This window comes from Aequorivita iocasae (assembly GCF_016757735.1).
GTDB lineage: Bacteria > Bacteroidota > Bacteroidia > Flavobacteriales > Flavobacteriaceae > Aequorivita > Aequorivita iocasae.
The window spans coordinates 2976029-3033699 of the sequence record NZ_CP068439.1; the positions used below are offsets into that span (position 1 = coordinate 2976029).

A 57671-nucleotide genomic window follows, 5' to 3' on the forward strand; every position below is an offset into this window, starting at 1 on the left:
AAAATCTATACTGAATACCGCTATTTAGAGCTTTATCTTTTTTCTTTTTAGTGTGTTTTATATACAATTCAAAAACATTTCCAAGATAGGCAGCCTCGAAAAAACCATTGCCCGAAATATTTAAATCCACATCGCTTAACCTAACAAAATTGTGACTGCCAACCGAAAAAGATGCTACAAATTCAGGAATGAGCTTGACGTTAAAAATGCTTAAATTATCATCAGAACGCGTTAACAGATTGTCTTCCAATAAATCATAATTCAAAAGCACGTTTACATAGTACTGGCCATTATAAGTTACGGACCCACGAGTATAATCATACCCGTTATAATATCTGTAAGTGCCATCAGTATTTAAGAAAGGGTCAGTAAATTCCGTTCCATTATAAAGACCCGTATTTTCCAGCCCTACAATCTTATCGTAGGTTTCATAAATTTCATTCGGCAGTTTTGATTGTGAAAACGCTACCAGATTAAGCAGCAGGAAAAATAGAAAGAAACGGTAGGCTTTAGAAATGTTCATTATCAAATTTTGCGATTTTAAAAGTACAAAAAAACAACTCTTAAACTAAAACCCTTCCTATTAAATCAACTTTTATCTTCAAATTTTCTATTTTGGAAACTTATCTTCGTAGAAATCTTGAAGAATAATTTTATAATGAAAGCAGCAACACTCAAAGAAATAAAGACAGAGCTTACCCACCGTTCCACGCAGGAGTTGCTGGAACTTTGCCTTCGGCTTTCAAAATTCAAAAAGGAAAACAAAGAACTGCTTACTTACCTTTTGTTTGAGTCTGCCGATGAAGAAGCCTTTATTCAAAGTATCAAAGACAAGGTTGATGCAGATTTTGAAATGATAAATACCAAAACCTTCTTCTACATAAAAAAAAGCGTTCGGAAAATTTTGAGAGAGCTCAAAAAATTCATCCGTTATTCACAAAATAAGGAAACTGAAGTAGAACTTTTGCTTTATTTTTGTGAAAAACTGAAAGATTTTAAACCATCCATTAAAAGAAACACAACCCTTTCCAACCTTTACTTTAGGCAAATAGAGTTTGCAAAAAAGAAAGTTTCAACCTTGCACGAAGATTTGCAGTATGATTTCAATTTGGAAATAGAAGAACTATCAAAATTTTAAAAAAACATGATAACATTTTACCACAACCCCCGTTGCAGCAAATCGCGCCAGGCCTTGAATTTATTGGAAGAGAAAGGAGAAACCATTGAAGTTGTAAGATATCTTGAAACCCCTCCATCCCACCAAGAACTGAAACAAGTAATTGAACTTTTAGGAATTGCACCTATTGATTTGGTTAGGACACAGGAAGAAGTCTGGAAGACAACCTATAAAAATAAAAATCTAAGTGATGAGCAAATCATTGATGCCATGGTACAAAACCCCAAGTTAATTGAACGCCCTATTGCAATTAAAGGAACCCATGCTATAATAGGAAGACCTCCCCAACAGGTGCTTGATATTTTATAGGTTTGCGATATTTATTTAACAGAACTTTAGCAATTTCCAATTAAACCACGGCTATTTTCGTGTGTCAAAATTGCTAAAAATTACATGAAAATAACCCTCTCGTTTCTGTTCGCACTTGCCTCCACGATCTTATTGGCGCAAAACCCTGATAATAAAGAAGTTCTTATAAAAGGCATTATTCTTGAAGAAGGCACCAACTACCCTTTGGAATATTCCACAGTCTCTTTTATAAATAAACAAGGAAAGACCGTTACAGGAGGCATAACCGACACCGAGGGAAAATATAGTATTGAAGTGCCCCCAGGCGTTTATACTGTGAAATTTGAATTTATCTCCTATAAATCCAAAGAACTAAAAAACCAAAACCTAACCAAAAACACCACCCTTCCCACTGTAAATCTGGCTTTGGACGCAGCTAGTTTGGACGAAGTCGTAATACGTGCTGAAACTACTGAAGTACAAGTACGGCTCGATAAAAAAATATACAATATTGGTAAAGACCTTACCGCAGGAGGAGCCACAGTAAGTGATGCGCTAAATAACGTGCCTTCGGTAACGGTTGATATTGACGGGGCCATTGCCCTTCGCGGAAATGAAAATGTACGTATTCTTATTAATGGAAAACCTTCAGCAATTGCAGGATTTGGCTCCACTGATGCCTTGCGACAGCTGCCTGCAGAAGCCATTGAACGTGTAGAGGTTATTACTTCGCCTTCTGCCCGATACGATGCTGAAGGAACCGCCGGAATTTTAAATATAATTCTTAAAAAGGAAAAAACGCTTGGGCTTAACGGCTCACTAAGTACCAGTCTTGGCGTGCCGCTTAACAGCAGCGCGTCGGGAAATATAAATTTACGTACGGACAAGTTCAATATTTTCAATACTACGGGCGTATATTACCGGAATAGTCCCGGAAATGCATTTTTTAACAATAATTACTTTCCACGGACCGTAATAGACTCTGCAGGAAATCAAGTAATAAGAGAACCACAATTTGACCAAGTAATAGAAAGAAGAAAATATGACCGAATGGGGAAAGGCTTCAATACCAACCTTGGGATTGAATATTTTTTAACCGACAAATCATCGGTCACCGCAAGTGTGTTTTATCGCAAAGGCGATGGAGAGGATGAGACAACGAACAATACCTTTAACTACAACAATAATACGATTGAGGAACGAATTACGCGAATTGAGATTGAAAGCGAAGATGACAAATCTTATCAATTTTCATTGAATTACGTTAATGATTTTAATGATAACGGCCATAAATTAACAGCCGATTTTCAATATGAAAGTGATAAAGAAACTGAACGGTCATTTATAACGGAACGAGAAGTTTTTCCAGATAATGAAATACTTCCGGCCGAGGATATAATTCAAAAAGAAGACCAAACAGAATATTTGGCACAGGCCGATTATGTGTTGCCCATTGGGGAAAACGCACAGTTTGAGGCAGGGTATCGAGGTAATTTTGAAGAAACCATTACAGATTACACCTTATTGGAAGAAAGAGGAACTTCGGGCATCTTTGATAGAAATGACAGTCTTTCCAATATTTTCACCTATAATGAAAATGTACACGCCGTTTATTCACAATACGGAAATAAATTTGGAAAATTCTCCTTTCTGCTCGGGCTTCGTGTTGAAAACACACAGTTAAAAGGAAAGGTCGATGCTGAGAATGTAACCGAGAATACCTCTTTCGACCTAAATTTTGACAAAAATTATACAGGTCTTTTCCCCACTGTAAACTTGACGTATGAGCTGAAAGAAAATGAAAACATTACGTTGGGTTATAACCGACGTATTAATAGACCGCGCAATTGGTTCATAAATCCATTCCCTTCACGTTCCAGTGAAGCAAACGTGTTTCAGGGCAATCCAGATTTGGATCCTGCCTACGCAAGCGCTTTTGACTTGGGGTATCTAAAACGATGGAAAAAACTTACCTTAACTTCTTCTATCTATTACCAATATGAAACCGATGCGTTTGAAAGAGTTCAGGAAGAAACCGGTGAAGTTACAAGCAACGGAATTCCGGTAATCCGTACAATTCCTATTAACCTTTCCACAAACGAGCGTTACGGCTTTGAACTGGGCTTGCTATACAACCCAACAAAATGGTTAAACTTAAACGGTAGTTTTAATTATTTTCTCTTTAAAACGGAAGGATTTTATAATGATGTAGATTACGGTGCTGAAAATACCAGTTATTTTGGCCGCTTCAGCAGTAAAGTGAAGCTGCCCGCTAAAATTGAATGGCAAACCAATGCTTTTTACAGAGGACCTTCAAACAACTCGCAAACAGCATCTGACGGCATCCTTTCCGTAGATATGGCAATGAGTAAAGACATTATGGATGACAACGGAACCTTGGCTTTGAATGTTAGTGATCTTTTCAACACCAGAAAAAGAAACAGCATTACAACTACCGATACATTTACAAGTGAAAGTGAATTCCAATGGCGACAACGCCAAGTAACTCTTACTTTCACTTATAGATTCAACCAGAAAAAACAGCGCCAACGTCCGGAAAGAGGTAATGATGACGATGGTGGTTTTGAAGGTTAACCGTGATTGATTGCCAATAAAAAAGGGAACCAAATTGGTTCCCTTTTTTTATATATTTTTTTAAAAGAAATTATTTCAATTCCTTTTTTTTCTTTTCCTCACGCTTCAATTTCCAGTTTTCATAAAGCGCTCCCCCGATCCAGTAAGGAAGAATGCTCACCAAGAAAATCATTAACCAAAAACCCATGGTAAGGATGGTTAAAAATGCAAGAAAACCTAGATATTGTTCAAATGTAAACATGATGCAGCTTTTTTTAAATGATGCCCCAAAGATAATAGGTTTTTTTGAAAAACGACTACAAAAATTTTCGATTTATTCACAACAAATAAACAGCCGTGCGGGTTGACCAACTTTTGGCTTTTCGCTACCTTTGGCATAAGAATTCATTTATTTCAAATTAAAGACTTTAACAATGCAATACAGAATAGAAAAAGACACCATGGGCGAGGTAAAAGTACCTGCCGATAAACTTTGGGGCGCACAAACCGAGCGTTCTTTCGAAAACTTTAAAATCGGCCCCCGTGCTTCCATGCCGATGGAAATTATATATGGTTTTGCATATTTAAAGAAAGCCGCCGCCTACACCAATTGCGATCTTGGCGTTCTTTCGGAAGAAAAAAGAGATTTGATTGCCAAAGTTTGCGATGAAATTTTGGAAGGAAAACACGACGATCAATTTCCACTGGTAATCTGGCAAACCGGAAGCGGAACCCAAAGCAATATGAACGTGAATGAGGTAATTGCAAACCGTGCCCATCAACTTGCCGGAAAAACTATAGGTGAAGGCGATAAAACGCTTCAACCAAATGACGATGTAAATAAATCACAATCCTCAAACGATACTTTCCCAACGGGGATGCACATTGCTGCTTATAAAAAATTGATTGAAACCACCCTACCTGGTGTGGAACAACTTCAGAAAACACTTTCAAAAAAAGCATCGGAATTTAAAGATGTTGTAAAAATAGGTCGTACCCATTTTATGGACGCCACTCCCCTAACCCTCGGACAGGAGTTTAGTGGTTATGCTGCACAACTTGAGCACGGAATCAAAGCATTAAAAAACACCCTACCACATTTGGCAGAACTTGCATTGGGAGGAACCGCTGTGGGAACTGGCTTAAACACCCCTAAAGGCTACGATGTAAAAGTTGCCGAATACATTTCAAAGTTTACTGATCTGCCTTTTGTTACAGCAAAAAATAAGTTTGAAGCCCTTGCAGCACACGATGCTTTTGTAGAAAGCCACGGTGCTTTAAAGCAATTGGCGGTTTCGTTAAATAAAATTGCAAATGATGTGCGAATGCTTGCCAGCGGCCCAAGAAGCGGTATTGGCGAAATCAACATTCCAGCAAATGAGCCCGGTTCTTCCATTATGCCTGGAAAAGTTAATCCTACACAATGCGAAGCACTGACAATGGTTTGTGCGCAAGTGATCGGGAATGATATGGCTATCGCCGTGGGAGGAATGCAAGGCCAATTTGAATTAAACGTTTTCAAACCCGTAATGGCAGCAAACTTTCTTCAATCAGCGCAATTGATTGGCGATGCCTGTGTGTCTTTTGATGTCCATTGCGCACAAGGTATTGAGCCAAATTACGAAGTAATCAAAAAACAGTTGAACAATAGTTTAATGCTAGTAACTGCCTTAAATCCAAAAATCGGCTACTACAAAGCTGCGGAAATTGCAAACACGGCACATAAAAACGGAACAACATTAAAAGAAGAAGCTGTAAATCTTGGTTATTTAACTGCGGAAGAATTTGACGAATGGGTAAAACCAGAGGATATGGTGGGAAGCCTTTAAGTTTTAATGAATTTAAAAAGGGGTGAACATTCGTTCACCCCTTTTTTTACTTCAACCTTTTCTTCTTCTTGCCATAAAATTTCCTATACCTAAAATAGGCAACCGTACTTAAAATGGCTGCAAATAGTGTGATCCACCAAACAAAAGTGGGTGTTGCTGGCGCATCGCCACTTGCATAGGAATGTAAACCACTTAGATAAAAATTCACTCCAAAATAAGTCATCATAATTGAGGCGTAGGCAAACATTGCCAAAACATTGAACGTCCATCGGCCGCGAAGTCCGGGAACCAAACGTGCGTGGATTACAAATGCATAAATCATAATGCTTATAAGGGCCCAAGTTTCCTTCGGGTCCCAGCCCCAATAGCGCCCCCAACTTTCATTGGCCCATTGGCCCCCCAAAAAGTTCCCAATAGTGAGTAAAACCAAGCCAACCGTCAGCGCCATTTCAGTGATAACGGTTAATTCGCTGATGTTGATTTCCATCTTTTTGTAATTGCCCTTTGTGGTAAAAATCATAAGAAACAATGATACCGCCGCTAAGATCATACCCAACGTAAAAGGTCCGTAGCTCATAACAATCACTGCCACGTGAATCATTAGCCAATAACTGTCCAAGACCGGCTGTAAAGTAGAAATTGATGGATCCAACCAGTTCTCGTGAGCAACCCAAAGTATGATTGCTCCTGCAAAAGCCGTGGCTGCTACAGTTAAATCACTCTTTCTTCCGAAAGCCAATCCAAAGAAAATGGTAGCCCAAGCCACATAGACTACAGATTCATACGCATCACTCCAAGGGGCATGACCACTTATATACCAGCGCAATGCCAAACCTAATGTCATCACAGCAAAGAAAATCCACATTATTATTTTTGAACCTTTGATGAGGGTGCGAAGTATTTTTCGATCCTTGAAAAGTTGTGCAATAATAAAAACCATCATCAAGATTCCGAAAATGGCAAAATACTTATAAAGCCTGTTGAAAATATCTGCTTTGTTATAAATAGTTTCCGCACGGAGTTTGTTTTCTGAAGGCATTACTTCTTCGCCATATTTTTTCTGGAAATTGGTTATACTTTCCAAAAATTCATCCGCCTGCGTATAATCGCCAGTTTCCCTTGCCTTTTTCAAGCTGTCGAAATATAGCGGCAAAATATTTTTGGCGTAAAGCGAATCCATTCCCTTAAGATTGGCCTCTCCCAATTCGGGATAGGAAACCCATTTATTGCCTTCATCATCTGGAATGGGAAAGATTTTCAGAATACTTCCGCTAAGGGCGGCATTCAAAAGTGAAAAGTTTTCGTGGGCGCGTATAAAATCCTTTTGAAATTGATTGGGTGTATTGGTACGTGTTGCAGCTTCCAAATAAGGCTCCAGCTTATAATTTCCTTTTTCATCAAAAAGGTCAAGCAGGGCAATATCCTTTTGGCCTTCGGGAACACCGGCTACGTGGCGAATACTGTCATTGCCTCTTTTTAAAGCAATCAGCGGCACTTCTACCCAAAGTCTTGGAAACTCCGCCATAGAGATGAAAACCTGGTTAGCATCCAAGCCTTCATAATTTTCATCTCTACTAATCTTTCGCAAAAGCTCATTTGCAAAAGTATTGATGGGTTTCATCCGCCCGTTATCCTGAATTATTAAATGGCCAAATTTTGCCGCATGCTCCTTACTCACCGCATTTGCTTTTATCAATGAGTCAATTTGCTTCTTTGGCACTGCTTTATGGGCTGGGGAGCCGTGGTGCTGTGCAATTCCAGAAAGCGAAAAAAGCAGCACCAAAATAGTGATCATACTTTTCTTTTTCTGCTTTATTCTTTTTAAAATCTCTTCCAATTTTCCAAAACGGCTATGCTTACTGAACAGAATGGCCATCAAGCCGAAATAAAGGAAAAAATAACCGATATAGGTAATCCAAGTTCCCCACCAATCATGGTTTACCGAGAGAATGGTTCCGCCTTCGTCTGGATCAAAACCAGACTGGAAAAAACGGTAGCCTTCGTGGTCGAGCACATTATTCATAAAAATATCTGTATCAAAATGGGTCTTGTCCTCATTAATGACGGTGACTTTACTTTTGAAGGAAGAATATCCTTTTTCGGTACCGGGATATTTTTCGGCAATAAAATCGTTTAAGGTTATGCTAAATGGAAGCTCAATTTCCTTTGAGCCATAACTGGTATAAACCTTTAACCCTGCGATTTCAGTTTCAACAGGATTGGGAGCTGTTCCCTTGCCGCCGAGCATTGCAATGGTTTTTGATTCATCGCCAGAAGCTATTTTAAGGATAAGTGCGTCTTGATTGCTGGGTTGATCTGCGGCTGCCTTAACAACACCAAACTCTCCTTTGGTGACAGGCTCAGGAATTACAAATGAAATGCCGCCCATACGGTAAAGAGAGCGAAGGTTAAAGGGCTGTACGCTGTCTGCAACCACTTTTCCTTGAGATTGATCTGCCATTATCATATAATCACCTTCAAAAGGGCTGGAAATAGTATAATTGCCATCTTCGGAATAGGTGATGTTAATTGCCCCATCCGTAGGCTCGTTAACTGCAAATAGAATGTTGTGGATGCTTGAAACTTCTCCTACTTTCACCCAATGGTCATGACGCTCGCCATCACCCGCTTCCACTATCTTTATATATTCTTCCCCATTGTCACTGGGCGTAAGACCCTCTACGGCACCTTTTATAAATTCTTTAAATTTGATGGTTACCGGTTGGTTATTGTAATCGGTTTCTATGATGAAATCGTTGTCCAGTTTTTCAGAAAGTCGTAATGCTTTTGGTTTTAATTTTCTACGTTGCGCCACTCCATCAATCACATAGTCACCATCGATAAAAACATCCAAATATGATTGTTCAGAAAGTATAGTGTTTTCCGTTTGCCCTTCTCGAATGTGCATTACTCCTTCAAAACCAATATAGCGCGTAACGAAAGCACCAATAATTATTAAAATGAAAGCCAAATGGAGCATTAACGAAGCCCACATTTTTCGCTTGTGAAGATTATAGCGAAAAATATTCCCCACAAAGTTGATTACAAAAAGCAACATTATTGCCTCAAACCACCAAGCATTGTATATAAGTTCACGTGTATAGGCCGTTGGCGGGCTTTGGGAGTCGGCGTCCATAAAGGTTCCAGCGGCCATAGCTGCTGCAAAAACGATAAATAAAACGGCTGTTAAACGGGTAGAGAAAAGAACGGAAGCAATCTTTTTTTGCATTATAGGAAATTTTGGCGCAAAAATAAGGAATTGCACCCATTTAGACTACTGAAATCTGTTAACTATTGCCGTTTTTTAAGTCTTCTTTTCTGGCGTTGAAAATATTCAGATGTATGAAAGTTCCCATGTTTCGGGCACGATTTTTAGCAACATTGGCTGTGTCGCCTTCAAAAAGCTCATCAATGGTTTCATGCCAAAGGTTGATCCACGTCCCAAAGTGCAGTTCGTTAACGGCACCACCCACTTTTTTATCTACCTCAATATGAGCGTGCATAGGGTTTCCGAAGTATTTTCTTTTAAAGAAAAGATTTGTCTCCCAGAAATCGGTCAGCAATTCTAAGTGAGTTTCCCAATCGGTGATAATTCCATTAAAAATAGGCCCTAGAAGTGCGTCTTTTCTAATTTTTGAATAAAACGTTCTTACCAGCAAAGACACATCTTCTCGGGACTCTATTTTCTTTTTCATCTATAGCAAAGTTATCAAAATCAGCAGCAAGTTTGCAATTAGGCTCACTATAAGTAACCAAAAAGAAAATTTTCGGTTTGAACCCGCTAACAACGCTGCATTATATCCCATACATAAAGCCACACAGATGGTTAGCTCAACCCCTGAAACGATTCCGGTTCCCTGGGCTAACACCGTCATAGCGGCAATAGAGCCAATACAGCTGTTCAAAATAATGGTCAGCGGAATATACATGTAAAAATCGTTCTCAAATTCTTTTTGCAAGGTTTTGATTGAAAGTGTTTTCATATTATAAATAGGGTTTTGAATTTTAAGATGTAAATTTACCATGCGAAACAGGCCTTGTTTTATGAGGCAAATCATAAAGAAATGATTCCCGAAAATCTACTATTGAATTACAGCGCAACACTTGAAAACATTAATGCTTCGGAAATAATCCTTCACGAAAAGAGACGGGCCGATTTCTATTTTCAGATTAAGACCGGCGAGGTAAAAATGTTCAATCTTAACGAACAGGGAAAAGAATTTGTGCAGGGTATTTTTTATGATGGGGAAAGCTTCGGTGAACCACCATTGCTGGGTGATTTTAAATATCCGGCCTCCGCTTCTGCCGTAAAGCAAACACAGCTTTACAAATTAAGCAAAACAAAATTGTTTGAATTGCTTACCGAAAACCCCGAAGTCAACCTAAAATTTACCAAAGCGCTTGCAAAACGGCTTTATTACAAGGCTACCATTTTAAAGGAAATCTCAGTACATCCTCCCGAACATCGTATTTTAGCTCTAATAGATTTTTTAAAACGAAAATATGGCTCCGATGGACTTTTCCAAGTGGAATTGACCCGTCAACAAATTGCAGATTTAACAGGACAGCGGGTTGAAACTGTGATCCGTGCCATAAAACAGCTAGAGCAGGACGGCGAGATAAAATTGATAAAACACAAAGTGTTTCGTTGAAAATTAAAAGAAAAGGGAAAGGACGAGTTTATATAGTAACAAGAATTTTAAATCACATCTTTCTTTATTCATTTTTCTCTATTCTTTTTTTCTAAAAACCGCTAACTTCGCACTATGACAAAGGTGGTTTTCTTAGGCTTCGGAAATGTGAACTCGCATTTACTCAATGCTTTAAAGAATAGTTCTGAAGTTTCTGTTAAACAGGTCTTTAACAGAAATTACGTCAAAATGATTTCGCCATTTGAAAAAATTCCGTTTACAGATGAAATATCAAAAATTGCCGATGCAGATGTTTATATAATCGGGATTCCCGATGACGCCATTTCAACATTTTCCGAATCACTTTTATTTCAAAATAAATTGGTAGTCCACACTTCGGGCGGCGCTGCACTGAACGTGCTTTCTTCAAAAAACCGACGGGGTGTCTTCTATCCGCTACAAACTTTTTCCAAGCAACGGGAAATTGATTTTGAACAGATTCCCATTTGCATAGAAGCTGAAAACTCCAACGATTTGGAAACGTTGCAAAAGTTGGGCAAAACCATTTCAAAAAATGTAGCTGAAATTTCTTCGGAAAAAAGAGCCAAGCTCCATCTTGCCGCGGTGTTTGTAAACAATTTCGTAAACCATTTATATGAAATAGGAAGTGAAATTTTAAACGAGGACGATTTGCCGTTTGATTTGCTGAAACCGCTAATTGCTGAAACCGCATCAAAAATTAAAACCCTTTCACCCGAAGAAGCGCAAACAGGGCCGGCAAAAAGAAACGACAAAAAAACTATTGAAAAACATTTACATTTGTTGGCTGACAGTCCTTACACAAAACTCTACGAACTATTTACAGAGCAATTAAGCCAGAAATATGGAAAAAAGCTATAAAGAATATCTAAAACACATAACCACCTTCATTTTTGATGTGGACGGCGTCCTAACAGACGGTACAATTCAAGTGAACACACAAGGTGAAATGTTCCGGACCATGAACATTAAAGACGGCTACGCACTTAAAACGGCTGTCGAACAAGGTTTTAATGTCTGCGTTATCTCAGGTGGCTCCAATGAAGGCGTGCGCATTCGGCTTCAAAATCTGGGCGTGAAAGATATCTTTTTGGGAGTCCACAATAAAATCAAAATCTTAGAAGATTACTTAAACACCAACAACCTAAAGCCAAAAAACACTTTATTTATGGGCGATGATCTTCCCGATTATGAAATTATGCACAAGGTTGGCCTACCTACTTGTCCGCAGGATGCGGTTCAGGAAATCAAGGCAATATCCAAGTATGTTTCACACAAAAAAGGCGGCAAAGGCTGCGTTCGGGATGTTATTGAGCAAGTATTGAAAGTTCAGGAAAAGTGGATGCCTACAAAGGGTGTGAGCGCAAAATATGATTAACCCATTCCCGAAACAAAACTCACAACGAAAAGCCTGAAATCTTGGAATATTTAAAACTCATCCGTTATCAAAATCTGTTGTTTTTAGCCCTAGTGCAGATTTTTATTAAATATGGTCTTTTCACTTCCTTTGGTGTTGAAACGACACTAAACAATTTTGGGTTTTCATTATTGGTAATGGCTACACTCTGCATTGCAGCAGCCGGAAATATTATTAACGATATTTACGATGTTGAAATTGACAAGGTCAATAAACCCAATAAGGTTTTAATCGGAAAAAAGATTTCCGAGCGAAACTCCAACCGACTTTTTATAATATTAAACATTATAGGCGTTGCTATAGGTTTTTATCTTTCAAACGTTATTGGGAAACCAGGCTTTGCGGCACTTTTTATAGGTATTTCTGCACTTCTTTACCTCTATGCCTCATATTTGAAGGGAATGCTGCTTATTGGAAATCTCTTGGTTTCCGCCTTAGTTGCTATGAGTCTTATAATTGTGGCGCTTTTTGATTTGCTTCCAATTATAACCCCGCAAAACCAAGCTGGACAATCGGCTGTTTTTAAAATACTTTTGCATTATGCATTGTTTGCCTTTTCCATAAATTTTATTCGTGAAATTGTAAAGGACCTACAAGACATTAACGGCGACAAAAAAGCTGGAATGAATACATTGCCCATTGCGTTAGGACGAAAAAGAACCATTACGATTGTTTTTGTTTTGGGAGTCTTAATCACTTTGGGGGTCGTGCTTTATATGTACGAACATTTGTATAGCCAACAAATTTTGCTGCTTTACTTTCTCTTTGCCATTGTTGCCCCACTGCTCTATTTTTGTATAAAAGCTTGGGATGCGAATACGCCAAAGGAATACGGATTGCTTTCAAAACTCTTAAAATTTATCATGTTTTTGGGAATATGCACTATTCCGTTGTATCGATTTATAACTTTATAGAAACAAGAATTCAGAAACCAGAAACTTAAAATGCTTCGCGAAAAACTGAAAAACTACAACATAATTCTCGCTTCCGGTTCGCCCAGAAGGCAAGCTTTTTTCAAGGAATTGAATTTAGACTATACCATCAAGGTAAAAGAAATTAAGGAAACCTATCCCAATCATTTAACTAGCTCACAAATAACTGATTATCTTTCACAACTTAAAGCATCAGTTTTTACAAATTTGAACGAAAATGATATTCTCATTACCAGCGACACCATTGTTTGGAAAGACGAAAAAGCGCTTGAAAAACCAAAAGATTTTGAAAATGCAAAAGCTATGCTTCAAAATTTGAGCGGGGAAATGCACGAGGTCATTACTTCGGTATGTTTTACATCCAAAGATTTTCAGATTACCGTAAACGATGTCACAAAAGTTTGGTTCAAGAAGCTTTCCGATGAAGAAATTGATTTCTACATAAAAAACTACAAACCTTTTGATAAAGCGGGAAGCTATGGTATTCAGGAGTGGATAGGATACATTGGCATCGAAAAAATTGAAGGTTGCTATTTCAACGTTATGGGACTTCCCACGCGACTTGTTTATAAAACGTTAACCCAGATTGCCAACCGTTGAATTTGTGTTATTTTTGAGCAAAATTCTTCTGATAATGAACCTTTTCAAATTCATCCCTCTTTTCGTTATTTTATACGTGATAAGCGGCTGCAATGCTTCCGAAGAAAAAAGTGATTCACAACCCATTTCAGCTAAAAAAGAAACCTCCAAAACCGCAACACCGCGTAACATTTCAAAAGAATTTAAAGAATATTGGTACAGCGGTACTGCAGAAATTACTTCGTATAGTCTAATGCAGGAGCGCTATGGCGAAATTCGTGAAGGAAGTGCAGTTAATATTTTTGTTACTGAAGATTTTCTGCCCGATGCACAGGTAAAGGCAAACAATGTTTCCGAAGAAAATATTTCTGTAATGAAATTGAACCAAATGAAGAATTTCAATACCGGCATCTATCCGTACTCAATAATGACGAGCACCTTCAGCCCAATTTCCGAAAAGGAACATCCGCTAAAAATCACGAACAGTGTACAAGAATGGTGCGGACAAGTGTATATGCAGCTTAACAACCGTGCAGAGTTTGAAATTGAAAGTCACTCCTATTTTCAAGGCGAAGCTGACCAAGAAATTTCTTTGCCAAAAACCTATTTGGAAAACGAGCTTTGGAACCTTATAAGAATTAACCCTGAAGAGTTGCCTACCGGCGATGTGATGATCATCCCTTCGTTTGAATATTTGAGGCTTAGGCACAAGGAAATTAAAGAGCATAATGCTTTCGCCAGTTTAAAACAAGGTGATTCCATAACCATTTATACCTTAAACTACCCTGATTTACAGCGGCAATTAATGCTCTTTTTCAACAGTACATTTCCTTATGAAATCGAAAAGTGGGAAGAAATTAACGCTGCAGACCAAAACGATACGCTGCGTTTAAAAACCACTGCCACAAAACTGAAAAGGATAAAAAGTGATTATTGGAAAAAAAATGCCAACGCACACTTAAACTTGCGGGATTCGCTGCAACTAAAATAAAAACATGAATATCCAAGAACACACCCTTCAACTTATAGAATCTGCCGTATTGATTCTGGTATTGCTATTTTTAAGGTTGATGCTCAAAAGAACCGTACGTAACTTTGCCAAAAAAATAGAACGGTTGGAGCACCGTACAGGTTTAATCATGAAACACGTGGACTTTGCTGTTTTCTTTCTGATGGTTTTGGGCCTCATCCTTATTTGGGGAGTGGATTTTAGAAATTTGGGACTGGTGATGTCGTCAGTTTTTGCGGTTATTGGAATTGCCTTTTTTGCGCAATGGTCAATACTCAGCAATGTTACAAGTGGTGTGATTATGTTTTTCACCTTTCCCTATAAAATTGGTGATTATATAAAAATACATGACAAAGAAATGCCCTGCGAAGGCATTATAGAAGACATTAAAACCTTTCACATTATTTTACACACAAAAGATAATGAAATAGTTACCTATCCTAACAGCATGATGCTCCAAAAAGGGGTAAGCATTGTAAAGGCCGAAGCGTTTCACGAACAGCAACATGAACTCGATAAAAATAAGGAAGGCCTTCCCCACGAATAATTTCACAAATAAGTATCTTTGAAGGGTTTTGAATAAATCAGCACTTAAATTTTATGCATAAACCATTTTTTTTCCGTCTTCTATTTTTATTTTTTTCGTTAGTCGCCGTTGCACAAGCGCCAAAAAAACCTACCGCTTCTGAAATTTACCACAACCTTCAAAAATTGAATTTTGTAGGCTCCGCACTTTATATCGCAGCACATCCTGATGATGAAAACACGCGGCTCATTTCCTATTTGGTTAACGATGTGCACGCAAATACTGCCTATCTTTCCATAACCCGTGGCGACGGCGGACAAAATCTAGTGGGTCCTGAGCTACGCGAACTTTTGGGCGTTATCCGAACGCAGGAACTTTTGGCAGCTCGAAAGACCGATGGTGGACAGCAATTTTTTACCCGAGCAAATGATTTTGGCTACAGCAAAAATCCAGATGAAACCTTTGAATTTTGGACCAAAAACGAAGTGTTGAGCGATGTGGTTATGACCATCCGAAAATTCAAACCGGATATTATTGTAAATCGTTTTGACCATCGCAGTCCCGGCAGCACACACGGCCATCACACAGCTTCGGCCATGTTGAGCTTGGAGGCTTTTGATATGGTTGACAATGCTTCAAAATTTCCAAAATCCGCTGCGGAATATGGGGTGTGGAAACCACAGCGACTATTTTTTAATACTTCGTGGTGGTTTTATGGAAGCCAAGAGAAATTTGAAAAGGCCGATAAGAAAAACCTCGTCTCTATTGAAACTGGCAACTATTTCCCAGCGCTCGGTCTTTCAAATGGTGAAATAGCCTCGTTGAGCCGCAGCATGCACAAATCGCAAGGCTTTGGCAGCACAGGCTCCCGTGGCACCGAAACGGAATACTTGGAACTGTTGAAAGGAAGCAAACCATCAGATAACGACCTTTTCGAAGGAATAAATACAACTTGGTCACGACTGGAAAATGGAAAGGAAATTGGGGCAATTTTGAATCCTTTGGAAGAAAGCTTTAATTTTAAAAATCCTTCGGAAATGTTACCCCAGCTTTTGAAAGCCTATCCATTGGTTTCAAATATAAAGGATGAACATTGGCGAAATATCAAGCTAAAGCAACTAAAACAACTAATTTTAGATTGTAGCGGCATTTTTATTGAAGCGGTTTCCAAAACAAATACAATCAATCCAGGAGAAAATTTTGAAGTAACTCTTGAAGCCGTAAACCGTGGAAATGCAGAAGTGGTTTTAAAATCGTGGAAAAATTCTGAAGGAAAAGAGCTTTGGAATTCTTCTGAAGTTCTTCCTTTTAATAATAAGAAAAACATTGAAATAACTGTTACTGCCGGAAATAACAATCCTCCCTACTCCTCACCCTATTGGCTCAATGAAAAGGGAAGCGTTGGAATGTACGCTGCACCCGAAGCCCTGATTGGACTGCCCGAAACGCCTGCTTTGGAAGAAATTACTTTTGAATTACAATTCGGGAATAGTACAATTCCATTCACGAAAAATATAATTTACAAATTCAACGACCCCGTAAAAGGCGAAGTGTACCGTCCGTTGGAGGTGTTGCCAGAAGTAACTGCTTCCATCCCCGACAAAGTCTTGATATTTGCAAGCGATGATGCAGAAAATGTTTCGGTAATTGTCCGCGCTGGAAAAGACGATATTTCAGGAAGCCTGAGTTTGCAACATCCCGAAGGCTGGAAAGTAACGCCAGCACAGCAAACATTCCAGCTTGAACGGAATGGTGAAACGAAAACCTTTAATTTTACGGTAACTCCGCCCAACGGTCAAAGTGAAGGTTTTTTAAAACCAATTATAAATGCCGACGGAAAAATATTTGACAGGGAATTGGTAACCATCGATTATGATCACATTCCATACCAAAGCGTGTTATTACCATCCGAAGCGAAAGTTGCCAAAATTGCCATTCAGAAAAAGGGGCAGAACATTGGCTACATTAACGGCGCAGGCGATGCTATTCCGGAAAGCTTGAAGCAAATTGGCTATTCAGTTACTACAATTGACCCTTCAAATATTACAACGGAAAACCTTCAAAGGTTTGATGCCATTGTTGTTGGAATTCGTGCCTACAACACCGTTCCCGAACTCGCTTTTGCACAAAATTACCTTAATAAATATGTGGAAAACGGCGGAACGCTTATCGTGCAGTACAATACCAGTCGCGGGTTGGTTACCGAAAACCTTGCGCCTTATGAACTGAAATTATCGCGCGATCGGGTTACCGATGAATTTTCAGAAGTAAAAATATTGGCGCCAGAAAATCCTATTTTAAATACACCCAACAAAATAACACAAAACGATTTTGAAGGCTGGGTACAGGAACGCGGCTTGTATTTTCCTAACGAATGGTCCAAAGAGTTTACCCCAATTTTAGGTATGAATGACAAAGGGGAAAGCCAAACAAAAGGCTCACTCCTTGTGGCCAAATACGGAAAAGGATATTATATTTATACGGGATTGAGCTTTTTCCGCGAACTTCCCGCTGGCGTTCCCGGAGCTTACCGATTGTTTGCCAATATGCTTTCAATCGGAAAATAATTTAAAAAAACGTGACCGAAGAAAAACAAAAATTTGTTTGGAAGTGGAAGTACACAGTTGTACTTCTGCTTAATGCTGTATATATCTATCTGTTTTATTTATTAATGCAAAACTTCGCCTAAATGCAGCAGATTGATTGGATTGTTTTAATCGGGACCCTTCTCTTTATCGTGCTTTACGGCACCTGGAAATCACGCCAGCAAAAGGACGTTGGTGATTATTTAAAAGGCGGAAACACAGCGCATTGGTGGACTATTGGGCTGAGTGTTATGGCTACCCAGGCCAGCGCCATCACCTTTCTATCCACCCCCGGACAAGCCTTTCACGACGGAATGGGCTTTGTACAATTCTATTTTGGATTGCCCATTGCGATGGTAATTATCTGTTTGGTTTTTATCCCGATTTATCATAAACTCAACGTTTACACTGCTTATGAATATTTAGAAAGCCGTTTCGACAAAAAAACACGGACACTTACTGCAATCCTATTTTTGATACAGCGTGGTTTAGCCTGCGGCATCACCATTTTTGCACCCTCCATCATACTTTCAGCTGTATTGGGTTGGAATTTAATTTATTTGAATATCATCATAGGTGTTCTTGTGATTATCTATACCGTGAGCGGCGGCACAAAGGCCGTGAGCGTTACCCAAAAACAGCAAATGGCTGTTATTTTCTTCGGAATGTTGATTGCTTTTCTTTTAATTCTCAATTATCTTCCACTTGATATTTCGTTTTCCAAAGCACTTGAAATTGCAGGTGCCAATGGCAAAATGGACATCCTCGATTTTTCTTTTGATTTTGATAACCGCTATACTTTTTGGAGCGGAATTATTGGCGGATCATTTCTGGCCCTCTCCTATTTTGGTACAGACCAAAGCCAAGTGCAGCGCTATCTTTCCGGAAGAAGCGTCAAGCAAAGCCAAATGGGCTTAATTATGAACGGCTTGCTAAAAGTACCAATGCAATTTTTCATATTGCTTGTGGGAATTATGGTTTTTGTTTTTTATCAATTCAACAGTTCCCCTTTGCACTTTAACCCAGCTGCGGTAAAAGATGTAAAAAAATCTGAATATGCAGGGGAATACAAAGCTTTGGAAGTACAAAAAGAAGCCATTGATAAAGAATTGGCAGCAACGCAAATAAGTTATTCCAAAGCGGAAAGCGATGCCGCCAAACAAACCTTGGCTCAAGAAATTAAATCTCTTAACAGCACCGAAAAACAGTTGCGGGAACGGTCGGTAGCCGTAATCAAAAAAGCAAATCCAAATGCGGAGACCAACGATAAGGATTACGTTTTTATCCACTTTATTCTCAACAACCTTCCGCGGGGGTTGATTGGTTTGCTCTTGGCCGTCATTTTGAGTGCTGCAATGTCCTCCACTGCTTCCGAATTAAATGCTTTGGGCAGCACAACGACCATTGATCTTTACAAACGTAACGTGCCGGGCAAACGTGAAAGGCATTATGTGGCTGCTTCGCGTGGGTTTACCCTTTTATGGGGAATTATTGCCATTGTTGTTGCCTGTACCGCAAATTTATTCGATAACCTTATTCAGCTTGTAAACATTATCGGTTCCATTTTCTACGGAAATGTTCTGGGTATATTTCTTCTCGCCTTTTTTATAAAATATGTACGCAGCAAAGCGGTTTTCATCGCAGCACTCATCACCCAGATAATCATTATCTATTTTTGGTATATAGACCTTATGCCTTATCTGTGGCTAAATTTGGTGGGTTGTGTTTTGGTAATGGCGATTGCGGTTTTGTTGCAGGTTTTATTGCCGAAAAATGACAATTCGGAAGAAATCATTTTAGAATAAGTGTAAAATCCACCATTGGATGTACGAATATTTAAGTAGAATTATTCGTGTATTCGTGGCAAAAATGCTTTATCTCCTAAATAACAACTTCGAAATACGATTGTTTCCCGAAGCAAAAGCAAGGCTATCATTTACAAACTCAATAGCAAAAAAACCTTCTTTTGAAAGTTGTTTCCAATTCTTTCCTCCATCGCCGCTAAAGGAAATTCCAGGTGAGCCGATTGCAACAATCCCCTGCCCTTCCGTTCCGGGAATAAATTTTACAGAAGATCGATACCCCGGTTCTTTTCCGTTGGAAATCAATTTCCACGTTTTACCGCCATTTTTGGTTATGGCTTTGTTTCCTTCATTAAATGATTTGTCTTCCCAATTTCCACCGAAAATGACTCCATGCCTTTCATCCCTAAAATCAATACTATAAATGCCCGTCATCGCTTTGCCCTGAACAATTGGCGTGTCAAAAACTTCCCAACTTTTTCCTTTATCGGCTGTGTGCATTACCCGCGATTTTCTTCCGCCCGTGGCTACCCAGGCATTATCGCCAAAAATGGCAATATTGCTATTACTTGCCGCAAAGGCAGCTTCGCCTTTTTCAACCTTGGGAAGGTTTTCGCACGGCAGTTTTTTCCAAGTATTTCCACCATCACGGGTTATGATTACAGACATACAATTTTCAAGGGGATCGCCAATAGCAATGCCTTCGTTTTCATTCCAAAATTTCATGGAATCGTAAAAAACATTCTCGCCTTTTTCGGTGTAAACTTCTTCAATATTTGTTGCTTCGGTACCGTTAAAGCCAATTTTATAAAGGACGGCCGGATTGGCAATACTCAAAACAAATACAGCTTCCTTTGTGGTTGCGATGGAACGAAAATGCAGCAACGAATCGCCGTATTTTATAATTGCCAATTTGGGAGTATCGCCATCAATCAACCCTACCTTGCCCTTATCTGCTGCAAACCAAACCCTATTTTCATCCAAGGGTTGAATGGCACGAATACTCAAACTATCAATAAAGACGGGCGTGATTTGAACAGAATTGATTTCAATTTCAGTTTTCTTTTCACAAGAAAAAAGTAGCACTGTGGCAAAGATGGCAATTACAAAACGCATAATTTTTTTTTCTTCAAAAGTAACCATTCTAAAATTCCAAATAACAAATTCCAAATCACAAATCACAATTGAGTACCAACTGTCAGTCTGAGCGCAGTCGAAGACCCCAATTTCAAATCACAATCGTAAATTGTATTTCGTATTTCCTCATTTCATATTTCCAATTTTACACGTATCTCCCATTTCGTATTTAGTAAATCAAAATTGTGATACCTTTGCAACCAATTAAACATAATAATGAAATTACACAGAAATTTAGTATTCGCAACCATAGATTCCCTTCACTTGATTTTTAACGAAAACAAGCAGGCAGACAAGGTTCTGAAAAATACTTTGAAACGCGATAAGCGCTGGGGTGCCCGCGACCGTGCTTTTATAGCCGAAACTACCTACGATATTGTACGCTGGAAACGTTTGTACGCCGAGATTGCCGAAGTTCGTGAACCCTTTGACCGTCCAAATCTTTTCAGGTTATTTACTGTTTGGGCAACCTTGAACGGAATTGCAATCCCACCATGGAAACAATTTGAAGACACCCCAACCCGCAGGATTAAGGGGAAGTTTGACGAACTTTCAAAAATCAGAAAATACCGCGAATCCATTCCCGATTGGTTAGATGAATTGGGGCAGAAAGAATTGGGCAAAAAGTGGGATAAGGAAATTGCTGCGCTAAACCAACAGGCCGATGTGGTCTTGCGCGTTAACACCCTAAAAACCACTGTTGAAAAACTTCAAAATGAATTGGCCGATCTCGAAATTGAAACCGAGATTTTAAAAGGATATCCCGATGCTTTAAAGTTGAAGGAGCGAGCAAACGTGTTCACCACCGATGCCTTTAAAAATGGCTTGTTTGAAGTGCAGGACGCCTCTTCACAGAAAGTGGCGGAAATGCTCGATCCTAAACCTGGAATGCGCGTAATAGATGCCTGTGCCGGAGCTGGCGGAAAAAGCCTCCACATTGCCACAATGATGGAAAACAAAGGGCAATTGATTGCAATGGACATCTATGAAAACAAGCTGAACGAGCTGAAACGCCGTGCAAGACGTAACGATATTTTTAATATTGAAACCCGCGTGATCGATTCTACGAAGGTGATAAAAAAATTAATCGATAAAGCCGATAAGGTTTTGATTGACGCGCCTTGCTCCGGATTGGGTGTTTTAAAGAGAAATCCCGATGCCAAATGGAAACTTCAACCTGAATTTCTGGACAACATTCGCGCAACACAAAAGGAATTGCTTAACAGTTACTCACGTATGGTAAAACCCGGCGGACAATTGGTTTATGCAACCTGCTCCATCCTTCCCTCGGAAAACGAGATGCAAGTAAAAGCATTTTTAGCGCGCGAGGAAGGAAAGGATTTTTCACTATTAAATGAAGAAAAAATAATGCCCAGCAAAAGCGGATTTGATGGATTTTATATTTCTTTGCTGCAAAAAAAAGATTAATATCAAAACACAATTAAAAAATGAACAAAATATTTACCCTATTTCTTTTATTAAGCCTACAAACCCTTTTTGCCCAACAGCCTTATTATGACGATGTTAATCTTTCCTTGACCGGACAAGACTTATATTTTGCGCTGCAACAAAAAATTGAAAATGCAAGCACATCCTTCAATTATGGCGATACGCGCGATTCCATGAAAATTACGGATGAAGATCCCGAAAACAATAACAATGTTTTATTGCTTTACGGGTATGATGATACTGGAAGCTGCACTACAGACCGAAGCCGTGACAAGGATGATTTTGGAGGTGGCAGTTGTCAATACAACCGTGAGCATACTTTTGCCCGATCAAACGCAAATCCTTCAATGGGAAATGTAGATAATGGAACTACAGGAATTGGCGCCGACCCACAAAATATTCGACCCACCGACCAACAAATGAACAACAACCGCGGAAGCAAAAAATTTGCTGCCGGATCTGGAAATGCCGGCAATGTGGGTAGCGGAAATTGGTTCCCTGGTGATGAGTGGAAAGGTGATGTGGCAAGAATAATGATGTATATGTACACCAGATATGGCGATCGTTGCAATCCCTCTTTAAATGGAACTGGGGCACTACAGGGCTCCACAGAAATGTTACAAATTTATTTACAATGGAATGCCGAAGATCCTGTTACAGATTTTGAAGACCAACGAAACCCCCATTTGGAAACCGTGTACGGAAATCGCAATCCTTTTATAGACAATCCATATTTGGCAACACTTATTTGGGGAGGCCCCGTGGCGGAAGATCGCTGGGGTTTAATGGGAACCGAAGAATTAATAGCTGAAAATATTTCAATATATCCAAACCCAACTTCTGAAATTATTTGGATTAAGGACAATACTTCTTTTTCAGTCGATCATTATTCAGTCTTTGATGTTTCAGGAAGACGAATATTGTTTAATACGTTCAATGCTTCTGAAAAGAAAGTAGATGTTTCTAATCTCAATAGCGGGGTTTATCTTTTGGAACTGGTTTCTTCAGAAAGAAAAATTACCAAAAAAATTATGGTGCAATAAATAAATTGAACACTATAGAAAGAGCGGGCAATGCCCGCTCTTTTCATTTTAGGATTATATCAACTTATAAATTTACTTTACAATAATTCGTGCCGTTTTAAACGACTTGGTGTTTTGGCCCCCTATTCTTACGAGATAAACCCCACTTGGCACTTCACCCATATCAAGTTTTGCTTTAAAGCAATCGCCCATCTTATCTAGCATCTTTACTTTAAGTTGTTGCCCTAGCATATTATAAATGGCCAAATAAGCCTTACCCTCATAGGCCGTTATAAAATTTACTTCAAAGTTCTTGTTGTTTTCTGAAGTAATTATCAAATCACCTTTGCTGATTGAAAAATCGTTTACGCCCAGCGTTCCAATATTTGCGGTGTAATCTTCGGTTTCCCCGAAATCAGTTTCTTCACAAGCATCTGCCGGTACAGGGCCATTCCAATTGGTCTTTGCGCGCATACGGTGTGGACCAGTAGCTGCTCCTGCTGGCACAACCAAGTCCATGGTTACTGTATAGGTTCCCTGACCTTGACCGGAAGCAATCTCTACATTGTCAACCACCACTTCGTTAGGAGAAAATGTGGAATCATCATTAAAATCAATCCAAACTTTCACAAATTGATCGCCATACCCTGTGGTTACTGTCAGTTCATTTGTACTGTCTGGAGCTAAGTTAGCAACCAGGTTTGTGAAATCGCCATAACCCTCGCAAGCTGATGCATTATTTATTTCGGCCACTGCGAATAACTGAAACCCATCTCCAACAGAACAATCAATTACAGGCTGGCATAAAATGTTTTCTACATCAGTTGTAACGGAGTCATTGGCTGCATTGAGATCACTCGCTAAAGCAGTTGAAACGGTTACGGTATAAACTCCCAATGCTGTAAAATCAGCAGTTTGTGTAAAGCTATAGCTCACCTCTTCCTCGGAATCAATTGGGCCTGCAAAAGTCTCAATTACAGGTGCACCACCATTGATGACATATTGTATATCAAAGTTTGACTGCGTATTGGCTCCAAAGTTTTTTATTGTTGCCGTGATAGTTTCGTTACCCAAACCAGAACTCGAAACTGGCGCTGTTATTTCTATTGCTCCCACGTCATTTGTCAAAAGATGGGTAACTTCTTTTGTGAATTGATCATTCGCAGGAAACTCATCTCCAGAGAGGTTTGATTTTACTTGAATGGTGTATGTTTGCCCAGAGTTTGACAAGTCAACTGTTTGCGAAAAAGTATAGTTTGCGGTAGCACCTGCCGCTATGCTACCAGAAAAGGTTTCCGTTGCTATTAAATTTCCATCCACACGTAGTTCCAAAGGAATATTTGCTTGGGTCGCAGTTCCGAAATTACGAATGCTTACCGCCACTGTTTCAGCATTTGTTAGAATTCCGTTTTCGGGTTGAATTAGCGCATTGACACCTACGTCATTGGCAAAACCTCCAGATAAGGTAAATGCAGCAATTTGTGTTCTCCAGTTATTGTCCGAAGAAAAATATTCTGCAGTATGCCAAAACGTAAAGTTGTTAGGATCTAAAGTTAAATGGGAATAGTCACCAAACCTATTGGTGAAAGTCTGAACACCCGCACCGGGAACAATTTCAGTTTCGGCCACCGTCATTTGACCCAATGGATCCCCATCAAATCTACCCGTGTACCGTATTCCCGCTTTTAGGGTGCCACTAGCTATGTTAAAGGCAAGGCCAATATTTCCTGCAGCGTCCATTCCCGCACTTCCCATAAAGCGACTGTTTCCATCGGCAGGTGCATAAGTGCCTTCCTGAAATATGGACCAAGGGTTTGAGGCATCATTCCGAAGTTCAATCCAGCGAATACCCGATGTGTCATTGCCATCAATATCGGTATTAAAGGTTATTACCCAGCTATTGTGATCGGCAAAGCTTCTGTAGTTTGGCGCATAAGAAATAACACCGCCAATCATATCAATTTTTTGGCTAGTACCAGGCTGTTGTACATCACCTGTTCCAAATGGTGCAAATACTGAATTAAATGGCGCAGTGGGTATTTCTAAGGGAGCAGAAATTGTAGAGTTGCTTGTTGTAACCCAATCCAGTTCAATTTCCCATACTTTTAAATGATCAAAAGTAACCCCCGACCATCCATCATCCTGAAGGTAAGTTACATATCCAGGAACATCGGCGGGATAATTTGTCCCCAATAGGTTTGCTGGCTCCGGACTTAAAACCGTATTGGTATTCTGGGTTGCGCCAGGAAGTGGGAAGCCCACAATCTTTGGGCTGGCGCCACCTGCCAGCATTACATCTCTTTCTACCGCATAAACCTTATTTGTGGTTCCAATATTGGCAGTAAGGTAATACGCGTCGTGCCATACGCTATAATGAGGATAATCCGGAAAACTCCCGAAAGTATACTGATACACATTATAGGCGCCTGTGGGGTCATTGGTTTCAGAAACACCTATGGCTAGCGAATTATTCAACGAACCAAATTGACTCACAAACCATCGATCTGCCAGTTGATCATAAAGCACAATGGGATCTCCGGAATTTGTGCCAATGCCTAAAAATGTTCCCAAAGCAACAGGACCAACAACAAGGTTACCAGTTTTATCAAAAATCTTTACGATCGAATTAACAGCGTGAACGTAATGGTTTGGTCCCACTGCTCCTGTAGGATCGGGCGGAACAAAACCCGACTCGGAGGAAGAGGCACCAATAAAATTTTGTTCAATTGCCCTAGTCTGGATATTTCCCAAGTTCTTTTGAACTGTTTGGTCTATACCTAAAGGCAAGGCATTTTCATTAACTTGTTCATGGTAGCGCGAACCGTTTTGTACAATACGGATTTCCTTAACGGTTTGGTCAAAGTTTTCTTCTTGAAGGGCAAAATCCCTTAAAGGGATTGTTTTCTTAATAAAAGTGCCTACAATAACCTCATCCGGCGGAAAAGTTTCCTGAGAGTATGCTCCCAATCCAAACAGCATACAGGTTACAATTAGTAATTTTTTTAGTTTCATGGTATGTATTTAAAAAATTGATGATGAAAGGTAAGACATATTACTTAAAATTTAATTGTTAATAACCAGAAGTTTACTATAAAATGATAACTCAGAAATCTTACATTTTTATGTGATTAAAAATCCTTCAAATTTGGTTATCTTTGAACCTTCTAAAACACCAAATATTCAATAGGATGATTCACTTTTTTGGCAACGTTCAAAACACTGTTTTTGCAGTCCAAACCCACGGAAATATTTCAGAAGAAAACACTAAAAAGTTGGAGTGGCTTTTCGGCAACCAACCTAAAATTGCAAAATCCGTCCTGTCCCCAAACGCGACGGATTTTTTTGTGGGGCCTCGTGCCGCAATGGTTACTCCGTGGAGTACCAATGCCGTGGAAATTACGCAAAATATGGGGATTGAGGGAATCATTCGTATCGAGGAGTTTCACAGCAATAAGGTTGAAAAAGGAACTTTTGATCCTATGCTTTCGCAGAAATTTAGCCAATTGGATCAGGATATTTTCGATATCCACATCAAACCAGAGCCTATTTTGGAAATTGATGATATTTCAGAATATAACCAAAAAGAAGGGTTGGCCCTAAATGCCGAGGAGGTTGAATACCTTGAAAATCTTTCAAAAAAACTAGACAGAAAACTTACCGATAGTGAAGTTTTTGGTTTCAGTCAAGTAAACAGTGAACATTGCCGCCATAAAATCTTTAACGGAACTTTTGAGATAGACGGTAAGGAAATGCCCTCCTCCCTATTCAAATTAATTAAAAAAACATCTGCCGAAAATCCGAACGACATTGTTTCGGCCTATAAAGACAACGTCGCTTTTATAAAAGGCCCAAAAGTGAAACAATGGTCGCCCAAAAGTGGCGACAAACCCGATTGGTACGAGGAAAAAGATTTTGAAAGTGTGATTTCCCTAAAAGCGGAAACCCACAACTTCCCAACAACCGTAGAGCCTTTTAACGGTGCGGCCACCGGAAGCGGTGGTGAAATTCGCGACCGATTGGCTGGTGGAAAAGGATCTTTGCCCTTAGCGGGAACGGCCGTATATATGACTTCATATTCACGATTGAATGAGGAAAGACCTTGGGAAAAAGGAATGAAAGAACGCGATTGGCTTTACCAAACGCCATTGGATATATTGATAAAAGCCAGTAATGGCGCTTCCGATTTCGGAAATAAATTCGGACAACCCTTAATTGCAGGTTCGGTGCTCACTTTTGAACATGATGAAAAACAGGATGTCACCCTGAGCGCAGTCGAAGGGTCTCGCAAGTTAGGATATGACAAAGTAATCATGCTCGCGGGCGGAATTGGCTACGGAAAAGCAAATCAAGCCATAAAAGGCAAACCCCAGGAAGGCAATAAAATTGTAGTCCTTGGGGGTGATAACTACCGCATCGGAATGGGTGGCGCCGCCGTTTCTTCCGCAGATACGGGAGAATTTCACAGCGGAATTGAATTGAACGCAATACAAAGAAGTAACCCCGAAATGCAAAAACGTGCCGCAAACGCCATCCGCGCCATGGTGGAAAGTGATGAAAATCCAATCGTTTCCATTCACGATCACGGCGCTGGCGGACACCTAAATTGCTTGAGCGAATTGGTGGAAGACACTGGCGGAAAAATTGATTTGGACAAACTCCCTATTGGCGACCCTACCCTTTCCGCAAAGGAAATTATGGGCAATGAAAGCCAAGAGCGCATGGGCTTGATAATTGGTGAGGAAAACATCCAGAAACTGAAGAAAGTTGCAGATCGCGAGCGTTCCCCAATGTATGAAGTGGGGAAAGTTACGGGCGACCAACGTTTCTGTTTCGAAAACGAAAATGGCGAAAAACCTATGGATTTCGCTTTGGAGGATATGTTCGGCAGTTCTCCAAAAACCATAATGAAAGACAAAACCGTAAACAGAAATTATAAAAATGCTGATTACGAAGTTTCGAAAATAAAAGATTACGTTGAACAAGTGCTTCAATTGGAAGCCGTGGCATGTAAGGACTGGCTTACCAACAAAGTAGACCGTTGCGTTACGGGGCGCGTTGCCAAACAACAAACTGCCGGGCCACTACAACTTCCGTTGAATAACTGCGGCGTAATGGCGTTGGATTACCACGGAAAAGAAGGTGTAGCCACGAGTATCGGTCATTCGCCATTGACAGCTTTAATTGACCCTGCCGCAGGTTCGCGCAATGCAATTACTGAAGCTTTGACCAATATTGTTTGGGCGCCGTTGAAAGATGGTTTAAAAAGTGTTTCGCTCTCCGCCAACTGGATGTGGCCCTGCAACAACGAAGGTGAAGATGCGCGTTTGTATGAGGCCGTAAAAGCAGTTTCAGACTTTGCAATTGATCTCGGAATCAATGTTCCCACAGGGAAAGATTCACTTTCGATGAAGCAGAAATACAAAGATGGCGAAGTAATTTCTCCTGGAACCGTGATTATTTCGGCGGCGGGAAATTGCAATGATATTAAAAAAGTTGTGGAGCCAGTTCTACAAAGAAATGGCGGCAGCATTTACTACATAAATATTTCACAGGACGATTTTAAATTGGGCGGTTCTTCCTTTGGGCAGATTTTAAATGCCATCGGAAATGAAGCCCCTACCGTGAAAAGTGCGGAATATGTAAAAACGGTTTTCAACACGCTGCAGGAATTAATTCGCGATGAAAAAATCCTTGCCGGGCACGATGTGGCCTCGGGTGGATTGATTACAACCTTACTGGAAATATGTTTTGCGGATGTGAATTTGGGAGCAGATTTGGATCTTTCAGGTTTGGGTGAAACTGATTTGGTGAAAGTATTATTTTCTGAAAACTGTGGGGTTGTAATTCAAGCTTCGGAAGATGCTTCGGTTGAAAAAATGCTCGCTGAAAATAATATTGATTTCAAAAAAATTGGAAGGGTTTCCGAAAACGAAACGCTTTCAATAAATAATAATTCAGAAAAATTACAATTCAGCATTTCAGAAATGCGCGATGTTTGGTATAAAACTTCATATTTGCTGGACAGAAACCAGAGTGGTGAAACACTTGCAAAAGAGCGTTTCAACAATTATAAAAATCAACCGCTGAAGTTTGTGTTTCCAAAGGAATTTAATGGAAGCCTCCCTGTCAGTTCGAGCGCAGTCGAGAACGCTACATTGAGACCTAAAGCAGCAGTTATCCGCGAAAAGGGTAGCAACAGCGAACGCGAGATGGCTTATATGATGCACCTTGCAGGTTTTGACGTTAAGGATGTGCACATGACCGACCTGATTGAAGGCCGTGAGGATTTGGAAGATATAAAACTGCTCGTTGCAGTTGGTGGTTTCAGCAATAGCGATGTGTTGGGAAGTGCCAAAGGTTGGGCGGGTTCGTTTTTGTATAACGAAAAGTCGAACACGGCTTTAAAGAATTTCTTTGCAAAGGAAGATACACTTTCCCTGGGCGTTTGCAACGGTTGCCAACTTTTTGTGGAACTCGGTCTTTTAAATCCTGAAGATGACGAAAAACCAAAAATGCTCCACAACGATACCGGAAAGTTTGAATGTGTGTTTACCTCTGTAAAAATTCAAGAGAACAATTCCGTGATGCTTTCCAGCTTTGCGGGAAGTACGTTGGGAATTTGGTCTGCGCACGGTGAAGGAAAATTCAGTTTTCCAAAAGCCGAAAGCCACTATAATATTGTTGCAAAATACGGCTACGATGCGTTACCTGCAAACCCAAACGGCAGCGATTTCAACACCGCAATGATAACAGATAAAACTGGTCGCCACTTAGTAATGATGCCGCATTTGGAGCGTTCTACTTTTCCTTGGAACTGGGCGTATTACCCAAAAGACAGAAAGAATGATGCGGTTTCACCGTGGGTCGAGGCCCTTGTGAATGCGCGAAAGTGGATTGAAAAAGCAAAATAAACCCGATTGGATTTTTGGATGTTTGGATTGTTTGATTTGGTTAACCGTCATTGCGAAGGAGCAACCAAAGAAGCCACTGCCTGTACTGAACTTGGCGAAGTGAAGCAGTCTGTGGTGTAGTTCTAATCATGATAACAAATAATCTCATGAGATTGCCACGCCTACCGGTCGCGCAATGACGGTTTTGCACATCATTGGAAACGTCATTGCAAAGGAGCGACCATAGGGGATGGACATAATAACAAGCCTCCTCCACCCCGTCCCGAATGTAAAAAATAAGTAAACAATGATGACAATTCCTCACCTGTTACGATGGTTTATAAAGCGAATCCTTAAACCATACCCTATGAAAACAAGAATATTACTTTTGTCCTTATTCCTTTCCCTTGCCTTAACAACAAACGCCCAAGATGGCACGTATGACCCCTCCTTTAACCAAGGTTCAGGTTTCTCCGGTTTTGTGTATGTCATAAAGGTTTTACCCAACCAGAAAATAATGGCAGGTGGTGAGTTTAGCCTATACAATAATACACCCGTCTCCAATCTTGTGCGTTTGAACAATGATGGTACCTTGGATGACACCTTTGTTACCGGCACTGGATTCAATAACGATGTGTACGCCATGGCCGTGCAAGCTGATGGAAAAATAATTGTTGCGGGACAGTTTACGGAATACAATGGCCAACCTGTCCAAAGGGTAGTCCGACTGCTGGCTGACGGAACCTTGGATACCGACTTTAATACCGCCAATGCCGCCGATGATAGCGTGTATGGAATTTTGCTGCAGCCCGATGGAAAAATAATTCTCTATGGCTATTTTGAGGCATACAATTCACAACTCTACAAAGGTATTGTACGTTTGAATACGGATGGCAGCATAGACACCTCCTTTAACACGGGCACCGGCACAGATAATGAAGTTTTGGCAGCGGTACTTCAAGACGATGGAAAGGTGGTCATCGGAGGGTATTTTACCCAATACAATGGAATCCAGCAGAACCGTATTGCCCGCATCAACCCGAATGGCTCCTTAGATACTTCCTTTAATACCGGAACAGGCGCCGACGAGGAAATCCGTGCGCTCGGCCTACAATCTGACGGAAAGCTTTTGGTAGGAGGTTTCCTTAATACCTTTAATGGTACAGCGGTGCCACGCATTGCACGTCTTCAGCCCGATGGCAGCTTGGACGCTACCTTTAATCCCGGCAGCGGTACCCAAGGCATCATCTATAACTTCCTGATGCTGGAAGGCGATTACAGTTTTGCCACGGGAAGTTTTCCCTCCTATGATGGCACGGCTTACAGTGGGATAGTTCGCCTGTCCCCCGATGGAAGTGTGGACAGCTCATTTGATCCCGGCACAGGCCTATCAGGCTCCATGCAGATAGGGGTTACCACTGCCTTGCAGGCAGATGGAAAATTGCTTACTGGCGGACTCTTTACCGCATATGATAACAATAGTGTAGGCAGTATTGTACGAATTTCCAATAGTATGCTTGGCACACCAACAGATATTTCACAGGAAACCAATATTGTGCTCTATCCCATTCCCGTAACAGACGTACTCCAAATAGAAAATAATACCCACCTCCCGCTACAGTCGGTCACCGTTTATGATATAACAGGAAGAAAGGTGTTTAGTAAGGCCCTGGGCAAGACGGCATCTTCCGGCATTGATCTTTCAACCTTAACAGCCGGAAGCTATCTGTGCAGTATTACCGATGGAAATAGAGTTTGGAACAAGCATTTCATCAAGGAATAAAATACATGTTATTCTCAAAAAACCCATCGGTTTATGCCACTTCCACCTTGGGGAATTATCGTCCCACAACTTACATCATACCTAGAAAAATCCGTGGCCAGTGGCATAACCTTTAGGGGGCAGCCAACTCCCGTATTATTTCACTATTCAAACATCAGTTCCTACCCTCACTCCCATCATTATGGCAGGTAGCTTGCTGGGTTTACTTTTGCTCTGGTTTCTCAATAGCATAAGCACCCATAGTATCAATTTAGAATTTGAAAATACCCCTTTTTAGGTATTTACAACCCTTAGAATGTTTTATAAGTTTGAAGTTCAAAATTATACTATGATGAAAAATTACGTTTTGTTTTTTATGGTACTGCTATTAGTAGGGTGCTCCAAATCTGATGACACTTCCGAAGATCAACTTGGGCCTGGCCCTTGGGACGAAAATATTGCGGGCGGAAACCTAAAGATAAGTTTGGAGCCCATAATAAGCCATCAGCAAGTGGGTAGTAACGAAGCCGACATTGCATACATATGCAGGGATGAAATACCCCGCAAACCCTTGACTATTTTTCAGTTTAAGGTGTACGTGCCCACCTATTTGGAAACAGGATATTCTTCAGGAATTGAAAATTTCACCGTTGACGTGTTTTACGATAACACCACCTCAGAATCCTTAGATATCAATTTGGATTATGAGAACCAAGTATTTGATGAGCTCACGCAGCTTCAATACTCCGTGTATGCGGTGTATGTGTTTAATAGAAATGTTAAAATATATCGTGAGAACCTCGAGCAGATTAAGGCAGCGTTTGATGTGGTGTATAAAGACGATGAAGGCGAAGAACTGTATCGCGGCAGTAAGGAAATTGTTTATAATATAAGCACCAATGAAGAAGCTTGCAGCCCTACAGGAGGAACAGGACAAGGAGCAATAATGTTTTTCAAGAGTGAGGAGTATGGATGTAATATTGGCCTACGGGTGTATATGACGGGGCCTTCGGGAAATGGGGAAGGTACCATTCGGGAGATGTATGATTTTTACAATAATGCACCCTACACAAACTGTGGCACCAATGATCCCGGGCTCTTGGTTTTTGACTCGTTAATACCAGGCTCCTATACCTTTTGGGCCACCTGCGATGGCGTGGAAATATTTCCTCAGCAAACCATAGAAATTTACAATGACAATTGCCAAGCCTTTGAATTTAAAAGTCCTTAATAAAAGGAAACTCTTTTTAAGCAACAAAAACCTTTAACAGATAATACTTATTTTAAATTAAATGATTTTGCACACCAAAACTATTCTAATGAACTTGAAACAACTCATATTTTTTCTTTGCCTTGCCATTTTTTGCAATTCCTGTGAAATTAATGACGCGCCGGAAGATTCAGAAACGGAAGAGGAACAACAACAAAATGATGAAACGCAAGAAGAATTATTTGGGGCTATAATGCTGTATGATTGCAGTTGCACCTTAGTGACAGCAGGAAGTCCTATTTACAATTGCCATGCGGACGGTACCGTAACTTCAGACCGAGTGGAACTTCTGAAGGATGGAGTGTTGGTAGCCACTGGCTTTGTAGTGCTTGACGCTGGAGTATCCAGCAATGACGATTGTGGGGAAGACGGTGCAATGACCGTTACTGGCTTGGCAGAAGGCACTTACAATATTAAAGTGTATTGTGGAAATAGCGACACTTTAATTCAAACAACCAGTATTAGTGTATCGGCTGGTATTTGCAGAACAAAATATCTCTTTTAAAGCAGCCGAACAGCTTTATAATTCCGGTAATTGCTTCCAATTTTCTGGGTTATAGCTGTTATCCATTTTTTCAAGGGCTATTAGTACTTGGGCAAGACTGCGCAACAAGGCGGCGTTAGGCTCCTTTTTTAGAATAGATCCAATAACGTGTTCCCGAAGGTTTGGGTGGGTTTGCCGCATCTGTTGCACGTGTTTGGTCAATGCTTCTTCGGCCATGATCACTTGCTGTTTAGCCAACTTCTGATCCAAAATGGCGTCCTCATACTTATCTATTACCTTATCATAGGCATTAAACCCCTCTAGGGTATCCAGTAGGTTGACCCCGCCTTCTTCTGGCGGTAGGTTGCCCAGTTGCTTTAGTTCGCGCATAATGGCTGGTTGGTCTAGCGCTGGTTGTGAGATAAGCCATTCTTGAAATTCCTGCGCCGTGCCCTCGGTTATCAGCTGTAGTAGTTTTTCACGGTATTTCATAGTAGCTATTTGTTTTGATGGTTTTATAGTTTGCTGCATACATACTTTTTAGATTTAAATCTTTATGCTTTAAAATGTGCAACTCAACCAACTGCGGACACGTACGGGAAGCCAGCGCCAACCTTCGAATTTAAATTTAATGATTCACTTTGCATACCGCAAAAGTTTTTCTATCAGACAATAAATATACATAATAAGTCTTGTCAAACTTATTTTCCGTAATTGAGGAATTAGACATATTCAGTATATCAAGTTTATTTTGATATAGGTAATCATCCAATTCAATATTTAAATAGTAGTTACCTTCTTTAAATTTCTCACTTGTCATGATGGCCTTTTCCAAGTTTTGAAAAGCCAAGGAATCAACGTTGTAAAAGAGGTATTCCATCATAGGCTTAAGAAACCCTCTATCTTTACCTGATTGAATCAACGTGATATTATGGTAGTTGCTATCAAATTCTGCCATGGCAAGAACCTCATCAAATAGTTGAGTATCTCTTTGACATCCTACAAATAGTAACGCGATGAATATTAAAAGGAGTTGGTTCAATTTTAATGATTTAATACAACTGCTTGATTTTCAATACTATTGATTTGCATGTATACGCTTTGGTTGTATTTTTGGGGTAATTTAGGTGATTTTTAGAAGTTTTTCAGTGCTTCCTATTTTCATTATTGGGCAAATGAATACTATTCTTTTGAAGAACGGGATGGGTACTTTTCTCAGAATACATTGTGGTGCGTAGTGTTTTTTCGCTTTTTAGTCTGTATCTAATTCTTTCTTTTTCTCCTCAAACGCATCTAAACAATTTTCCAAAAAATTACCTTCGGAATGAACACATTCACAAAATTCATTTCCAATTGTTTCATATTTTGTATTATCATATTGTTTCTTACAGTCCTTCATTGAATTTCGGGGCATAATATCAAATCCCTTTAGGAAAATTAAAATTATAAGTACAAAAGTTGCCCCCACTCCACCAAAAAATAGAAAAGGAAATTTACTATTATATTTTTCAGGTTTCTTTACAATACCATAATCAGGTATTTTCTTAAAAGGCAATATGTACTTTAACCTATCATAGTTCCAAAAGAGTATGTACAAGTTTGCTAAAACCATGAGTGGTGAGGTAACAAAAGAACCCTCAAATCTCACTGCTAAAGACAGAATACATATATTAACTATTATTGGAAAATAAAGAAGTGCACCTAAAGTTACTGTGCGAGGTATTAAAAGTAGTATTGCTGCAAGAATTTGGGCAATTCCGATAAATGGATAGTAATAGCCTGTATGGTGTAGCGCAGTCAAATATGCCCCCATGGGATGAATTTCGGATAGACCACTTGCGAATTTTTCATCCATAACCTTCACTATTCCTGCAACAATAAAAGCATATGCTAAAATTATTCGACAAAAAATAGAGAAATACCAATACCATTTATTATGCTTGGCTTTTAAATAAAATTGATCAAATTTAGTTAAGTTGTTCAATTCAATTTCGTTTTTGGTTAGCTGTTCATAAGATATTCAATATAGTAATCTAATGAAAAATTAGCGGTTTTGTGCCAAACAGTAATATTCTGTTTTTGAACTTGAAATAACAATGTTTTTGCGTTATTTAAATATTCTTTTAATTGTATCCACGCATGCTCCCTTCCCTATTATTTCAGTGGTTAAATCAGGAGCAATGAAAACAACATTTTCGTGAAGTGCTAATTCAACTTTTTCAAAATCACGCTGCGTCCAACCTGTATTAAAAGATTCGATAAAATTTTCAATTTATTCCTTCATGGTATCGATTTTTAATGCCAAACAACATGTGTATTTACAACTGATTTAAATATTCTACTGTAGTTATACCGAATATGTGTGCAACTTATTTATTTCAAATATAATTTAAAACAATACACTGATAGTACGGGAAACTGTAACAGGCAATATTCCACTAAGAACCTTTAACGGTTAACAATTTATCATTTTTGAAGTGGGAAGTCTGTCAAGAACCAAAACCAAGAACCAAGAGCCAATAATGAAAGAGTAAGAAAATCGATTCACAATTCACAATTCACAATTCACAATTCACGATTCACGATTCACGATTCACGATTCACAATTCACGTCTCACGATTCAAGATTCACGTCTCACAACTCACAACTCACTTAATCTGCCTTTACCAATTCAATATTTAAGTAGGTGCCGTCAGCAATTGTCCTCACATTACCGTCTTGTGGGGTATCCGTAAAAATATAAACCTGCTCATAGGCACTAAAATGAACCATTTTGGTTAGGGTAGCCGACACCTTATCCCCATTCCCCATAAAAACGTAGGTCGCAGAGCCTGGAATAAAGTTAGAATTCCATCCTTTTGCAAGGCTGAACTTTATATTTAAATCGCTCCCCCCTGTTTTTTCTATTGCAACGGCATAGGTTACACGATATGTACCCGCTTTAATAAACTGAACATTATTTGAATTAACAGTAATATTCTCAGAAACAGCTGTTATTCCAAAATTAATTGGAGTCCATGGATCCAAATTTTGTGTATTTGAAGCATATATATCTGCATATGCTGTATTTCCCAATTGAGGATAGGATGTCCAAGTTGCATTTCCACTGGCGTCAGAAGTTAAAATCTTGCCCGCACCTTGGCTTCCATCTGCAATTTTAAGCGTTCCATTCTGCAGTTTTAAAGTCCCGTCTACTTTAATATTTCCCTTGACATCCAATTTTTCGGTAGGATTACTGGTTCCTATACCAACCTTAGTGGCATCCCAAGATGAAAGACTTAAATTATTTCCTAAAATTATTGTATTGGGATTGTTGGCTATGGAACCATTTCCTATTGCTACTGCATTTTGTGCACTCGCGTTTGAATTATTTCCCAAGGCAGAGCTGTTAGCGCCGGTTGAGATACTGCTTGTGCCTATTGCCACTGCATATTGCCCTGTTGCCTTGGAAGAGGTGCCTATTGCAGTACTATTTTCACCCGTTGCCTCGCTATTGGTGCCCACTGCCAGGGTATTGTTATTAGTGGAAGCTTTAGCATTTACGCCAATTGCCGTAGCCTGAAAACTTGATGCGGTAGCTGAATTACCCAGCGCAAGCGTGCTGTTGCTTGTTATGGCTTTTGCGTTATATCCTAAGGCCGCCGACTGAAAGCCCGAAGCGGTTGCTGAGGCACCCACTGCAGTAGCTTGATTGCTGTTTGCTGCGTTGGCGTTTGTACCTATTGCAATGGAGTTGTTTTCATTGGCCACTGCCCCATACCCCAGTGCCATCCCGCCGTGGGGATCAAATAATGCAAACCGACTGTTATTTACTTTAAAATTAAGCGCGATATAATTTGTAGTGCCTAAAAATTTGGTGCCATCCACATTATTTCCATTCAAAGACCAGCCATCGCTACCGCCCCCTGTACCGGATGAACCTGCAGAAATTGCATTCCAAGCACTGCCATTCCAGAAATAAAAACCTGGATTAAGATCGGCTGTTGTTGAGGTATTATAGACCAGAAGACTAACGGCTGGGTTTAACACAGTGCTATTGTCGCCAGAGCTCGTTAATGCCACTCGGGGAAAGAGCACTCCTTTATTACTGGCGGAAACATCAAGCATACTTGATGGGTCTGGAGAAGTGGTATTAATACCAACTTGTGAAAAACTTAAAAAGGAGAAAAAGAATAAGACGAAAAAGATGTAGGTAGTTTTCATTATAAATTTAATTGATTTGGGTGGTGCAAACGTACTATCCCTTATAAACTCATCTAAATCTTTTCGATATAACCATTTATAAAATCGTTAAAATGTTGATTTGGTTGATTTAGAAGCCTTTATACGTAAGAATATTCCTATATAATTTAGGTAGATGGAACGATTATAGCTTAGTATGGTAGCCTCCCATTAACTACCCATCCCTTTGAGAAACTATGGGCAAGCCACCGCTCAGGATAGGCCCGCGCTCAGGGTAAACTTTACTTATTCGAAATCGCTGGCGCATTTTAATTAATGAATAAATAATAATGAATAGAATTGCTACTTAAACTTTTAATTTTTTATTCTAATCTGAAATTATATATTTATTTAATAAAATCCCGAAACATGAATAAGCTCATAATCATAATATTTATCTTATTTGTCAATACCCCTCTATTTGCAAAATCTGGGAAAATTATTTTGACGGGGCAAATAAAGAACCACACCGAGACTGCCATTGCGATAAACCATATCGATAATAAAAAATTGGCTTCAGCAGAATTGGATGTCAATGGAAACTTCAGTATTTCAACAGAAATGGAAGAAGGCTATTATCTTCTTAATTATGGGAGAAATACAACCTACCTCTATCTCTACCCAAATGATAACCTAAAGCTTACTTTTGATGCCAATCTCTTTGAAAGCACACTCGCCTTTAGTGGAAAAGGGTCTGAAAGAAATAATTATCTGGCCAAAAAATCGGTTGTAGAAGCTGAACTTACACAAGACTTGGAAACATTTTACAAGGTAGATGAAGCCACCTATCTTTCAAATATTGAACGTGTTAAAAATACACTATCCGCCTCCCTCGATCAGTATGATGTTGAAACTTATTTTAAAAAAGAGGAAATCAAAAGTTTGGAATACGCACGCCTCTTAAGAATTCAGAACTACACCTCCAATTATAAATTCTATATAGGCGAAACGATTACTCCCTCAGCAGATTTTTACAAACCCATTCAAAACTTAGATGTAAAGGACACCAAAGCATACAAAACGCAGCCCTATTATCGCTATATTGTTAATTCAGTATGGAGTGACCGTATTGAAGCAGCTTCCGGCGTAGATGCCATGTTGGATGTTTTCCGAAAGGTACCATCAAAAGAGCTGGCGACGAGTCTGGTTAATGGATTCTATTCCGATATTTCCACCAATAAGGAACGTTCCAAAGATTATCTGGACCTTATCAAACGAATTACAAATCAAGAGCGCTTTATAGAAGCTGCAGAAAAAAGATATGCCGAAACTTTGATGGCCAACACATTACAGGAAGGCGATATTTCACCTGATTTCAGTTATGAAAGCTTAGAGGGCAGTAACGTTAACCTAAGCGATCTCAAGGGCAACTACGTTTATATTGATATCTGGGCCACTTGGTGCTCCCCCTGTATTAAACAAGTGCCCTATCTGAAGGAACTGGAAAAACGCTATCACGATAAAAAAATAGTTTTTGTAAGCATTTCAGTAGATAAAGCTGATTTTAAGAATGCATGGAAACAAATGATTGCCGATAAACAATTGGGTGGACTCCAACTTTTTGCTGATAAGTCCTTTGACAGTGATTTTATGGATGCCTATGCAGTAAACTCCATTCCTCGTTTTATCTTGATCGATCCGGAAGGCAAAATACTCGATCCGGCAGCACCCCAACCTTCTTTTGCAAAAACAAACACACTCTTGGATAGGTTATTAAATTAAGTTTTAATGATTCCCTATTTAGTGTATTTCAAATTTACTCGAACACCTTTGTTTTCGTATTAATTGAAATTCTGCACTCAGGTCCCTGAGTGGCCGATGAAGGAGGCTGTATCGAAGGTACCGGCCTCGCGAATGACAGTTTTACAAAATATCAAAAGCCTTCCTCGAACAGCCTGCCCTGCGCAGGCGAAGGGTCTTTGCGAAGGAGCGACCCAAGGAGCGACTGAAGCAATCTGCCCAGGGGTGGTTACAATCATGATAACAAGTAGCCTCATGAGATTAACTCCGTTGAATCTTCGATTTGCCACGCTGCGCTCGCAATGACGGTTTTGTTCATCATTGGTACCGTCATTGCGAAGGAGCGACCCCAAGGAGCGACTGAAGCAATCTGCCCAGGGGTGGTTACAATCATGATAACAAGTAGCCTCATGAGATTAACTCCGTTGAATCTTCGATTTGCCACGCTGCGCTCGCAATGACGGTTTTGTTCATCATTGGTACCGTCATTGCGAAGGAGCGACCCCAAGGAGCGACTGAAGCAATCTGCCCAGGTGTGGTTACAATCATGATAACAAGTAGCCTCATGAGATTAACTCCGTTGAATCTTCGATTTGCCACGCTGCGCTCGCAATGACGGTTTTGTTCATCATTGGTACCGTCATTGCGAAGGAGCGACCCCAAGGAGCGACTGAAGCAATCTGCCCAGGGGTGGTTACAATCATGATAACAAGTAGCCTCATGAGATTAACTCCGTTGAATCTTCGATTTGCCACGCTGCGCTCGCAATGACGGTTTTGTTCATCATTGGTACCGTCATTGCGAAGGAGCGACCCCAAGGAGCGACTGAAGCAATCTGCCCAGGGGTGGTTACAATCATGATAACAAGTAGCCTCATGAGATTAACTCCGTTGAATCTTCGATTTGCCACGCTGCGCTCGCAATGACGGTTTTGTTCATCATTGGTACCGTCATTGCGAAGGAGCGACCCCAAGGAGCGACTGAAGCAATCTGCCCAGGTGTGGTTACAATCATGATAACAAGTAGCCTCATGAGATTAACTCCGTTGAATCTTCGATTTGCCACGCTGCGCTCGCAATGACGGTTTTGTTCATCATTGGTACCGTCATTGCGAAGGAGCGACCCCAAGGAGCGACTGAAGCAATCTGCCCAGGGGTGGTTACAATCATGATAACAAGTAGCTTCATTTTTTTTCCATTTGCGAAGCTATAAAAGGAATTCTTGGCGCTAAGAAATAGCCTGTCAAACTTGCAAATAATATGGGTATGAAATGTCCAAATCCGGTAAGAGTAGCTAGTAAAATGGTTGTACTCATTGGTGTACGTGTTACACAAGCGTTAATTGCTGCCATACAGCTAACTATGGCTAATGTTAAATTTATAGTCGGAAATAGTTGATGGATAATTAGCCCCAATGTTGCGCCTACGAAAAACAGAGGTATTATAAATCCACCCCTCCAACCTGATGTAACGGTTATGGAAATTGCTATGATTTTAAAAATCAAAATTGCACACAGTAAGGTTAATGAGAAATTTTCTGATAGTAGTACGTTTATCTCGTGATGTCCAAAGTATCGGGTTATGGGAAGATAAAATGAAATGATACTGTAAGCTTCCCTTAAAACCGAACTGTTTAAAAGTAGAATAATTATCTTAAATTTAAACAGTATTATGAGACGAAGTAAATTTTCACCGCAACAGATTGCAAAGATTTTAAAGGAATTCGACAACGGAAAGAGTGTTGACCAGATCAGCCGTGAGCACGGTGTTGCCCCTGCGACCTTCTATAAGTGGCGCTCCAGGTATGCCGGGATGAACACCAAGGAGCTCAAGCGCCTCAAGGAGCTGGAAGAAGAGAACGCCAGGCTCAAGCAGATGTATGCCTCCCTTGCCCTTGACCACCAGATGGCCAAGGAGATCATCGAAAAAAAGCTCTAAAGCCCTGCAGGAAGCGAACCATTGCCAAAGAACTTATTCATTACGGCATCTGCAGGGCGTGCCGTGTACTCAACATGAGTAAGAGTGTTTATTATTATAGGCCGTTGCCCAAGGATGACAGCGAGATAGAACAGGCCTTACAACAAAAGGCAAAGGAACATTCAGAGGAAGGTTTTTGGAAGGCCTATGACCGGTTGCGCGAAGAGGGAAAACCCTGGAACCATAAGCGTATGCACCGGGTCTATGTGGCACTGGGGCTCCCCTTGCGCAGAAAGGTGAAGAAACGTTTGCCTGCCAGAACAAAAGAACCCCTGGAGGTTCCAAGCGAGCTCAACCATACCTGGAGCATGGATTTTGTAACAGACGTCCTAGAGAACAAAAGGCGCTTTAGGGCATTTAATATAATCGACGATTTTAACAGGGAGGCACTCCATATTGAGGTCGACTTCTCCCTGACGAGCAACCGCGTGGTCTGGGTGCTCAACCACCTTATCAATAAAAAAGGCAAACCAAAAAAAATACGGATGGACAACGGCCCTGAGTTTATCGCCAAGATCGCCTCGGAATGGAGCGAGATGCACGATATCGAGTTCAAGTATATACAGCCGGGGAAACCCACACAAAATGCGTTTGTCGAAAGGTTCAATGGGAGTTACAGAAGAGGGGTGCTCAACAAATATATCTTTGAGGATATAGATCAGGTAAGGGAGCAGACACAGATATGGATGCACGATTACAACCATTACCGCCCGCACGACGGGCTGGGTAAAATACCGCCGGTAAAATATGCGGAACTTAATTCTCTTGGGGCTAGCCCCAAGAGAATTAAAAACAATAAGTTTGTAAAAGTATTAGAAAAATGAACAGTTCTAATTAGGGGAAGCTTACAATACCAAGTAAAATTCCACCAATTAAAGTTTTGATATAAATGGGTATTGGTCTTTTCTCGAAAAGTGATTTGAAAAATTTGGTGCAAAAAATAAAAGCCCATCCAAAAGCTGCCCCTATGATTGCAAAAAGAACTGCATAACCAAAATCAAAAATCCCTGAATATTCATAAGCAGATAAATCCCATATGGGACCAAGACCTAAATGAATGATTAGGGCGAACACCAAATAACTAAAGCAACTTGCAACAAATGCGGGAATTATGGCTTTGTAATATTCAACTGCGTGTTTGTGGTGGAGTATTTCCAAAGAAAATAAACTGCCCCCTAAAGGAGCTCCAAATAAAGCAGTAAAACCTGAAGCCATACCCGCAATACTTAATGATTTTAACTCTTCGCCTTTTAGTCGAAACATTTTTCCTAACCAAGTACCTGTAGAACCTGTTACTTGTACCAATGGCGCTTCTGGACCTAAACTTCCACCTGAGGCAACACACAATAAAGAGGAAAGTATCATTGAAGGATTGTTTTTAGGGTCAAGCTTCCCTTTATTAAATCGAATGTTGTTTACAATTAAATGTATTTCTCCCGGGTCTCCAATGAAGTGAATTATCAAACCTGCTAAAAGTCCGCAAATTGCCATAACGGGAATTACTTGCCAACCATTAAAAATTGCTAATTGGTGTGTTAAGAATTCAAGTCCAATCCAATAAGCGCCTGCAATTATTCCACCCAATAATCCAAGTAAAGCCCATAATAGAAACGTTCGACTGAAAACGAAAGGATTAAATTGGACTGGTTGGTCTAGAATATTTAAGTATGTTACTAATTTTCTTCTTCGTTTTAATTTCACTGTTTGGTTTTTGTTTTATAGGGCACCACAAGCGTACAGCTGGCGGGATGCCCACGCCAGCTTGGGGTATTTATGAATGCAATACTAAATATCAAAATTATTTTTAACTAGTAGCCCCCTCAACAATAGCAACCTCCTCCTCAGTTAAACCGTAAAGCTCATACACTAATTGGTCTATTTGGGCTTCGAGTTGAGTAGTATCAAAATTTTCATCTTCTTCTTTCAAAGTAATCAGATAATTAATAATATCTATTATTGCAGTAAAGTCCAATAAACTCTTAAGAAAGGGTAACTTCAAAATATGAATTATTTTAGTTTCAACGAAAGTATTACCTAAAGAAGGTGCGATAATTCTTCTTATGTAATAATTAGCAAATTTTGAATTTAGTAACCCCAAAACTGGTAACAATCTTTCATAACTATTAAATTCATAGTCTTTAAATTGAATTGAAAAAAAGTTATTTGATGCATAGTTAGATTTATCTATGAATGCTTTAAATGGGTTACCAGTTCTTGTTAAATATATTTTTGGATTATTAAAGATTCTCTCATCTCTTAGGGAAGCATATTCGTTTTTGTCCTTGTCAATAATTTCCTTTCTGTAATCTACAAACCAACCAAATCTATAGGAAATGTAATTTTCTATTTTATCTCCATTACGACCTCCAAGAAACATAGGTTTTTCAAAATCATTTGTTTTTGTTTCAATAAATAACTTTTCACGTATGTTTCCAGAGTGAATACCTTCATGGCACTGCAAATAATCATCAAGAATTTTACAATCTCTCAATTTATTAAGAATATTAATATCCTTTTCATCCAATAGGATGTTATAAGTGTTATCATATTCTTTAAGTATAAAATCATTCTTTTTTGCCAACCATTTGTTTTCTACAATTCCAAGGTTTTTATAAAATCGCGTTGAAATGGTCGATTCGTTTATTTCCTTCGTCAAATCTAAAAATAATGTACATACGTCATGTTCAACATCTATAAAGGGTCTTACGGAATCTGGAATAGCTGTATTTTGATACCAAGCCAGATTATAAAGCCCTGAAGCACATAGTTCTCTAGTATTGGAAAAATCTTTTACCAGAATACTGTCCGGGAGAATTTGGGTAATAAATGAATGAGAAATACTAAATGAAAGACCCATAAAATAAGCAAAAGTATTCGGTGTCGAACTATCAATATTTGAATATTTTAATTTTAAAAATGCTTTCTGTTCTTTAGACAAAGTTGCTCCCCATGGCGGATTCCCAATAACCACATCAAAACCCACAAAGTCGCCATTGTCATCCAGCACCTCCGGAAACTCAAAGCGCCACTCAAAGGCATCTTCGTAAATCTTGTTGTTCTTTATTTCCTCAATTTCGGTTTCCAGCTTGGCGGTGTCCTCCCCTAACTTCTTTAGCTTTTTGTTCCAGGCCGCCTTTTCCTTTGGGCTCATCTCAAACATTTGGGTTTGGTTGGTCATGCCAAAGAGTTCGCCCTTCAGTTTGTTCAACCTTTTCACCTTGGGGTCGTTAAGCGATATCTCAGAACGGAAATCGCTCTTTATATCGGCTATCAGCTTTTCCATGGCGCGCTTCTGCTCCTTGTTTTGGGCGTTTCTATACGTATCAACCGCCACGCGGTAACTATCTATGGTCCACTTGCTGCTTTTTAGCGCCTTCTTTAGGTCGGCATCCAGCGCGAACCTGCTTATTAGCGAGTTGCCGCGCTTTATGTTTATGTCTATGTTCGGCAATGTCTCCAACTCGCTTTCGGTTTTGTAATAGGCGTTTTTAAGCAGCTCTATCCAAAGCCGCAGGCGGCAGATTTTTACGGAGTTTGGGTTTATGTCCACCCCAAACAGGCAGTTTTCAATGATAGTCTGCTTTTCGTGGAAAAGGGTTTGCTGTATGCGCTGGCTTTCCTTGTTGGTAGGGTTGTACTCAAACAGTTCGCCGTCCTCATCGGTAACTATCAATTCGTCGTTTACTACTTCAAATTGGTACTCTTTTAGGCGTTTGCCATCGCGGTCCTGCAATATTTTTAGGTCGTTCTTGATGGCAATCATCTCATTGAGTGCCGACACCAGAAAATGCCCCGACCCTACTGCGGGGTCACATATTTTTAGGCTGTTTACAATTTGGTTTGCCTCTGCCCTATCTTCTATTTTGTCATAAAGGGCATCTATATCTTTACAATCCCAATTTTTGGTTTCGTTAAACTTTTGCACCACCGCCTTGCGGATGGTCTCCCGGCACATATACATAGTAATAAAACCAGGCGTAAAAAACGAACCGTCCTTATAGCCGTTTATCTTTTCAAATATCAGCCCCAGTACGCTGGCGTTGATTAGGGTTTTGTTGTCTTCCTGAATTTCTTCCTTGCCCTCGCTGCTAAAATCGTAGGCGTTTAGGAATTCAAACAGATATTCCAAAGTGCTTAAACTGCCCGTGCGTTTTTTGCCCGTATCGGTTTTCAGCACCGTTGCGGAATAAAGGGGCAGTTGTTTCTCGTCGCGCAGGTTGCTTATAAACAGGGTGGCGTGCTCTATGCCTGTGGGTTCAAACAGCGAACTGTTTAGGTAGGGCACTTTTGCAAAAATATCCTTTAAATCGGTGGTGCGCTCCTCGTGTTTTCGCGCAAGTATTTGAAAGAAAAGGCCATTCAGGTCGTCGTAATCATGTATTTTCTTGTGGCTAAGAAACTCGTAGCTTTTATCGCCTTTGTGATAGGTAAGCAGCTGCGCTTCCAGCAACTTAAGGAACAGGATGCGGTTAACCCACGTAATGGCAAGCTCCAGACCTACATTAAAAAGACGCTCCTCGTAAGTGACGCCAAAGTGCTGCGGATTGTCCAACCTGCTTATTTTGTCTAGACTGTCCAACTGGATAATGGCATTTTCCAACAGACTACCATTATTGCGCTCCCCGGGCTTGTTGCGGGCTATCAGTTTCTTGCTGCCCTCCTTGGTTTCCGAAAGACCGATAATGTGGAGCAGTTCGCCATAAAAGCGTTTGTCCAGACTGTTGCTGTCGTTGGCAAAGGGGAGTTTTAATAAATGTTCCGGGGAAAGGAGTTTGAATAGCGCAATGAGTTTGTTATCGTCATTCGGGTTGTCGTTGCGCAGCGGTTTTTCATATTCGCGGATATCGAAATAGGTAAACTCTATTTCCTGTTTGATGGTGTTGATAAAGGGTTCCGCAATTTCCCTGTAGAAGAAATCGGTAGTCTTTCCCGCCAGCCTGCCCGCCTCAAAATCGGTAAACTGTTTTACCAATGCTTTGTTCTGTGCAAACAACCGCTCAAAACTGTTGGCATCAAAAATGAACCACTCATTGATATTGGTAACCACCAGCTGTTTTACCTCCAGGTTTTTATGGGCAATGCGCTCCCGCAGATAGTAAAGCACCAATTCCTGAAAGGCTTTTGCATTGAGCTTCTCCCCGGTTACCATCTCTGCCCTATTGGTTGGCTTTTTGGCCTCAATGATTACGCCCACGCTGCTCTTTGCCTTGTTGCCATTGTGGATAACAAGATCGTTGCGGCCTTTGGTATTTATAAAGTGGCTGGGGTCGTAATAGGTTTTCTTTAGGAAATCGGAAACCAGATTTTTGTGGAACTCCTCGCTTTCGGTATCGTTGGTACGGTCCAGTAATTCTATAAGATTGGCCTTAAAGCGCTCAATCTCGGTGCGGTTTGGTTTTATTTTTAGGAAGGCCTTGTTTATTGCCTTTCTGGGTTTTAGGGCTTTTGGTTGCATTTATACTGTTTGGTTGTGTTGATTGGGTAATTTAGGGATTTTTTGGGGAACGGTCTGGCTATGCGCAGTGTCCCAAAGGGCATTGCGTATAGGTGTTGTTGGGCGTAGTTTTATATTTTTTCAATTACGTTTTTAACTAAGTCTTGTATAAAGGCTATTGCCTTATAATCTTCAATAACCAATGTGTTTGGGTGCGCACAAGAGTTTCTGATTCCGAGTTTCTCATCAAGAATCTTTCGTGTATCATTAGATATGAGTTTGGCCACCCTTAATAGTTCAATAAAATCTGATTCTTTTATATCACTAAAGTCTTCCTTCTTATTGATTGTTATTTTTTTGTATTTCCCGTGAGCTTGAATAGCATTATTGAATTTCGCAATGTTAGGGACCTGCAAAACATGCTCATAAATTGTATCAATAGTAAGTAGCCACACCATTAGAATGGATGCTCTAAAAGATTTTACTTCAAAACATGTGATTGCTTCTTCAAGGAAAGATTTTTGTTCTTTCCCACTTACGTTTTGCAACAAATCACGCAAGGTCGTAGAAATCTCTCTTTTATGAGTTGTTCCAAGGTAGGTTTCTTCTAAGCCCTTTTTGGCCTTACGCTGAAAACTTAGACCACTCTTTCCTGAAATTAGGACTGCAGGCTTTTCCTTTTTTAATTTTAGAACCTCATTAGATACATTAGCTGGAAGTGAAAGAGAATGTTTCTCAAATTCAGCCTTAATATCTGTGGTTGTAAAAAATTCTTTAGAATATTCAACGCAATGGAAGAAGGCAATTAACTTGACCTGTTCCTTTTGAGTTAATTTCTCAAAATCGTCTACTCTATCAATTAAATCAGAGACATTCATTTTTCTGACTTGGTTGGAAGGTCTTCATCAACGAATATTTCAGCAGCGCGTGTTAATTTCCAAGCACCAGATACGCCTTCTACAGGCTCAAACAAGTCACGTGTGTTTTTATTATTAATTATTATTTGTCTCATAAACTTAGGCCTTCCTTTCAAATCCAAAATCCGGTATGCAAATTCCACATTACCTTCCGTGAAATATGGAAGTTTTCTTACGAATTGGATATAATATCCTATTGCAGCAATTTTGTTACCTGTGTTGGAATCTGCTCCAGGACATTTTGATAGAAAAAAGTCCTTAAGCCCCTCTATTTTGCCATCCTTTAGATAGTCGAATTTTTCTGATTCTATTGAGGGAGCCTTTCCTGATGAAGTTTTTTTCTTTGACTTCTTTTCTCCATTTGTTGTCTCAGTTACAGTTTTACTTCCTTTTGGGGTCGAAGTAGGATTTGAGGAATGTGATTCCACTTCTACACTTTCTTCAGCTTCGAAATCACTATTATTCTGATAAGCTTTAATATATTCTTTGAAATGTTCGAGTTGGTTGCTAACAAACTCCTCGCTTCCTTCTAATTCAATTTGACCATCTTTTAGGTTGATCTTGGCTTTTGCTGTATTCATATTACTTTAGTTTTAATTACGCCCAACGGTCTCGGCTATGAGTAGTTGCGTGGTTTAGCGGTTAACTTTGCAGGTATACACCAAATTGAAAATCCGCAAGGATTTTCAGAAGTAAGCGAGAACAAGCAATTACTTATAGCCATTGTGCCTGTTGCACAAGTTAAGGATTTTCCGTAATTTCATGGTATGCAAGGAAAAAAGATCTACCAAGAAAAGCTCTTCAACGATTTCCGTTTGAGCGAGCGCGTTCCGGAGCACAATTTTTACCGTCGGCTACAATCGGCTTTGGACCTGAATTATTTATATGCACTTACAAGGGACTTTTATGGCGACAGCGGCCAAAAGAGCATCGACCCGATCGTATTTTTCAAGCTTTGTCTGGTTGGTTATTTGGAGAACATCACCAGCGACCGCAAGCTTGTGGAACATTGCGGGATGCGCCTGGATATCCTCTACTTTTTGGGCTATGGGATAGACGAGCAACTCCCTTGGCACTCTACCATCAGCCGTACGCGGCAACTCTTTCCCGAGGATGTCTTTGAAGCAGTGTTCACCAAGGTCTTCACCCTCTGCGTGGATGTGGGGATGGTCAGCGGCCATACCCAGACGGTGGACAGCGCCCCGGTCAAGGCCAATGCCTCTATGGACAGTCTGGAGCTGAAGGTTCCGGAAGAAGAGCTGGAATCACATCTTCGTAAGGTTCGCCACATAAGCGCAATGGATAAAGAAAAGCCCTTTCGCAAAAGCAAGGGCGATAGATCAGATAAAGGCCAGCGTACTATTACCGCCAACGGGAAGGAACTCAATGCCATTGCCTCACGAAACAAACGCTGGAACAAAGACCAAGATCAGCGCCCCGGAGCGGGAAACAAGGGAAGTAAATATACCAGCAACAAGACCCATTACAGCCCCACCGATCCCGATGCCCGCATCAGCGTAAAGCCCGGCAAGGCACGGAAGCTCAACTACCTGAGCCAGCTGTGCGTGGACACCGCCCACCACGTGATCAGCGATATAAGGGCCTACCACGCGGATGGAAAGGACAACCAGCAATTGCCGGACATTGTACAGCGATTAAAACGGCGGCTAGGGAAACAAGGCCTGGTCTGGGAAAACTGCGTGGCCGACACGGGCTACAGCAGCGGCGAGAACTATGCATTCCTTGAAAGGCAGGGCATCAAGAGCTTTATCCCGCCCCACGGCACCTACAAAGGTGGCCCGGAGGGTTTTGTCTATATAGAGGGCGGGAATTACTGGCTGTGCCCACAGGGAAAAAAGGTGACCTTCCGCAAGCAGAAACTGGAAAAGGGAACGCTCAAGGATAACTATTTCACCAGGAGGAGCGATTGCAAGGGCTGTCCCATCAAGGCCCAGTGCATCGGCAAGTCGCACGAAAAACGCATCAACATAACAGCATATCGAGAGGAATATGAACGTAACATTGCCCGTGTAAGCAGCCCACTGGGCAGGTATATGAAGGGCAAAAGGCAGAGTACGGTGGAACCGGTCTTCGGAACGCTCACCCAGTTTATGGGGCTTGGCAAGGTAAATACCATTGGGCTGGCACAGGCCAACAAGTGCATGCACCTCTCGGCAATGGCCTACAACCTTAAAAAATACCTAAAGTTCGTCCAGAAACGGTCAAAAAGTGGGGCAATCTGCCTTGCGCTTACGTTTTCACTGAAAAAGCACCTTCAGAGATGTATAGCCCCGTTTTTAATACTTCCGAAGAGTGCCTACGCTGTAGCGTGAACAAAAAATAAAGCCGCTTAAAACGGCTTAAACGGGGTCAGCTTTTACGGAATTAAGGGGTTGTGCAACGGTTACCATTGTTGTGGTTAGTGTTTTTTTATTTATTTACTCAATTTTAAAATTCTAAAAGCCCCTTGAATTACTAAAACAAAAACTATTGTTCCGATAATCAAATCAGGTTTGCTTGAACTCAACCAATTTACCAAAAGTCCCGCAATAATAACTCCCAAATTGATAATCACATCATTTGAAGTGAAAATCATACTTGCTTTCATATGAGCCTCTTCTTTACTTTTTGACTTTTGTAAAATATAAAGGCAAATTCCGTTTGCAATAAGGGCGAAAATCGAAACGATAATCATTGTCGAAAAGTTGGGTAGTTTCTCGTCTCCGAAAAATCTTCTTAAAACTTCTACAAATCCGATAATTGCAAGTGTTATTTGAAAATATCCAGCAAGTTTGGCAATCCGTTTTTTCTTTATTACTGTTCCGCCAACCGCAAACAAGCTAATTCCGTAAACGAAACTATCCGCAAGCATATCTAAACTGTCGGCAACCAATCCCATTGATTTTGAGATTATTCCTGTTGTCATTTCAATTATGAAAAAAGAAAAATTTATGGCAAGTACAGACCAAAGTAGCTTTTTTTGGTTTGCATTTTCGTTAAATTCAGTTTGGTCGGTTTGTTCAGTCGAGATTTTCTTTCCTCCTAAATTCAGTTCGATAACTGATTTTTCAATTTGGTCAGTTTCTCCGCTGTGAAAAACGGTCAGTTTTCGGTTGGGAATGTCAAAGTCCAAATTCGCAATACTTGAAATTCCGTCCAATTTCATTCGAATTAGATTTTCCTCTGAAGGACAGTCCATTTTGGTAATCTCAAATATTGTTTTATTCATTTAGTTTCTTGGTTTTTCAACATTAACCACAACATGTGTATATACGCATGTTTTTGAATCCCTATTGCTGTTATCCCGCACATGTGCGCTATATTAATTAATAATCTTTCAAAATTAACGCATAGCAAAACCCAAACATGGCCTAACCAGCCTAAGGGTTTTGTTTAAAAGGGGAGAATAAAACACGAGGTTTCAGTTTCAAATATAGCAATAATCTTTAATGTATTAACTTTTTTTATGGCTATAGGCTTTAAGCTTTAGGCTATAGGCTTTAGGCTATAGGCTGGTGGGTGAATCGTAAATCGTAAATCTTGAATAAGTGAATGCGTGAATGGTTGATGAAAAATCTTACGTCTTACGTCCTAAGTCTTACGTCCTACATCTAATGATGAACTTCGTATTTCGCAACTCCTCCCGGTCCGCTCCCACCCTTGTTCGCAAAAAGGTTCTTTTTTGGAACCCGCAACTGAACATGACCAAACCAACACCCAAACAAAACCCGCGGAAAATGCCTTAACCTATGCAATGGTATGCAATTGCGGTACATTCCGGTCTGGCGTGTGCAATGGTGTGCAATGGCGGTCCATGGTGTTCAGGAGTGTGCAAGGGTGTGCAATGGCGTGCAATCGAGGTACATTTTGGGCAGGGGTGTGAAAGCGGATGCAATGGTAGTACATTTTAATCCTTTGGTTTTAATTGCAGGCCGTGGGGAGCCTTGGAGTGCTATTGGTTTTGATTGCGTTCAATTCCAGTCAATTCCATTCAACTATTTGGATAACAGTTATTTGCCCATTACTTTGGCAGTGATTAATTAAAATGAATGTTTAACTAATTTTTAAAAAGATGGGAACATACAACAAAGGTATCCTAGGCCCCTTTAGGGGAAAAGTTGGCCCCGTGATCGGTTATTCCTGGAGAGGAAAAGACCTGATGCGCGGGTTGCCAAAAGAATCGACTGTTGCTGCCACAAAGGCGCAGCTTGAACAACGTGCAAAGTTTGGCACGGTCATTAAATTTTTAACTCCTATTAAAGGCATTTTAAGTGCCTATTTTGGGAAAGAACAAAAAGCGAAGTCGCCGTTTAACCTGGCAACAGGCTATCATTTAAATGAGGCCCTATTGCCCGGCCCCGACGACACTTGGCTAATTGATTACCCAAAAGTGCTGATAAGCCGGGGCGACCTAAGAGGGGTTGATAATCCGCAACTTGCCGTGGAAGGTGGGTTAATAAACCTTACGTGGACGGACAACAGCGGCCTAGGTTCTGCAGATGCTACCGACCTGTTGATCGCGGTGGTGTATTGTACGGAAATGAACGAGTTTGTGCAGTTTAATCCTGCCGCTACCCGTGCAGATGCCGTTGTACAACTTGCCATTCCCGCGTATTTGAGCGGATCCTTGGCAGAGGTATGGGTTACCTTTGCAACAGCAGAGGGCAATCTGGCAGCCGTTAGCAGCTATGCGGGTGCGGTTACCGTGCCTTAATTTTTGCTGTAGGCTTTAGGCCGTAGGCTGTAGGCTTTAATCCTACGGCTTACGGCTTTTGGCTTTTAGCAATAGTCGCTCTATTGATAAAGGTATAGCCTACGTCTTATGTCATACGTCATAAGTCATAAGTCATACGTTTTCAGCATTCAACCTTCAGCTTACGGTTTTTCATCCATATCATCGGGAAGCTTGCCCCCGCGTAGGTAGAGCATTTTTAAAATTACATCTTCAAGGTAAAAATTGGTACTTCCAATTTTCATATAAGGAATGGCACCCCGCTTTCGCCATCGATAGAGGCAGGATTTGCTAATTCCAAATAGCTCGGTAATCTGCTCGTCCTTTACCAGACGAACTTCTCGCAGGTCCTTAGACCTTTCTTTAGTAGGTTCTTGAGGCATACTATAAAAGATTTAGAGCTGGGGAGTACTGCTAAGATAAAATTTATTTTTAAAAAAAGGCCTATCGAGTCTGAATATGCCGTAAGGCGTCAAAATGCGAATAAAAAAAGCCGCTGTTACCACGCGATTGCATCGCGTGGGTCAGACAAGCTTTTAACCAAGATGTCCTTGTATTCATTTCTCCTAAAAACATCAAGCCATTCAATTACTGCAAAACTTACAAAATACAGGCCCTCAGGATTATGGAATTTATAATTTCGACTCACGTTTTAAACTTGTTTATTTTTACTTGTTCAAAAATATTGCTGTGAATGGACGCGATGCAATCGCGCAATAGCGGGGGTAATTGGCTAATTGATAATTTGGAATTTGGGATTTGGGATTTGGAATTTGGGATGTGGGATTTGGGATTTGGAATTTGGAATTTGACCCTTCTTCAGCATTACCAAATTACATCCTGTTTCTTAGTCTTTTAAAAAACCAATTGTATATTCTGGCGACAATCATTTTTCATTTGCAAAAAAACTTAAAAAAAATCATTATTTTCACTTCCTTAATAATTCTATCATGACAGATCCAAAAAGACTCTTCGATTTCCCATATTATCAGCTTGAAAAATATCCTCAGGAAAAATCACTTGTTACAAAATACAACGGGGAGTGGAAAGCCACATCCACCCAGGAATATATTGATAAGGCCAATGCATTAAGTCGCGCGCTTATAAGCATGGGCGTTAAAGCGAACGATAAAATTGCGGTAATCTCAATGACCAACCGAACAGAGTGGAACATCTGCGATATTGGGATTATGCAAACGGGCGCCCAAGATGTACCCATCTACCCTACCATTTCTGAAGATGAATATGAATACGTATTAAACCATAGTGAAAGTGTTTACTGCTTTGCTTCCTGTAAAGAGGTTTACGATAAAGTCCAGAAAATAAGAACTAACGTACCCTCATTAAAAGAGGTTTATACCTTTGATAAAGTTAAAGGCGCCAAAAACTGGCAAGAGGTACTGGATGAAGGTAAAGACAAAAGTAACCAGGACGAGCTGGATAAAAGAAAAGAAGCCATACAGGAGGATGATTTGGCAACCTTAATTTATACTTCAGGCACAACCGGAAAGCCCAAAGGGGTAATGCTTTCGCATAAAAATATTGCTTCAAATGCCAAATTCAGCTCAGAACGTTTACCCATTGAACTTGGAAAATCAAAAGCATTAAGTTTTCTGCCCGTTTGCCATATTTATGAGCGCATGCTGCAGTATATGTATCAATATTGCGGGGTAGAAATCCATTTTGCGGAATCGCTGGAAACCATCAGCGAAAATCTGAAAGAAGTAAAGCCCGACGTTATGAGCGCCGTTCCGCGTTTGCTGGAAAAAGTGTACGATAAAATTTATGCCAAAGGTGCGGACCTTACGGGAATTAAGAAAAAACTCTTTTTCTGGGCCATAGAGCTTGGTCTTAAATACGAACCCTACGGCCAAAATGGCTGGTGGTACGAAAGCAAACTGAAAATTGCCCGTAAGCTTATTTTCAGCAAATGGCAAGAGGCCTTGGGAGGAAACCTAAAGGCCATTGCCTCCGGGAGTGCAGCCTTGCAACCGCGCTTGGCAAGGGTTTTCAACGCTGCGCAAATTCCGGTGATGGAAGGCTATGGATTGACCGAAACATCTCCCGTAGTTTCCGTAAACGATATGCGCAACCACGGTTTTAAAATAGGAACCGTAGGCAAACCGCTAAGAGAAACCGAAGTAAAGATTGCTGAAGACGGCGAAATATTGGTTAAAGGGCCACAAGTGATGTGCGGCTATTACAAAAACCAAGAACAAACAGAAGAAGTGCTTAAAAATGGCTATTTCCACACGGGAGATATTGGCGAAGTGGATAGCGAAGGCTTCCTTAGAATTACCGATCGCAAAAAGGAAATGTTTAAGACCAGTGGAGGTAAATACGTGGCGCCACAACTTTTGGAAAATGCAATGAAACAGTCTCGCTTTATTGATCAAATTATGGTAATAGGTGAAGGCGAGAAAATGCCTGCAGCGCTTATTCAGCCCGATTTTGATTTTGTAAAGGAATGGGGAAACAAAAAAGGACGCAACATACCTTCAGATCCTGCGGAATTGGTAAAAAACCAAGATGTTATTGACCGTATCCAAAAAGAAATTGATTTTTATAACCAACGTTTCGGCCAATGGGAAAAAGTAAAGAAGTTTGAGCTCACCCCTGAGCAATGGAGTATTGAAGGTGGCCACTTAACCCCTACCATGAAAATGAAGCGAAAAGTAATCAAGGAGAAGTATATTGATTTGTACAATAAGATTTATGGGCATAGCGGGGAATAATTTTTACTATTTTGCGGAAAAAATTTTGAGAATGAATAAAATTACTTTAAAGATATTTCTTGTCGTTTTGCTGATTGGCAATATGTGGTTTATTAATGGACAATGTTTGCCTAATGGAATTACATTTTATAATCAAGAGACAATTGATAATTTTTCTACAGATTATTCTGGATGCTCTGTAATCGAAGGGAATGTAACTATACATGATATATTTGGAGATATAACAAATTTAAACGGACTTTCGCAAATTGTGGAAATTCAAGGAGGCTTAGTAATTAATTCTTCTCATCAATTAATAGATCTTACAGGGCTCGACAATTTAAATATCCTTGGTGAGGGTTTATATATATCTGAAAATAATAATCTTGTAAATCTTCACGGATTGGAAAACCTTAATTCTGTAGGAAATTTAAGTATAAGAAATAATGATAACCTTACGAATATTTCGAATCTGAATATTATGCAAATAAATGATGCAATTTCAATTTCTTATAACGATATTTTGTCTTCTTTAAACGGTTTAGAAAATATTACATCCATAAATTATTTACTAATAGATAATAATGATTCTTTAACCAATTTAAGCGGATTGGATGGCCTATCAATAATTAATTCAGGTTTTGATATCTTAAGAAATGATGGGTTGATCGATTTAAGTGGCTTGGATGCTTTAGTCTATACTAATTATGGTGTGATTTCAGAAAATGGATCGTTATTAACCCTACAAGGACTTGAATCTTTAACAACCATAAATTATTTCTACATACAACTCAATGATCAACTTCAGGACATTAGTGGCCTATCCTCACTTACTGAAATTATTGAGTTTAATGGAATTGAGGGAAGACTTATGATACTTGAGAATAACATGCTTTTATCTTTAAATGGCCTTGAAGGATTAACTGCTGTTCATGGTGAGCTGGGAATTGCGAATAATAATCAACTTTCAAACATAGGAGGAATTAGAAATGTTGATGCCGAAACAATAACTAATCTTTACATAAACTATAACCCAAATTTATCAGAATGTGCTGTTTTAAGTGTTTGTGATCATTTAGATATCGACTTGGAAAATACATATATAAATGATAATAATATAGGCTGTCAAACCCCACAAGAAGTAGAAGCCGCCTGCGCTCTCGACACAGAAGAAAATCAAATTGCTAAAATCAAAATTTACCCAAACCCAACGAACGGGTCGTTTGAAATTTCAGGATTAAAAGATGGAACTATTGAAATAATTGACAGCCAAGGAAGAACCGTTAAAAAAATGGATTTAGGTGAGCGCAACTATTCAATCTCTGAATTAACATCCGGAATATATTTCGTAAAAATTACTTCGGAAAATTCTTCACTTACGAAACAGCTCATAAAAATTTAAAATTTGAACTGGCTCCTCCTTATAATCGCCGGCCTCTTTGAAGTAGCCTTCGCAGCCTGCCTCGGCAAAGTAAAGGAAACCTCGGGCCTCGATTCAAAATTGTGGTTTGGGGGGTTTTTAATTTGCCTTTTTATCAGTATGTTTTTACTTATAAAAGCTACACAAACGCTTCCCATCGGTACTGCCTATGCGGTGTGGACGGGCATTGGAGCCGTGGGGACGGTATTGGTGGGGATATTCTATTTTAACGAACCAGCTACTTTCTGGCGGGTATTCTTTCTTGCTACCCTCATTGCCTCTATAATAGGGTTGAAATTCGTTGCAAATTAATATCCTAATTAGTCTTACGTATTTTCTCTGTTCTCTGTTCTCTGTTCTCTGTTCTCTTGTCTCACATCTCACTACTCACAACTCACAACTCACTCCTCACTACTCACTACTCACTACTCATCACTACTCACTACTCACTACTCAATACTCACTACTCAATACTCACTACTCAATACTCACTACTCAATACTCACTACTCAATACTCACTACTCACTACTCACAACTCACTACTCACAACTCACTACTCACAACTCACTATTCACTACTCACTACTCACAAAAAACATCCCCACATACTATGCATGCATAATAAATTTTTGTATCTTTGATATTCCACTTTTTCAAAGTCTCTTAATGAAGGAAAAAACAATCGATTATATACTGCGCTCCACCTGGATGAGCGTAACAAAAATGTACAATGAAGAAGCTGGAAAAAAAGGAAGCACCATGGCCACAGGCTTTGCCCTTATAAGCATTGATCCCGAGGAAGGCACGCCCTCCACGGCACTTGGACCAAAAATGGGGATGGAAGCTACTAGCCTCTCAAGAACCTTGAAATCTATGGAACAAAAAGGTTTGATAGAGCGCAAACCCAATCCTGATGATGGTCGCGGGGTCTTGATCCACTTAACGCCTTTCGGAAAAGAGATGCGCGATTTTTCAAAAGGGGTGGTTTTAGGCTTTGATGAAGCGGTAAAAAAAAATGTCTCTGCCGAAGAACTGGAGATTTTCAAAAAGGTGGCAAACACAATAAACGAATTAATCAATTCAAAAAAAATATACGACTCTCAATAAAGAGTTA

General features: G+C 40.1%; 44 protein-coding genes and 2 pseudogenes (1 of these 46 cut by a window edge). 28 read left to right on the forward strand and 18 right to left on the reverse strand.

Going from position 1 to position 57671, the window contains the following annotated elements; translation table 11 throughout:
- A protein-coding gene (locus JK629_RS13705) for a hypothetical protein (protein WP_202336170.1) crosses the window boundary here: on the reverse strand, positions 1-523 show its 5' portion. The gene continues 212 nt to the left of window position 1, outside the view; only the first 523 of its 735 coding nucleotides appear in the window; it begins with the start codon at positions 521-523; its stop codon lies beyond the left edge, outside the window.
- Between the two features lie 135 nt (positions 524-658).
- Between JK629_RS13705 and JK629_RS13710 the strand changes: the two genes are divergently transcribed.
- The 3 genes from JK629_RS13710 to JK629_RS13720 all read left to right on the forward strand — a co-directional run bounded on the left by JK629_RS13710 (position 659) and on the right by JK629_RS13720 (position 4060).
- Positions 659-1138: a hypothetical protein gene (locus JK629_RS13710; RefSeq protein ID WP_202336171.1), complete on the forward strand. Its 480-nt coding sequence runs from the start codon at positions 659-661 to the stop codon at positions 1136-1138.
- Positions 1139-1144: 6 nt separating this feature from the next.
- Positions 1145-1486 carry an arsenate reductase (glutaredoxin) gene (gene arsC / locus JK629_RS13715; protein ID WP_202336172.1) on the forward strand — a complete coding sequence of 114 codons (342 nt, stop codon included), beginning with the start codon at positions 1145-1147 and terminating at the stop codon, positions 1484-1486.
- Between the two features lie 84 nt (positions 1487-1570).
- Entirely contained in the window at positions 1571-4060 is a 2490-nt protein-coding gene (locus tag JK629_RS13720; RefSeq protein WP_202336173.1) for an outer membrane beta-barrel family protein, read from the forward strand.
- A gap of 70 nt (positions 4061-4130) precedes the next feature.
- Here the strand turns inward: JK629_RS13720 and JK629_RS13725 are convergent, their stop codons facing one another.
- Positions 4131-4301, reverse strand: a complete 171-nt coding sequence (locus JK629_RS13725; RefSeq protein WP_202336174.1) for a hypothetical protein — start codon at positions 4299-4301, stop codon at positions 4131-4133.
- A 172-nt stretch (positions 4302-4473) separates the two neighbouring features.
- Here JK629_RS13725 and fumC point away from each other — a divergent pair, with 172 nt between their 5' ends.
- On the forward strand, positions 4474-5868 hold the full coding sequence (fumC, locus tag JK629_RS13730) for a class II fumarate hydratase (protein WP_202336175.1): 1395 nt from the start codon (positions 4474-4476) through the stop codon (positions 5866-5868).
- Positions 5869-5914: 46 nt separating this feature from the next.
- Here the strand turns inward: fumC and ccsA are convergent, their stop codons facing one another.
- From ccsA to JK629_RS13745, 3 genes are read right to left on the reverse strand one after another with little or no spacing between them, the layout of a single operon-like run.
- Positions 5915-9097, reverse strand: coding sequence for a cytochrome c biogenesis protein CcsA (ccsA, locus tag JK629_RS13735; protein WP_202336176.1), 3183 nt, complete (start codon positions 9095-9097; stop codon positions 5915-5917).
- Between the two features lie 58 nt (positions 9098-9155).
- Entirely contained in the window at positions 9156-9563 is a 408-nt protein-coding gene (locus tag JK629_RS13740; RefSeq protein ID WP_202336177.1) for a group III truncated hemoglobin, read from the reverse strand.
- Positions 9564-9851, reverse strand: coding sequence for a hypothetical protein (locus tag JK629_RS13745; protein WP_225626047.1), 288 nt, complete (start codon positions 9849-9851; stop codon positions 9564-9566).
- An 81-nt stretch (positions 9852-9932) separates the two neighbouring features.
- Between JK629_RS13745 and JK629_RS13750 the strand changes: the two genes are divergently transcribed.
- The 9 genes from JK629_RS13750 (at position 9933) to JK629_RS13790 (ending at position 19391) form a co-directional block, all read left to right on the forward strand.
- A complete protein-coding gene (locus JK629_RS13750) occupies positions 9933-10520 on the forward strand; it encodes a Crp/Fnr family transcriptional regulator (RefSeq protein ID WP_202336178.1) in 588 nt (195 codons plus the stop codon).
- A gap of 114 nt (positions 10521-10634) precedes the next feature.
- On the forward strand, positions 10635-11399 hold the full coding sequence (locus JK629_RS13755) for a Rossmann-like and DUF2520 domain-containing protein (RefSeq protein ID WP_202336179.1): 765 nt from the start codon (positions 10635-10637) through the stop codon (positions 11397-11399).
- Positions 11383-11916: a KdsC family phosphatase gene (locus JK629_RS13760; protein WP_202336180.1), complete on the forward strand. Its 534-nt coding sequence runs from the start codon at positions 11383-11385 to the stop codon at positions 11914-11916. The genes JK629_RS13755 and JK629_RS13760 overlap by 17 nt, the downstream gene beginning before the upstream one ends.
- Positions 11917-11957: 41 nt before the next feature.
- Positions 11958-12869, forward strand: a complete 912-nt coding sequence (locus JK629_RS13765; protein ID WP_202336181.1) for a geranylgeranylglycerol-phosphate geranylgeranyltransferase — start codon at positions 11958-11960, stop codon at positions 12867-12869.
- A 30-nt stretch (positions 12870-12899) separates the two neighbouring features.
- Positions 12900-13487 carry a Maf-like protein gene (locus JK629_RS13770; RefSeq protein WP_202336182.1) on the forward strand — a complete coding sequence of 196 codons (588 nt, stop codon included), beginning with the start codon at positions 12900-12902 and terminating at the stop codon, positions 13485-13487.
- Between the two features lie 34 nt (positions 13488-13521).
- Entirely contained in the window at positions 13522-14457 is a 936-nt protein-coding gene (locus tag JK629_RS13775) for a septum formation inhibitor Maf (RefSeq protein ID WP_202336183.1), read from the forward strand.
- A gap of 4 nt (positions 14458-14461) precedes the next feature.
- Complete coding sequence (locus JK629_RS13780) at positions 14462-15022, forward strand: mechanosensitive ion channel domain-containing protein (RefSeq protein WP_202336184.1); 561 nt, start codon at positions 14462-14464, stop codon at positions 15020-15022.
- A gap of 53 nt (positions 15023-15075) precedes the next feature.
- Positions 15076-17568 carry a PIG-L family deacetylase gene (locus tag JK629_RS13785; RefSeq protein WP_202336185.1) on the forward strand — a complete coding sequence of 831 codons (2493 nt, stop codon included), beginning with the start codon at positions 15076-15078 and terminating at the stop codon, positions 17566-17568.
- Positions 17569-17690: 122 nt separating this feature from the next.
- Positions 17691-19391 carry a sodium:solute symporter gene (locus JK629_RS13790; RefSeq protein WP_202336186.1) on the forward strand — a complete coding sequence of 567 codons (1701 nt, stop codon included), beginning with the start codon at positions 17691-17693 and terminating at the stop codon, positions 19389-19391.
- A 69-nt stretch (positions 19392-19460) separates the two neighbouring features.
- On the opposite strand, the gene JK629_RS13795 is transcribed toward JK629_RS13790, so the two are convergent.
- On the reverse strand, positions 19461-20504 hold the full coding sequence (locus tag JK629_RS13795; protein ID WP_202336187.1) for a WD40/YVTN/BNR-like repeat-containing protein: 1044 nt from the start codon (positions 20502-20504) through the stop codon (positions 19461-19463).
- A 237-nt stretch (positions 20505-20741) separates the two neighbouring features.
- Between JK629_RS13795 and JK629_RS13800 the strand changes: the two genes are divergently transcribed.
- Together JK629_RS13800 and JK629_RS13805 are read left to right on the forward strand one after the other, a co-directional pair.
- Complete coding sequence (locus JK629_RS13800) at positions 20742-21953, forward strand: RsmB/NOP family class I SAM-dependent RNA methyltransferase (protein WP_202336188.1); 1212 nt, start codon at positions 20742-20744, stop codon at positions 21951-21953.
- A gap of 20 nt (positions 21954-21973) precedes the next feature.
- Positions 21974-23017: an endonuclease gene (locus JK629_RS13805; RefSeq protein ID WP_202336189.1), complete on the forward strand. Its 1044-nt coding sequence runs from the start codon at positions 21974-21976 to the stop codon at positions 23015-23017.
- Between the two features lie 72 nt (positions 23018-23089).
- On the opposite strand, the gene JK629_RS13810 is transcribed toward JK629_RS13805, so the two are convergent.
- The gene (locus JK629_RS13810) at positions 23090-26008 is read right to left on the reverse strand and encodes a GEVED domain-containing protein (protein WP_202336190.1); all 2919 of its coding nucleotides are present in this window, start codon (positions 26006-26008) and stop codon (positions 23090-23092) included.
- 176 nt (positions 26009-26184) lie between these two features.
- Between JK629_RS13810 and purL the strand changes: the two genes are divergently transcribed.
- The 4 genes from purL (at position 26185) to JK629_RS13830 (ending at position 33423) form a co-directional block, all read left to right on the forward strand.
- Entirely contained in the window at positions 26185-29907 is a 3723-nt protein-coding gene (gene purL, locus JK629_RS13815) for a phosphoribosylformylglycinamidine synthase (protein ID WP_202336191.1), read from the forward strand.
- 346 nt (positions 29908-30253) lie between these two features.
- Positions 30254-31669 (forward strand): T9SS type A sorting domain-containing protein, encoded by a 1416-nt coding sequence (locus tag JK629_RS13820; RefSeq protein WP_202336192.1) that lies wholly within the window; start codon positions 30254-30256, stop codon positions 31667-31669.
- Between the two features lie 328 nt (positions 31670-31997).
- Positions 31998-32879, forward strand: a complete 882-nt coding sequence (locus JK629_RS13825; protein WP_202336193.1) for a hypothetical protein — start codon at positions 31998-32000, stop codon at positions 32877-32879.
- An 88-nt stretch (positions 32880-32967) separates the two neighbouring features.
- A complete protein-coding gene (locus JK629_RS13830) occupies positions 32968-33423 on the forward strand; it encodes a hypothetical protein (RefSeq protein WP_202336194.1) in 456 nt (151 codons plus the stop codon).
- Positions 33424-33438: 15 nt separating this feature from the next.
- Here the strand turns inward: JK629_RS13830 and JK629_RS13835 are convergent, their stop codons facing one another.
- From JK629_RS13835 to JK629_RS13850, 4 genes are all read right to left on the reverse strand, one after another.
- The gene (locus JK629_RS13835; RefSeq protein ID WP_202336195.1) at positions 33439-33933 is read right to left on the reverse strand and encodes a hypothetical protein; all 495 of its coding nucleotides are present in this window, start codon (positions 33931-33933) and stop codon (positions 33439-33441) included.
- A 97-nt stretch (positions 33934-34030) separates the two neighbouring features.
- Complete coding sequence (locus JK629_RS13840; protein WP_202336196.1) at positions 34031-34444, reverse strand: hypothetical protein; 414 nt, start codon at positions 34442-34444, stop codon at positions 34031-34033.
- A gap of 210 nt (positions 34445-34654) precedes the next feature.
- A complete protein-coding gene (locus JK629_RS13845; protein WP_202336197.1) occupies positions 34655-35386 on the reverse strand; it encodes a DoxX family protein in 732 nt (243 codons plus the stop codon).
- Positions 35387-36055: 669 nt separating this feature from the next.
- On the reverse strand, positions 36056-37606 hold the full coding sequence (locus JK629_RS13850) for a hypothetical protein (RefSeq protein WP_202336198.1): 1551 nt from the start codon (positions 37604-37606) through the stop codon (positions 36056-36058).
- Positions 37607-37993: 387 nt separating this feature from the next.
- On the opposite strand from JK629_RS13850, the gene JK629_RS13855 reads away from it, so the two are divergent.
- Positions 37994-39346 (forward strand): TlpA family protein disulfide reductase, encoded by a 1353-nt coding sequence (locus JK629_RS13855; protein ID WP_202336199.1) that lies wholly within the window; start codon positions 37994-37996, stop codon positions 39344-39346.
- A gap of 1201 nt (positions 39347-40547) precedes the next feature.
- Here the strand turns inward: JK629_RS13855 and JK629_RS13860 are convergent.
- Positions 40548-40967: pseudogene (locus JK629_RS13860) on the reverse strand (chloride channel protein); the annotation flags it as partial.
- A gap of 67 nt (positions 40968-41034) precedes the next feature.
- Between JK629_RS13860 and JK629_RS13865 the strand changes: the two are divergent.
- A protein-coding gene (locus JK629_RS13865; RefSeq protein WP_202336200.1) for an IS3 family transposase occupies positions 41035-42164 on the forward strand; the annotation gives its coding sequence in 2 pieces (ribosomal slippage) (positions 41035-41296 and positions 41296-42164; 1131 coding nt in all).
- 16 nt (positions 42165-42180) lie between these two features.
- On the opposite strand, the pseudogene JK629_RS13870 reads toward JK629_RS13865, so the two are convergent.
- The 4 genes and pseudogenes from JK629_RS13870 to JK629_RS13885 all read right to left on the reverse strand — a co-directional run.
- Positions 42181-43041 (reverse strand): annotated as a pseudogene (locus JK629_RS13870) (chloride channel protein); the annotation flags it as partial.
- A gap of 103 nt (positions 43042-43144) precedes the next feature.
- Entirely contained in the window at positions 43145-46795 is a 3651-nt protein-coding gene (locus tag JK629_RS13875; RefSeq protein ID WP_202336201.1) for a DUF7149 domain-containing protein, read from the reverse strand.
- A 110-nt stretch (positions 46796-46905) separates the two neighbouring features.
- Positions 46906-47652 carry a hypothetical protein gene (locus tag JK629_RS13880; protein WP_202336202.1) on the reverse strand — a complete coding sequence of 249 codons (747 nt, stop codon included), beginning with the start codon at positions 47650-47652 and terminating at the stop codon, positions 46906-46908.
- Positions 47649-48272, reverse strand: coding sequence for a hypothetical protein (locus JK629_RS13885; protein WP_202336203.1), 624 nt, complete (start codon positions 48270-48272; stop codon positions 47649-47651). Before JK629_RS13885 ends, JK629_RS13880 begins: the two co-directional genes overlap by 4 nt.
- 186 nt (positions 48273-48458) lie before the next feature.
- Between JK629_RS13885 and JK629_RS13890 the strand changes: the two genes are divergently transcribed.
- Positions 48459-50024 (forward strand): IS1182 family transposase, encoded by a 1566-nt coding sequence (locus JK629_RS13890; protein WP_225625999.1) that lies wholly within the window; start codon positions 48459-48461, stop codon positions 50022-50024.
- A 101-nt stretch (positions 50025-50125) separates the two neighbouring features.
- Here JK629_RS13890 and JK629_RS13895 read toward each other — a convergent pair whose 3' ends face one another.
- Complete coding sequence (locus JK629_RS13895) at positions 50126-50920, reverse strand: cation transporter (RefSeq protein WP_129758953.1); 795 nt, start codon at positions 50918-50920, stop codon at positions 50126-50128.
- Positions 50921-51450: 530 nt separating this feature from the next.
- On the opposite strand from JK629_RS13895, the gene JK629_RS13900 reads away from it, so the two are divergent.
- On the forward strand, positions 51451-51735 hold the full coding sequence (locus JK629_RS13900; RefSeq protein ID WP_202336204.1) for a hypothetical protein: 285 nt from the start codon (positions 51451-51453) through the stop codon (positions 51733-51735).
- Between the two features lie 28 nt (positions 51736-51763).
- Positions 51764-52405: a DUF6266 family protein gene (locus JK629_RS13905; protein ID WP_202336205.1), complete on the forward strand. Its 642-nt coding sequence runs from the start codon at positions 51764-51766 to the stop codon at positions 52403-52405.
- A gap of 161 nt (positions 52406-52566) precedes the next feature.
- On the opposite strand, the gene JK629_RS13910 is transcribed toward JK629_RS13905, so the two are convergent.
- A complete protein-coding gene (locus JK629_RS13910; RefSeq protein WP_202336206.1) occupies positions 52567-52806 on the reverse strand; it encodes a helix-turn-helix domain-containing protein in 240 nt (79 codons plus the stop codon).
- A gap of 567 nt (positions 52807-53373) precedes the next feature.
- Here JK629_RS13910 and JK629_RS13915 point away from each other — a divergent pair.
- The 4 genes from JK629_RS13915 to JK629_RS13930 all read left to right on the forward strand — a co-directional run bounded on the left by JK629_RS13915 (position 53374) and on the right by JK629_RS13930 (position 57664).
- Positions 53374-55158, forward strand: coding sequence for an AMP-dependent synthetase/ligase (locus JK629_RS13915; RefSeq protein ID WP_202336207.1), 1785 nt, complete (start codon positions 53374-53376; stop codon positions 55156-55158).
- Positions 55159-55189: 31 nt separating this feature from the next.
- A complete protein-coding gene (locus JK629_RS13920) occupies positions 55190-56539 on the forward strand; it encodes a T9SS type A sorting domain-containing protein (protein ID WP_202336208.1) in 1350 nt (449 codons plus the stop codon).
- Positions 56540-56542: 3 nt separating this feature from the next.
- Positions 56543-56869, forward strand: a complete 327-nt coding sequence (locus JK629_RS13925) for a DMT family transporter (protein WP_202336209.1) — start codon at positions 56543-56545, stop codon at positions 56867-56869.
- Positions 56870-57223: 354 nt separating this feature from the next.
- Positions 57224-57664: a MarR family winged helix-turn-helix transcriptional regulator gene (locus tag JK629_RS13930; RefSeq protein ID WP_202336210.1), complete on the forward strand. Its 441-nt coding sequence runs from the start codon at positions 57224-57226 to the stop codon at positions 57662-57664.
- Positions 57665-57671: the final 7 nt, after the last annotated feature.

What these genes read in the sequence shown, in the direction of transcription:
- JK629_RS13710 (WP_202336171.1), top strand. Translation starts at nt 659, where the DNA reads ATGAAAGCAGCAACACTCAAAGAAATAAAGACAGAGCTTACCCACCGT.
- arsC (WP_202336172.1), top strand. Translation starts at nt 1,145, where the DNA reads ATGATAACATTTTACCACAACCCCCGTTGCAGCAAATCGCGCCAGGCC.
- JK629_RS13720 (WP_202336173.1), top strand. Translation starts at nt 1,571, where the DNA reads ATGAAAATAACCCTCTCGTTTCTGTTCGCACTTGCCTCCACGATCTTA.
- JK629_RS13725 (WP_202336174.1), bottom strand. Translation starts at nt 4,301, where the DNA reads ATGTTTACATTTGAACAATATCTAGGTTTTCTTGCATTTTTAACCATC.
- fumC (WP_202336175.1), top strand. Translation starts at nt 4,474, where the DNA reads ATGCAATACAGAATAGAAAAAGACACCATGGGCGAGGTAAAAGTACCT.
- ccsA (WP_202336176.1), bottom strand. Translation starts at nt 9,097, where the DNA reads ATGCAAAAAAAGATTGCTTCCGTTCTTTTCTCTACCCGTTTAACAGCC.
- JK629_RS13740 (WP_202336177.1), bottom strand. Translation starts at nt 9,563, where the DNA reads ATGAAAAAGAAAATAGAGTCCCGAGAAGATGTGTCTTTGCTGGTAAGA.
- JK629_RS13745 (WP_225626047.1), bottom strand. Translation starts at nt 9,851, where the DNA reads ATGAAAACACTTTCAATCAAAACCTTGCAAAAAGAATTTGAGAACGAT.
- JK629_RS13750 (WP_202336178.1), top strand. Translation starts at nt 9,933, where the DNA reads ATGATTCCCGAAAATCTACTATTGAATTACAGCGCAACACTTGAAAAC.
- JK629_RS13755 (WP_202336179.1), top strand. Translation starts at nt 10,635, where the DNA reads ATGACAAAGGTGGTTTTCTTAGGCTTCGGAAATGTGAACTCGCATTTA.
- JK629_RS13760 (WP_202336180.1), top strand. Translation starts at nt 11,383, where the DNA reads ATGGAAAAAAGCTATAAAGAATATCTAAAACACATAACCACCTTCATT.
- JK629_RS13770 (WP_202336182.1), top strand. Translation starts at nt 12,900, where the DNA reads ATGCTTCGCGAAAAACTGAAAAACTACAACATAATTCTCGCTTCCGGT.
- JK629_RS13775 (WP_202336183.1), top strand. Translation starts at nt 13,522, where the DNA reads ATGAACCTTTTCAAATTCATCCCTCTTTTCGTTATTTTATACGTGATA.
- JK629_RS13780 (WP_202336184.1), top strand. Translation starts at nt 14,462, where the DNA reads ATGAATATCCAAGAACACACCCTTCAACTTATAGAATCTGCCGTATTG.
- JK629_RS13785 (WP_202336185.1), top strand. Translation starts at nt 15,076, where the DNA reads ATGCATAAACCATTTTTTTTCCGTCTTCTATTTTTATTTTTTTCGTTA.
- JK629_RS13790 (WP_202336186.1), top strand. Translation starts at nt 17,691, where the DNA reads ATGCAGCAGATTGATTGGATTGTTTTAATCGGGACCCTTCTCTTTATC.
- JK629_RS13795 (WP_202336187.1), bottom strand. Translation starts at nt 20,504, where the DNA reads ATGCGTTTTGTAATTGCCATCTTTGCCACAGTGCTACTTTTTTCTTGT.
- JK629_RS13800 (WP_202336188.1), top strand. Translation starts at nt 20,742, where the DNA reads ATGAAATTACACAGAAATTTAGTATTCGCAACCATAGATTCCCTTCAC.
- JK629_RS13805 (WP_202336189.1), top strand. Translation starts at nt 21,974, where the DNA reads ATGAACAAAATATTTACCCTATTTCTTTTATTAAGCCTACAAACCCTT.
- JK629_RS13810 (WP_202336190.1), bottom strand. Translation starts at nt 26,008, where the DNA reads ATGAAACTAAAAAAATTACTAATTGTAACCTGTATGCTGTTTGGATTG.
- purL (WP_202336191.1), top strand. Translation starts at nt 26,185, where the DNA reads ATGATTCACTTTTTTGGCAACGTTCAAAACACTGTTTTTGCAGTCCAA.
- JK629_RS13820 (WP_202336192.1), top strand. Translation starts at nt 30,254, where the DNA reads ATGAAAACAAGAATATTACTTTTGTCCTTATTCCTTTCCCTTGCCTTA.
- JK629_RS13825 (WP_202336193.1), top strand. Translation starts at nt 31,998, where the DNA reads ATGATGAAAAATTACGTTTTGTTTTTTATGGTACTGCTATTAGTAGGG.
- JK629_RS13830 (WP_202336194.1), top strand. Translation starts at nt 32,968, where the DNA reads ATGAACTTGAAACAACTCATATTTTTTCTTTGCCTTGCCATTTTTTGC.
- JK629_RS13835 (WP_202336195.1), bottom strand. Translation starts at nt 33,933, where the DNA reads ATGCAGCAAACTATAAAACCATCAAAACAAATAGCTACTATGAAATAC.
- JK629_RS13850 (WP_202336198.1), bottom strand. Translation starts at nt 37,606, where the DNA reads ATGAAAACTACCTACATCTTTTTCGTCTTATTCTTTTTCTCCTTTTTA.
- JK629_RS13855 (WP_202336199.1), top strand. Translation starts at nt 37,994, where the DNA reads ATGAATAAGCTCATAATCATAATATTTATCTTATTTGTCAATACCCCT.
- JK629_RS13875 (WP_202336201.1), bottom strand. Translation starts at nt 46,795, where the DNA reads ATGCAACCAAAAGCCCTAAAACCCAGAAAGGCAATAAACAAGGCCTTC.
- JK629_RS13880 (WP_202336202.1), bottom strand. Translation starts at nt 47,652, where the DNA reads ATGAATGTCTCTGATTTAATTGATAGAGTAGACGATTTTGAGAAATTA.
- JK629_RS13885 (WP_202336203.1), bottom strand. Translation starts at nt 48,272, where the DNA reads ATGAATACAGCAAAAGCCAAGATCAACCTAAAAGATGGTCAAATTGAA.
- JK629_RS13890 (WP_225625999.1), top strand. Translation starts at nt 48,459, where the DNA reads ATGCAAGGAAAAAAGATCTACCAAGAAAAGCTCTTCAACGATTTCCGT.
- JK629_RS13895 (WP_129758953.1), bottom strand. Translation starts at nt 50,920, where the DNA reads ATGAATAAAACAATATTTGAGATTACCAAAATGGACTGTCCTTCAGAG.
- JK629_RS13900 (WP_202336204.1), top strand. Translation starts at nt 51,451, where the DNA reads ATGCAATTGCGGTACATTCCGGTCTGGCGTGTGCAATGGTGTGCAATG.
- JK629_RS13905 (WP_202336205.1), top strand. Translation starts at nt 51,764, where the DNA reads ATGGGAACATACAACAAAGGTATCCTAGGCCCCTTTAGGGGAAAAGTT.
- JK629_RS13910 (WP_202336206.1), bottom strand. Translation starts at nt 52,806, where the DNA reads ATGCCTCAAGAACCTACTAAAGAAAGGTCTAAGGACCTGCGAGAAGTT.
- JK629_RS13915 (WP_202336207.1), top strand. Translation starts at nt 53,374, where the DNA reads ATGACAGATCCAAAAAGACTCTTCGATTTCCCATATTATCAGCTTGAA.
- JK629_RS13920 (WP_202336208.1), top strand. Translation starts at nt 55,190, where the DNA reads ATGAATAAAATTACTTTAAAGATATTTCTTGTCGTTTTGCTGATTGGC.
- JK629_RS13930 (WP_202336210.1), top strand. Translation starts at nt 57,224, where the DNA reads ATGAAGGAAAAAACAATCGATTATATACTGCGCTCCACCTGGATGAGC.